General features: G+C 51.5%; 56 protein-coding genes (2 of these 56 only partly in view). 31 read left to right on the forward strand and 25 right to left on the reverse strand.

The window, feature by feature from the left end:
• Both B5D63_RS20390 and B5D63_RS20395 read right to left on the reverse strand, forming a co-directional pair.
• A protein-coding gene (locus B5D63_RS20390; protein WP_078670692.1) for a response regulator crosses the window boundary here: on the reverse strand, positions 1-366 show its 5' portion. It extends 258 nt beyond the left edge of the window; 366 of the gene's 624 nt are visible here — the first part of the coding sequence; it begins with the start codon at positions 364-366; its stop codon lies beyond the left edge, outside the window.
• A gap of 7 nt (positions 367-373) precedes the next feature.
• On the reverse strand, positions 374-2,617 hold the full coding sequence (locus B5D63_RS20395; RefSeq protein ID WP_078670693.1) for an ATP-binding protein: 2,244 nt from the start codon (positions 2,615-2,617) through the stop codon (positions 374-376).
• A gap of 148 nt (positions 2,618-2,765) precedes the next feature.
• Between B5D63_RS20395 and B5D63_RS20400 the strand changes: the two genes are divergently transcribed.
• A complete protein-coding gene (locus B5D63_RS20400; RefSeq protein ID WP_078670694.1) occupies positions 2,766-3,095 on the forward strand; it encodes a hypothetical protein in 330 nt (109 codons plus the stop codon).
• Between the two features lie 237 nt (positions 3,096-3,332).
• Here the strand turns inward: B5D63_RS20400 and B5D63_RS20405 are convergent, their stop codons facing one another.
• The 3 genes from B5D63_RS20405 to B5D63_RS20415 all read right to left on the reverse strand — a co-directional run bounded on the left by B5D63_RS20405 (position 3,333) and on the right by B5D63_RS20415 (position 9,207).
• Positions 3,333-4,256, reverse strand: coding sequence for a leucine-rich repeat domain-containing protein (locus B5D63_RS20405; protein ID WP_078670695.1), 924 nt, complete (start codon positions 4,254-4,256; stop codon positions 3,333-3,335).
• Positions 4,257-4,281: 25 nt separating this feature from the next.
• Positions 4,282-8,424, reverse strand: a complete 4,143-nt coding sequence (locus B5D63_RS20410; RefSeq protein ID WP_078670696.1) for an RHS repeat-associated core domain-containing protein — start codon at positions 8,422-8,424, stop codon at positions 4,282-4,284.
• 138 nt (positions 8,425-8,562) lie between these two features.
• Positions 8,563-9,207 carry a class I SAM-dependent methyltransferase gene (locus B5D63_RS20415; RefSeq protein ID WP_078670697.1) on the reverse strand — a complete coding sequence of 215 codons (645 nt, stop codon included), beginning with the start codon at positions 9,205-9,207 and terminating at the stop codon, positions 8,563-8,565.
• 277 nt (positions 9,208-9,484) lie between these two features.
• Between B5D63_RS20415 and B5D63_RS20420 the strand changes: the two genes are divergently transcribed.
• From B5D63_RS20420 to B5D63_RS20435, 4 genes are all read left to right on the forward strand, one after another.
• Positions 9,485-9,964 (forward strand): cupin domain-containing protein, encoded by a 480-nt coding sequence (locus B5D63_RS20420; RefSeq protein WP_078670698.1) that lies wholly within the window; start codon positions 9,485-9,487, stop codon positions 9,962-9,964.
• Positions 9,965-10,014: 50 nt separating this feature from the next.
• The gene (locus B5D63_RS20425) at positions 10,015-10,911 is read left to right on the forward strand and encodes a dihydrodipicolinate synthase family protein (RefSeq protein ID WP_078670699.1); all 897 of its coding nucleotides are present in this window, start codon (positions 10,015-10,017) and stop codon (positions 10,909-10,911) included.
• A gap of 11 nt (positions 10,912-10,922) precedes the next feature.
• The gene (locus B5D63_RS20430; protein WP_078670700.1) at positions 10,923-11,249 is read left to right on the forward strand and encodes a 2Fe-2S iron-sulfur cluster-binding protein; all 327 of its coding nucleotides are present in this window, start codon (positions 10,923-10,925) and stop codon (positions 11,247-11,249) included.
• 209 nt (positions 11,250-11,458) lie between these two features.
• Complete coding sequence (locus B5D63_RS20435; protein WP_078670701.1) at positions 11,459-12,199, forward strand: alpha/beta hydrolase; 741 nt, start codon at positions 11,459-11,461, stop codon at positions 12,197-12,199.
• 4 nt (positions 12,200-12,203) lie between these two features.
• On the opposite strand, the gene B5D63_RS20440 is transcribed toward B5D63_RS20435, so the two are convergent.
• Positions 12,204-13,583: a serine hydrolase gene (locus B5D63_RS20440; protein ID WP_078670702.1), complete on the reverse strand. Its 1,380-nt coding sequence runs from the start codon at positions 13,581-13,583 to the stop codon at positions 12,204-12,206.
• 106 nt (positions 13,584-13,689) lie between these two features.
• On the reverse strand, positions 13,690-14,436 hold the full coding sequence (locus B5D63_RS20445) for a hypothetical protein (protein ID WP_143313011.1): 747 nt from the start codon (positions 14,434-14,436) through the stop codon (positions 13,690-13,692).
• A 280-nt stretch (positions 14,437-14,716) separates the two neighbouring features.
• On the opposite strand from B5D63_RS20445, the gene B5D63_RS20450 reads away from it, so the two are divergent.
• From B5D63_RS20450 to B5D63_RS20470, 5 genes are all read left to right on the forward strand, one after another.
• Positions 14,717-14,896: a hypothetical protein gene (locus B5D63_RS20450; protein ID WP_235021595.1), complete on the forward strand. Its 180-nt coding sequence runs from the start codon at positions 14,717-14,719 to the stop codon at positions 14,894-14,896.
• 180 nt (positions 14,897-15,076) lie between these two features.
• Entirely contained in the window at positions 15,077-16,021 is a 945-nt protein-coding gene (locus B5D63_RS20455) for a hypothetical protein (protein WP_078670705.1), read from the forward strand.
• 12 nt (positions 16,022-16,033) lie between these two features.
• A complete protein-coding gene (locus B5D63_RS20460) occupies positions 16,034-16,828 on the forward strand; it encodes a helix-turn-helix domain-containing protein (RefSeq protein ID WP_235021596.1) in 795 nt (264 codons plus the stop codon).
• An 82-nt stretch (positions 16,829-16,910) separates the two neighbouring features.
• Entirely contained in the window at positions 16,911-17,330 is a 420-nt protein-coding gene (locus B5D63_RS20465; protein WP_078670706.1) for a DoxX family protein, read from the forward strand.
• A gap of 2 nt (positions 17,331-17,332) precedes the next feature.
• Positions 17,333-17,689, forward strand: a complete 357-nt coding sequence (locus B5D63_RS20470; RefSeq protein WP_078670707.1) for a cupin domain-containing protein — start codon at positions 17,333-17,335, stop codon at positions 17,687-17,689.
• 34 nt (positions 17,690-17,723) lie between these two features.
• On the opposite strand, the gene B5D63_RS20475 is transcribed toward B5D63_RS20470, so the two are convergent.
• On the reverse strand, positions 17,724-17,972 hold the full coding sequence (locus B5D63_RS20475) for a hypothetical protein (protein ID WP_078670708.1): 249 nt from the start codon (positions 17,970-17,972) through the stop codon (positions 17,724-17,726).
• 240 nt (positions 17,973-18,212) lie between these two features.
• On the opposite strand from B5D63_RS20475, the gene B5D63_RS20480 reads away from it, so the two are divergent.
• From B5D63_RS20480 to B5D63_RS20530, 11 genes are all read left to right on the forward strand, one after another.
• Positions 18,213-19,421 (forward strand): acyltransferase family protein, encoded by a 1,209-nt coding sequence (locus tag B5D63_RS20480; protein WP_078670709.1) that lies wholly within the window; start codon positions 18,213-18,215, stop codon positions 19,419-19,421.
• 89 nt (positions 19,422-19,510) lie between these two features.
• Entirely contained in the window at positions 19,511-20,272 is a 762-nt protein-coding gene (locus tag B5D63_RS20485) for a polysaccharide biosynthesis/export family protein (protein WP_078670710.1), read from the forward strand.
• 11 nt (positions 20,273-20,283) lie between these two features.
• Positions 20,284-22,650: a GumC family protein gene (locus B5D63_RS20490; protein ID WP_159456094.1), complete on the forward strand. Its 2,367-nt coding sequence runs from the start codon at positions 20,284-20,286 to the stop codon at positions 22,648-22,650.
• A complete protein-coding gene (locus tag B5D63_RS20495; RefSeq protein ID WP_159456095.1) occupies positions 22,643-23,989 on the forward strand; it encodes a flippase in 1,347 nt (448 codons plus the stop codon). Before B5D63_RS20490 ends, B5D63_RS20495 begins: the two co-directional genes overlap by 8 nt.
• Positions 23,986-24,693, forward strand: coding sequence for an FkbM family methyltransferase (locus tag B5D63_RS20500; RefSeq protein WP_078670713.1), 708 nt, complete (start codon positions 23,986-23,988; stop codon positions 24,691-24,693). Before B5D63_RS20495 ends, B5D63_RS20500 begins: the two co-directional genes overlap by 4 nt.
• Positions 24,684-25,652, forward strand: coding sequence for a hypothetical protein (locus B5D63_RS20505; RefSeq protein WP_078670714.1), 969 nt, complete (start codon positions 24,684-24,686; stop codon positions 25,650-25,652). The genes B5D63_RS20500 and B5D63_RS20505 overlap by 10 nt, the downstream gene beginning before the upstream one ends.
• A gap of 30 nt (positions 25,653-25,682) precedes the next feature.
• Positions 25,683-27,113 (forward strand): hypothetical protein, encoded by a 1,431-nt coding sequence (locus B5D63_RS20510; protein WP_078670715.1) that lies wholly within the window; start codon positions 25,683-25,685, stop codon positions 27,111-27,113.
• Positions 27,110-28,213: a glycosyltransferase family 4 protein gene (locus B5D63_RS20515; RefSeq protein WP_159456096.1), complete on the forward strand. Its 1,104-nt coding sequence runs from the start codon at positions 27,110-27,112 to the stop codon at positions 28,211-28,213. Before B5D63_RS20510 ends, B5D63_RS20515 begins: the two co-directional genes overlap by 4 nt.
• The gene (locus B5D63_RS20520; RefSeq protein ID WP_078670717.1) at positions 28,210-28,965 is read left to right on the forward strand and encodes an FkbM family methyltransferase; all 756 of its coding nucleotides are present in this window, start codon (positions 28,210-28,212) and stop codon (positions 28,963-28,965) included. Before B5D63_RS20515 ends, B5D63_RS20520 begins: the two co-directional genes overlap by 4 nt.
• A gap of 27 nt (positions 28,966-28,992) precedes the next feature.
• Positions 28,993-30,378 carry an undecaprenyl-phosphate glucose phosphotransferase gene (locus B5D63_RS20525; protein WP_078670718.1) on the forward strand — a complete coding sequence of 462 codons (1,386 nt, stop codon included), beginning with the start codon at positions 28,993-28,995 and terminating at the stop codon, positions 30,376-30,378.
• A complete protein-coding gene (locus B5D63_RS20530) occupies positions 30,368-31,639 on the forward strand; it encodes a WcaI family glycosyltransferase (RefSeq protein WP_078670719.1) in 1,272 nt (423 codons plus the stop codon). Before B5D63_RS20525 ends, B5D63_RS20530 begins: the two co-directional genes overlap by 11 nt.
• On the opposite strand, the gene B5D63_RS20535 is transcribed toward B5D63_RS20530, so the two are convergent.
• The 5 genes from B5D63_RS20535 to B5D63_RS20555 all read right to left on the reverse strand — a co-directional run bounded on the left by B5D63_RS20535 (position 31,593) and on the right by B5D63_RS20555 (position 37,328).
• Positions 31,593-32,429 carry an FkbM family methyltransferase gene (locus tag B5D63_RS20535; protein WP_078670720.1) on the reverse strand — a complete coding sequence of 279 codons (837 nt, stop codon included), beginning with the start codon at positions 32,427-32,429 and terminating at the stop codon, positions 31,593-31,595. The genes B5D63_RS20530 and B5D63_RS20535 overlap by 47 nt on opposite strands.
• Before the next feature lie 244 nt (positions 32,430-32,673).
• Positions 32,674-33,924 carry an NAD(P)/FAD-dependent oxidoreductase gene (locus B5D63_RS20540; RefSeq protein ID WP_078670721.1) on the reverse strand — a complete coding sequence of 417 codons (1,251 nt, stop codon included), beginning with the start codon at positions 33,922-33,924 and terminating at the stop codon, positions 32,674-32,676.
• An 8-nt stretch (positions 33,925-33,932) separates the two neighbouring features.
• A complete protein-coding gene (locus B5D63_RS20545; protein WP_078670722.1) occupies positions 33,933-34,934 on the reverse strand; it encodes a 4-hydroxyproline epimerase in 1,002 nt (333 codons plus the stop codon).
• Between the two features lie 42 nt (positions 34,935-34,976).
• Complete coding sequence (locus B5D63_RS20550) at positions 34,977-36,404, reverse strand: aldehyde dehydrogenase (NADP(+)) (protein ID WP_078670723.1); 1,428 nt, start codon at positions 36,402-36,404, stop codon at positions 34,977-34,979.
• A gap of 9 nt (positions 36,405-36,413) precedes the next feature.
• Positions 36,414-37,328, reverse strand: a complete 915-nt coding sequence (locus B5D63_RS20555) for a dihydrodipicolinate synthase family protein (RefSeq protein WP_078670724.1) — start codon at positions 37,326-37,328, stop codon at positions 36,414-36,416.
• A 200-nt stretch (positions 37,329-37,528) separates the two neighbouring features.
• Between B5D63_RS20555 and B5D63_RS20560 the strand changes: the two genes are divergently transcribed.
• Entirely contained in the window at positions 37,529-38,425 is an 897-nt protein-coding gene (locus B5D63_RS20560; protein WP_078670725.1) for an AraC family transcriptional regulator, read from the forward strand.
• A gap of 83 nt (positions 38,426-38,508) precedes the next feature.
• On the opposite strand, the gene B5D63_RS20565 is transcribed toward B5D63_RS20560, so the two are convergent.
• Entirely contained in the window at positions 38,509-38,949 is a 441-nt protein-coding gene (locus B5D63_RS20565; protein ID WP_078670726.1) for an Hsp20/alpha crystallin family protein, read from the reverse strand.
• Positions 38,950-39,128: 179 nt separating this feature from the next.
• Here B5D63_RS20565 and B5D63_RS20570 point away from each other — a divergent pair, with 179 nt between their 5' ends.
• Complete coding sequence (locus B5D63_RS20570; protein ID WP_078670727.1) at positions 39,129-39,560, forward strand: hypothetical protein; 432 nt, start codon at positions 39,129-39,131, stop codon at positions 39,558-39,560.
• Here B5D63_RS20570 and B5D63_RS20575 read toward each other — a convergent pair.
• Genes B5D63_RS20575 through B5D63_RS20585 form a run of 3 tightly spaced genes read right to left on the reverse strand, consistent with a single transcriptional unit; the run spans position 39,553 to position 42,341 of the window.
• Positions 39,553-40,563, reverse strand: coding sequence for a zinc-dependent alcohol dehydrogenase family protein (locus B5D63_RS20575; RefSeq protein WP_200817056.1), 1,011 nt, complete (start codon positions 40,561-40,563; stop codon positions 39,553-39,555). The genes B5D63_RS20570 and B5D63_RS20575 overlap by 8 nt on opposite strands.
• Before the next feature lie 9 nt (positions 40,564-40,572).
• The gene (locus tag B5D63_RS20580) at positions 40,573-41,292 is read right to left on the reverse strand and encodes a polysaccharide deacetylase family protein (protein ID WP_078670728.1); all 720 of its coding nucleotides are present in this window, start codon (positions 41,290-41,292) and stop codon (positions 40,573-40,575) included.
• Positions 41,293-41,294: 2 nt separating this feature from the next.
• A complete protein-coding gene (locus B5D63_RS20585) occupies positions 41,295-42,341 on the reverse strand; it encodes a hypothetical protein (protein WP_078670729.1) in 1,047 nt (348 codons plus the stop codon).
• Positions 42,342-42,526: 185 nt separating this feature from the next.
• Here B5D63_RS20585 and B5D63_RS20590 point away from each other — a divergent pair, with 185 nt between their 5' ends.
• The gene (locus B5D63_RS20590) at positions 42,527-44,035 is read left to right on the forward strand and encodes a DNA polymerase/3'-5' exonuclease PolX (RefSeq protein ID WP_078670730.1); all 1,509 of its coding nucleotides are present in this window, start codon (positions 42,527-42,529) and stop codon (positions 44,033-44,035) included.
• A 115-nt stretch (positions 44,036-44,150) separates the two neighbouring features.
• Positions 44,151-44,756 carry a hypothetical protein gene (locus B5D63_RS20595; protein ID WP_235021597.1) on the forward strand — a complete coding sequence of 202 codons (606 nt, stop codon included), beginning with the start codon at positions 44,151-44,153 and terminating at the stop codon, positions 44,754-44,756.
• Here B5D63_RS20595 and B5D63_RS20600 read toward each other — a convergent pair.
• The 4 genes from B5D63_RS20600 to B5D63_RS20615 all read right to left on the reverse strand — a co-directional run bounded on the left by B5D63_RS20600 (position 44,753) and on the right by B5D63_RS20615 (position 47,989).
• Positions 44,753-45,577, reverse strand: a complete 825-nt coding sequence (locus B5D63_RS20600) for a sigma-70 family RNA polymerase sigma factor (protein WP_078670732.1) — start codon at positions 45,575-45,577, stop codon at positions 44,753-44,755. The two genes, B5D63_RS20595 and B5D63_RS20600, sit on opposite strands and share 4 nt — an antisense overlap.
• A gap of 318 nt (positions 45,578-45,895) precedes the next feature.
• Positions 45,896-46,732 carry a universal stress protein gene (locus B5D63_RS20605; protein ID WP_078670733.1) on the reverse strand — a complete coding sequence of 279 codons (837 nt, stop codon included), beginning with the start codon at positions 46,730-46,732 and terminating at the stop codon, positions 45,896-45,898.
• Positions 46,733-46,753: 21 nt separating this feature from the next.
• Positions 46,754-47,587, reverse strand: coding sequence for a universal stress protein (locus B5D63_RS20610; RefSeq protein WP_078670734.1), 834 nt, complete (start codon positions 47,585-47,587; stop codon positions 46,754-46,756).
• Between the two features lie 9 nt (positions 47,588-47,596).
• Entirely contained in the window at positions 47,597-47,989 is a 393-nt protein-coding gene (locus B5D63_RS20615) for a hypothetical protein (RefSeq protein WP_078670735.1), read from the reverse strand.
• Between the two features lie 165 nt (positions 47,990-48,154).
• Between B5D63_RS20615 and B5D63_RS20620 the strand changes: the two genes are divergently transcribed.
• Positions 48,155-49,747 carry a PAS domain-containing sensor histidine kinase gene (locus B5D63_RS20620; RefSeq protein ID WP_235021598.1) on the forward strand — a complete coding sequence of 531 codons (1,593 nt, stop codon included), beginning with the start codon at positions 48,155-48,157 and terminating at the stop codon, positions 49,745-49,747.
• Positions 49,748-49,751: 4 nt separating this feature from the next.
• Positions 49,752-50,810, forward strand: a complete 1,059-nt coding sequence (locus B5D63_RS20625; protein WP_078670736.1) for a response regulator — start codon at positions 49,752-49,754, stop codon at positions 50,808-50,810.
• Here B5D63_RS20625 and B5D63_RS20630 read toward each other — a convergent pair.
• Positions 50,807-51,184: a hypothetical protein gene (locus B5D63_RS20630; protein WP_078670737.1), complete on the reverse strand. Its 378-nt coding sequence runs from the start codon at positions 51,182-51,184 to the stop codon at positions 50,807-50,809. The two genes, B5D63_RS20625 and B5D63_RS20630, sit on opposite strands and share 4 nt — an antisense overlap.
• A 159-nt stretch (positions 51,185-51,343) precedes the next feature.
• Here B5D63_RS20630 and B5D63_RS20635 point away from each other — a divergent pair, with 159 nt between their 5' ends.
• Positions 51,344-52,147, forward strand: coding sequence for a universal stress protein (locus B5D63_RS20635; RefSeq protein WP_078670738.1), 804 nt, complete (start codon positions 51,344-51,346; stop codon positions 52,145-52,147).
• Between the two features lie 8 nt (positions 52,148-52,155).
• Here the strand turns inward: B5D63_RS20635 and B5D63_RS20640 are convergent, their stop codons facing one another.
• Positions 52,156-52,380, reverse strand: a complete 225-nt coding sequence (locus B5D63_RS20640; RefSeq protein ID WP_078670739.1) for a hypothetical protein — start codon at positions 52,378-52,380, stop codon at positions 52,156-52,158.
• Positions 52,381-52,504: 124 nt separating this feature from the next.
• On the opposite strand from B5D63_RS20640, the gene B5D63_RS20645 reads away from it, so the two are divergent.
• A complete protein-coding gene (locus B5D63_RS20645) occupies positions 52,505-53,641 on the forward strand; it encodes a glycoside hydrolase family 172 protein (protein WP_078670740.1) in 1,137 nt (378 codons plus the stop codon).
• Positions 53,642-53,643: 2 nt separating this feature from the next.
• On the opposite strand, the gene B5D63_RS20650 is transcribed toward B5D63_RS20645, so the two are convergent.
• Positions 53,644-54,750, reverse strand: a complete 1,107-nt coding sequence (locus tag B5D63_RS20650) for an ABC transporter permease (protein WP_078670741.1) — start codon at positions 54,748-54,750, stop codon at positions 53,644-53,646.
• 98 nt (positions 54,751-54,848) lie between these two features.
• Between B5D63_RS20650 and B5D63_RS20655 the strand changes: the two genes are divergently transcribed.
• The gene (locus B5D63_RS20655) at positions 54,849-55,922 is read left to right on the forward strand and encodes a DUF2238 domain-containing protein (RefSeq protein WP_078670742.1); all 1,074 of its coding nucleotides are present in this window, start codon (positions 54,849-54,851) and stop codon (positions 55,920-55,922) included.
• Here the strand turns inward: B5D63_RS20655 and B5D63_RS20660 are convergent.
• Entirely contained in the window at positions 55,888-56,622 is a 735-nt protein-coding gene (locus B5D63_RS20660) for a LuxR C-terminal-related transcriptional regulator (RefSeq protein WP_078670743.1), read from the reverse strand. The genes B5D63_RS20655 and B5D63_RS20660 overlap by 35 nt on opposite strands.
• 597 nt (positions 56,623-57,219) lie before the next feature.
• On the opposite strand from B5D63_RS20660, the gene B5D63_RS20665 reads away from it, so the two are divergent.
• On the forward strand, positions 57,220-57,671 hold the 5' portion of the coding sequence (locus tag B5D63_RS20665) for a P-loop NTPase family protein (protein WP_143313012.1). The gene runs 112 nt beyond the window's last position; only the first 452 of its 564 coding nucleotides appear in the window; it begins with the start codon at positions 57,220-57,222; its stop codon lies off the right edge, out of view.

Genomic DNA, 57,671 nt, shown 5'->3' on the forward strand with positions numbered 1-57,671 from the left:
GTTGCCCTGCAACGTGGTATGGATAGCGGTAATAATTTCATCCCCTACGGAGTTTTTGAGTACATAACCATTGGCGCCGCTTTGCAGCATATTTTTAATGACCGGCCGTTCGTTATGTACGCTCAGTGCGATAATCCTTACGTCCTTGTCCCGCTTGCGTATCTGGCGGCAGATGTCCGTACCGCTGATATCAGGCAGATTAATATCCAGCAGTATTACGTTGGGCTCCAGGTAGTTGAGCGCTTCCAGTCCCGCTTTTCCGGTATCAAAGCAACCGGCAAGCGCTACCCCCTCCCGGTCCGAAAGCAGGTTTTTTAACCCCTCCAGCACAATAGGATGATCATCTATTATAATCACTTTAATCATATCGTTACTATTTTTCAGCCGTTGTTAAACATTCAACTGTAAAGCTGGTCCCTGTTCCGGGCGACGACTGCACATCCAGCTTACCCTGCAGCATTTCTACGCGGGACTGTATATTGGCCAGCCCGGCGCCTTTCAGCCGGGTCATCTGCATTTTGTCCAAACCATCCCCGTCATCTTCCACCGTCAGGTAAATACGGGTATCGCTTTGCTGCAGCTGGACCAGTATATGCGTGGCATTGGCGTGTTTCACGGCATTGTTTACCAGCTCCTGCATAATACGGTACAACGACACCTGCCGGTTAGGGTCCATATCATTTTTATAATGATATACCTGACAGGTGACAGGGATACCTGATTTTTTCAAGCCGTTGCAATACTCCCGCGCAGCCTCGCCCAATCCATAAGCCAGCAATACCTCCGGCATCATACTCTGTGCGATACGGCGCAGCTCATCCACAGCAATATCGAGGTGGTGGAGCGATTTACCGACGATGGTTCCCTGCTGCGGGTCGGTGGTGAGCGCCGTCAGGCCGGACAATTCAATCTTCACCCCCGACAACAGGCCGCCCAGCCCATCATGCAGGTCGCGCGCCAGGCGGGTACGTTCCTTCTCCTGCCCTTCCAGCGTTGCCGCCAACATGGAAATGCGGTGTTCCTGCTTTAACCTGCCCAGCTCCAGGTCATGCAGCTTTTTGGTCTGCGCCAGCGATTTGGAGCGGTGTCGGTAAGCATAATAAAGGAAAAGCCCTGCCAGGAAAAAAGCGATGGTAAGTACCGCATAAATTTTGTTCATGTTCCGGTTGTAGGTCATCTGCTCCCCCATCACTTTTAGCTCCTGCTCACGTTTAGCCGTTTTGTAATTAGCGGTGATCAGCGCCTGCTGTCTCACCCCCTTTTCGTACTCCGCCGCGAGCAACGCCTTGTCCTTTAGACTAGCGGCATAGCGCGCTGCCAGCAGATCACGGTCTTTCTGCCCGGCCAGCACCCTCGCCTGCACCAGTTGCCGGTTGCGCTGCTCTGCCAGCAGGCGTATCTCCAATATATCTTTTTCCTTTTTGGCGATCTCGTATTTAGCCTCCAGCTCCCGCGCATTATTCATCTTGCCCTCGTCGAACTGTGCTTTGTAGAGCGTCATATACTGCTTGTAATGATGCAACGCCCGGGCTGTATCTCCCGTACGTTCATAAGATTCGGCCAGCATCAGGTTAGATTGCGAGAGGTCGAATTTATTATGCAGTATATCTTTCGTGCCGGTATCAACAGCAGCACGGAAATAGCCGATGGCGTCAAGGTAATCGCCTTTTTCAAAAGCCATGCTGCCCAGCGTATTGTACACGCCTACTTCCACGGCAAACTGCTTCGTGGCCCTGGCCTCTTCCAGCGCTATCCGGTTGTAATAATTGATACTGTCTTTAATCGCGTCTGTATTGGCAAAAAAAGCGAGGAAGATGTTGGCGATACCGATGGCGGAATGGGGAATACTGCTGGGAACAGCCAGCTTCGCCCGGTTAGCCTGACCAATATAAAATGCCCTGCGCATAAACCAGAGTGCAGAATCCAGCGCTTCCCGATCGGCCGTATTGCTACGATAAAGATTGATAAAATAGCTCCCCCTGTCCTGGTGGGCGCTCACAAGGTCGTCCGGGCTGTTGGTGCGCGGCGCCTCCGCCAGCGCCAGCCGGGTATATTTTTCAATATTCACCAGGTCGTACCACTGAAAATAAACAAAGGCCAGCTCACCATACACAGACAACCGTGTTACCGCGGCTGCGGGTTCATCCTCCAGCAACGCAAGCGCTTGCTGCAGGCTGCGGATAGCTTCTATCTCTTTATGGGAGCGTACTTCCATCCAGCCTTTCATATACTGCACATAACCCTGTATTTTTTTGCTGGTCGTACGCCGGGCATACCACATGGCACTGTCCAGGCAGCGACGGGCCGCTATACTATCGCCCATAATGTAATAGGCCCCCAACAGCCCACCATACGTATGCGCCCGGTATTGCCCGTCCTTCAGCGGTGCCGCCAGCACCAGCGCCTCACGATAAATCCGTACGCCCTGTGCCCAGTCCTTATTGAAAAATACGGTCTGCGCCAATCGCACCATGGTAGGTATGCGTTGCTCCAATGGCAACGCTTTCTGCGCCAGCACACCGCGCAGCGAATCTTCCCGGGTTTGGGCAGAAACAAAAACGGCCGCCGGCAACATGATCAGAAGCAGGTAGGTAACACGTAAAGACCGGCTCATCATTTTTTAACCGTTAATTTTTTTCAAAACTGCCATTCATCAAGCATGCTAAAATAGCCGGTTTGGGTTAATGTTCTGATTATTAATGTTGTTTTCGAATTACAAACATAACACATATGTCCCAATGACACAAACGCACCTTCGCTCATCGATGGCTACAAAGATAAATACCCCGTTCCGGGGATATATCCCTGAATACAGGGAGATTTTCCGGCATAATAACCCCGTGGAGGTATGCTCCCCCATGCACAAACGAAAAAAGCATTGTACATTCCTGTACAATGCTTTTCATTCCGGTAAAATCTACCTACTGCATTTCTTTACCTGCTATACATCCGAAGCTGCCTATACGCAACAAAACCAGACAAAGGAATTCTACATTGGTCAGTTAGGTTTTCAGCCATTCGGCAGCCAGAACCCTTCCTCGGCCCATGGCGTAGGGGAAGCCATGCTCGCGGCGCTACAGGCGGCAGCCCGGTAACCATCTCTGTCAGCAAGATATGTTAGCCTTACAGCCTGTTGCTGTAAGGCTTTTTGCGCTCGCGGCAATTTTTTAAAGTCTCACTGCACCTGTTTAAGCGATTTGACTGTCTTTAGTAAAAAGGCTGCAAGCTGCAGCATGTTTTTTGGTTTTCTAGATGATAAAGAATTAGGCTAAAAGAAAACCGCTCCTCTTTTCAGGGAAGCGGTTCTTTTTATCATTAAAGCAGGATGCGGTTTATGCTTTTCGTTTAATTTCCAGCAACGAGTAATTGCCATCCGGTTCAAACCGTATCTTTTCAAATCCTGCTTTGGTAAATTTCGCTTTGATATCGTCGATATGGGCGGTCCAGGCTTTGCCACTCTCCATAATACGGAACCATTGCAGGGTTTTGATATGCATAATATCCCCGAGGTGTTCCAGTTTGGAGCAGTCGGAGATATCCAGCTGTTCCAGTTTGGAGAGGTGCTCCAGTCCTTCCAGCGAGGTCAGTTTCTTGTTCCATTTGATTTCAGCATCCCTTACTTCGCCATACCCTTTCAGGCCTTTGAAATCTTCATGTTTGCCTTCCATCCAGCCGGCGAAATGCAGGGAGGGGGCGCCAGCCTGACTGAGGGTTTCCACGGTATCCGCCTTATGCAGAAAGAGATTTTTCAGGTGTTTACATTTTCCGATTTCGGACGCGTCCAGTTTTTTATTGCCAAAGGTAATTGTGAGCGTGTTGGAGAGACCGGGGAAATTGCCGGCGTTGAAGTCAGACAGTACCCGGCCCATATCCAGCAAGGTGATATCCGGCAGCACCAGTTCCTTGTTCCAGTTCACCTTCGGTTTGTTTTCACTGTTGACCCCTATCTGCAATGCCTCCAGGCCGCGGGGCAGGTCTTCCGCTTTCAGGTGCGGCACAAACCAGGAAGGGATGATCAGCGTTTTCAGGTTTGGCAAAGTGGCCACTACCGGCGGTATAGCGGTGGTGCTATCATTATCCGGCCACAATTCAAGGAAATCGATGTCCGCCAGCTTACCATTTTCGATGGCGCCCCATTCCAGCCCTCTGTCTTTGTATCCTTTGAACTTTTCTTTTTCTGCGGTATGCAGCGTTTGCCCCATAAGCCACCGGGGAGTGCCCGATGGGATGATTTTACCGATATAACTGATAGACATTCCTGATGCTTTTAATTTAAATGCGTTATTCAATCCAGTCTGCGCCGGCTTTATTGCGTTCTCCCAGGAATTCGTCCACCCTGTTTTCCGCGGCTGCACGGATGTCATTCTGAGAGCCGTTCATCTTGGGCACGTTGCCCTGTTCATCCATCACTTCCTGTTCAAAGCTGCGCAGCACATGGTTTTTAGCTCTTCTTTCTGAAATAGGTATTTTACTCACATCGCCCATGTCCACCTTTTTGATCGTAACGGTTACTCCCTCTCTCAGCTTATCATTTTCATCAAACAACATTTCAGTTGCTTTTTTGTGGCTTTTTTCTCCACTGGCCAACCTTACCACGAGATCATCACCGGACCCCGTATACACCTTGCCGTCGTATTCGATATGATATACCCCCGGTCCGTCCGGTACGCCTATTTCCCTCAACTGTGCCCTGCGGCATTCCAGCCCGAACGGATCAATATAGGCATTGGGATCTTTCACATAGGCGTACAAGGTAGCGCCATTGCCGAGCAGTCCGATAGGGTCCTGGCTGATATACTGTCCTTCTTCCGGGCTGTAATAACGGAAACGGTTATAGTACAAGCCGGTCTCCACATCTTCATACTGTCCCTGGAACCGGAACGGAACGAAGTCCTTGCTCCCTTCGAACTTACGCACATTTCCATAAATATCCAATTCGGCGCTCCATATTTTCTCACCTTCACGGTTATACGCTTCACACGGGCTGCCGATATGATCGGTAAGGATGGTGAACTGGTCCGTAGCAGTAAGTTTGGCGGCAGGGCACATGGCACCTTCGTCAAACACCCAGGTGACAAGGCTTTCCGGCGGCACCGGTTCCGGCCGGTCCATCACCAGCTCCCCATATTCGTTCACTGCCGTTACGGGTTTTTCGGCTAATGGGTAGGACCATTCATGCAGTAGTTTGTTGGTATCCCAAACATAGCGGGTAACGCGGCCATTGAAGATTTTTTCGGTCCTGCGGGCCAGCGCGTCATAGCGGAAAGATACCGTTTTCTGGTCCGGTCGCAGCACCGATTTCAGCATGCCATTGGCATACCATTCGTACTCCCATATTTCCGGTGTGGTCCCTGTGGTCACAATTTTTTTCCGCAGGTATCCCTCGTCATTATACAGGAAGCGGGCTGTATCTGTTTCCAGCAGGCGGCCTCCTTCGCCGTATTTGCGATCTTTACGCGTTTGTGTTTTATAGAGATTCCCTCCCTTGTCGGGCAAACGGTAATCGTAGCTGCCATCTTCATACTGCGCCCATGCCAGCTGGCTCCATTCATCGTATCCGTAGTTGATGGTACCCCGTGTGAGCGCATTGGTCGCCTGCCGCAGCCGTTGGTTGGCATCCCAGTGGTAGAGCCGGTGGCGGGTGGTCCTGCCGTTGCTGTATACCTGGTGTCCGTCCGGCGTACCGGCGGCAGAAGAACCGGGAAGGTAGTTCCAGCTGCTTTTTACGCCGCCCGGCAACGTACGTTCTATCTCCAGCCCCAACAGGTTGCGCTGAATGTGGGCAGTCCAGGGGTCCTGCTCTCCTGTGGCGGCAGTGATGCCGGTCAGCGCACTGAAGCTGTCCCACTGCATCTTAATATCCGCGCCCAGTCTGCTTTTCATGGCCGTTCGTTTACCATCGGAATTATACCGGCTGTTGATCACATAACCGTCCTGCCATTCTGTGAGGATATTACCCGCGCCATCTCTTTCAAACCGCACCTGGCTGTGGTTGTTGGCTGCTTCTATGATCTGGCCGTTGCGGTTATAGTTAAATGTTTCAAAGCTGCCGTCATTCCATTCCACGCGGGAAAGGTCCCCGTTAGTACTGTATTCGAAATGGGTCCACTGGTTGCCGGGACGGTGTACACGGATAACGCGCCCGGTCCCGTCGCGCTCAAAATGCCGTACCAGTCCGTCGAACCCCGTCTCCGAAGCGATCTGGCCTGCTGCGTTGCGAACGAAGCGGTAAGTCTCCCCCAGCGGGTTTACGATGGCGGTCAGCTGCTCGTCCGTATTATAGACATAATGTGTTTTCCTGCCGTTTTCATCCCGTTTTTTCAGGCTTCCCAGCGCGGTGTATTCGTAACGTATCTCATGTTGTTTGTCCTTCGCCGCCACTACTTCGCCGTAGGCGTTATATTCCAGCTGAATATGGTTGCCGTCGGGCAACCATATATCGGTAGTGCGGCCCAGCAGGTCATACCGGAACTGCTGCTCTTCCCGGAAAGGATTAGTCACCTTCAGGCACTGCCCCCAGGCGTCGTAACGCCATTCACTGTGGGTGCCGTCTGCCATGGTAACGCTTTGTACGTTGTAATCTTCATCATAGGCAATGGCGGTGTAACTGTCATTTTCTTCTTCCACACGACTTATCAGCTGATGTTCGTTGTACCGGTAAATCCGTATGCGGCCGTCTCCTTCCGTGATGGTATGGAGCAATCCGGAGCCGGCGTAGTAGATAAACGTACGGCTGTTTCCCTCCGCATCGGTTACGCTGATGAGCCTTCCCTGCTCATCGTAGATAGCGCTTGTTTCACTGCCATCCGGCTTTACCATACCAGTTTTATTCCCTCTTTCATCGTACGTGTAACCGGTAACGTTACCTTCGGCATCTATTACCCGGTAAATCTCCATATCGGCCGTATAGTCATAGAAAACGGAATTGCCGAGCGGATTTTTCACCTGGTGCACCACGAAGTCCGGTGTATAGTAGTAAGTGGTCGTATGGCCCTGCGCGTTGGTCACTTCATTATAACCTTCTTTGGGATGATAGGCAATGAAACCTTCCATCACGCCACCGTCACCGTAAGCATGTATGCAGCGGCGCTGCTTGTCGTATTCCCAATAGAAAGACACCCCGTCACGGCCCGTCTTTTTTACCATCAGGTGGTCTTCGTAGGCGATATCCGTCGTCTGGTCGAGGGCGTCTGTCACCGCCACCAGGTCACCTTCTTCGCTGTAGGCGTATTGCACCAGTGTCTTTTCCTCTCCCCGATGGCGGCCGGCGACACGGAGGATGCGTCCATGAGGATCGCTGGTGATCAGCAGATGGCGGCCGGCGCTGTCTGTCACGCGCAGCAGGTGCCCCAACGCATTATAATGGAAGGTGACCAGGAAGTCTGATTCCGTACTGATGCTCATCAGCCGGTATTGTTCATCCTGCGGATGTACCTTGCGGAAAATACAGGTGTAACGGTTCTCCTGCTGAAAGAGCGTAAATTCATCATGATAGGTGCGGGTAAGTTGCAGTTTCTCATGCCGGTTGTAGTCGGTGTTGCCGGTAAAAGGCAGCGCATCAAATACCGCGGTGCGGCCATCTCCCAGTAATACCGCTGTAACGCCTTCCTGTGGCAGCTCTTCCAGCCGCATATCATATTTGAGATGATTGCCGCGGCCCAGCAGCCCTTCAAAAGCACTGTCGCTGTTCCAGGACCGCGCCCATTTGAGTGGAACAGGCCCGGGCAATTCAAAGTCGGTATAATCGTAGATAACGATGCCCTGCACCAGGTCTACCGGCTCCAGTCCTTTTTTACAGAGCATGCTGCTCAGTTTATTACTGCCTATTTTCTTCTGTAGTTTGTGGTTGAACCTGGTGAGTGCTTTTTTGCCCAGTTTACCGGCGCCTTTCAGCAGCGCTCCAAAGCCGTACGACATGATCAGGTTCAATAACACACCGGCCCAGTCCGGCACAAAAGGTCCGCCAACCATCACCGGTTTTCCAAAAGACAGCGGGATGGAATACGACGTGGGCAGATACAGGCTGGGAATAGGAATAAACTTTTTGCCCGGCTGCAAAGACAGCGGCATACCGATATCGTTACAGGTCATCAGCATATGCCCGGAGGGGCTCATCAGGTTCCCTTCCACTTTTACCTTTTTACTGCCGAAGAAATTCACCGAGTCATGCCCGATCATCGGCGCCAGCAGGAACGGACCGCCCATCGGGATATGAAAAAGGAATACCAGCATGCCACTGGTGTCGCTCTTTCCCCGCGGTACATGGTTGATGCGGGTGGTAGCGCCCATAAAAGGAATATAATCCATCGGGTCTATCACCAGGCCGATGTAAGGATGTGGCAGGGGAATCGGAAAACCGAGAAGGATCACGATGTGAATATCCAGCCCCAGAACGGGCGTAAAATGTTTATTGGTTACCAGCATTGATATGGTTTGGGGGTCTTTCAGTTGACCGGATTGAACAAAATGGATTCGGACAGTTTATGGCATATAAATATAAGTATTCCTAACCAGGATTGGACATCCGGGCATAAATTAATTATTTGTTGATATTGGGGGAAATTATTTCGTTGCTTCCAGCGCCACGGCGTTATTAAACCGCGTTTCTTCTTCTACCAGCCGGAACATTTTATCAGCGGCATCGTTGAATGAGCAGCGGCGTACCTGCCGGAAGCCCGCTTTTTGCAACTGGTGGGCCAGGGAAATATGGTCCCACATATACAGGTGTTCCCTGTTGCCGAAGGCCGACTGTACCAACTGTCGTATGCCACGTTGCCGCTGCTGTCTTCCCAGCAGTGTTTCTTCCATGAATTTAACATTGGCCTCTCTGTCTTCCCCATGCAGGTTATCGAGGTATTTCCGCGCTGCTGTCTCCAGGTCAGGCAATACGCAACGGAAACGGCCGCCGGGCTTCAGTATGGTGTAGGTATTACGGATAGCGGTAAGACAGTCTTCGTACGACAAATGTTCCAGCACATGGGAACAATAAACACCATCACAGGAGTTTTCCCCGACACCTGGCAACCCGGAAAGAATATCTCCCTGCTGCACGTCCGGATGAAAAGTAACATGCATCCGCTTTTTCAGCAAAGATCCGATGAGCGGCAGCTGCTGCAGCCGCAGGGTGGGCGAAGCATCAAAGTTCTTCCAGCCCGCTGGCGCGGAGAAAGGCCCGCTGCCATATTGTACATATAGTTTTCCTTCCATAAACTACGCAAACATATTTTAAGCAATCGGATGACAGGGACCGCGAAAATGGTGCAGCCTGCCTTCTTTTATCGGGATAGCGTCCATCCGGGTATGGGGTGTGGATTTACCAGGGGTAAAACCTATCAGCAGAATAACATCAGACAAACGCAATTTGTTGGCCGGTCCCTGTGCCCTTGCCTGGACTACCATTATTTGTAGGAACTGTACCAGTTGGCCCAGCCGGACGCCCTGTACTTTTGTTTTGCAATCGTGCAATTACAAAAAACTTTCAATTATGTCAAAAACGGAAGTAGCATCAGCAGCGGAAAAACAATTCAGCTCAAAAGATTTTCACCAGACGTTTGCCAGGCCCACCTATGTCAAACCCTCTCATGTTATCCACAAAAATGTGGAACGTGCCGGGGTACACAGTCAGTTCTCCGCAGAAAGGAAACACCCGGTATTTTTTGTGGACCTTCCGAGCAAGAACGTAAGCCTCACCATCGGCGGCTTGCTTCCCGGTCAAAAAACCCATCGCCACCGTCATACCTACGAAACCTTGCTGTATGTACTGGAAGGCAAAGGATGGACACTGGTAGAAGATGAGCGCGTGGAATGGGAAGCCGGCGATGCTGTGTACATTCCCTCGTGGGCGTGGCATCAGCACCAAAACCTGAGCGACAGCGAGCCCGCGAAATATATCGCCTGCGAAAACGCGCCGCAGCTGCAGAACCTGGGCGTAGCCCTCCGCGAAGAAGAAGGCAGGGACTTCTAATGATTCATCCGGCGTCTTCCCCGAAGACGCTTTCTTTAAAACAAAATACTATGAACAATATACCATTTAAAGGGGTGATCGCGTATCCTGTCACACCGTTCAATAACGCAGAAAAGGTAGACATCCCGCTCTTTAAAAAACAGGTAGAACGTCTCGTGGCAGCAGGCTGCCACGGTATTGCCCCGCTGGGAAGCACCGGCGTGCTCCCCTATCTTACCGATGAAGAAAAGGAGGCCGTCACCATAGCGACGATAGAGCAGGTGGCACACCGCGTCCCCACGCTGGTAGGCGTTTCCAACCTTACTACACAGAAGACCATCCATCATGCGCAATTTGCCGAAAAAGCAGGCGCCACGGCGGTGATGATTATTCCGATGAGCTACTGGAAGTTGACCGACAGTGAAATCATCCAGCACTATGATGCCGTTGCCTCGAAAATCTCCATTCCGATCATGGTGTACAATAATCCCGCCACCAGCGGGGTAGACATGTCGCCAGCGTTGCTGAAGCAGTTGCTGGAAATACCGAATATAACCATGATAAAGGAAAGTACCGGCGACGTGCAGCGCATGCATTTCCTGAGAAAGACCTTAGGGGAAGCGGTAGCGTTTTATAATGGCTCCAATCCGCTGGCGCTGGCTGCTTTTGCCGCCGGAGCGAACGGATGGTGCACCGCTGCTGCCAACCTGATCCCGGAGCTGAATATCGCATTATACGACGCAGTACAAAACGGAGATCTGCACGAAGCCCGGAGATTATTCTACCGGCAGGTCAACCTGTTAAAATTCATCGTCGCCAAAGGCCTGCCCAGGTCCATCAAAGCCGGACTGACGCTGCTCGGCGTTGAAGGCGGTGAGTTCAGAAGCCCGCTGAAGCCATTATCACAGGACGAAATAGCAGAACTCAGCCACATTCTCGACGAGGTAAAAGGCGCAGTGACGGCTTAAAACAGGCGATCATGACTTCCGATACTTTGAAAATGGGCGAACCGGGCACTGCTACAACCGGTATAACGGTCACCGTTACACTGAGAGGCGTAACGAGCCAGGTGCCATGGCACGAACAAATACCACTGCTCGATGCCCTACTCAGCGCCGGAATAGATGTGCCTTATTCCTGCTGCCGGGGACAGTGCGGCTCCTGCGTATGTCAGCTGCAGGCAGGGGAAGTACGCCTGAGAAGGAACTATGTGCTGTCAGCGGCCCATCTGGAAAACGGTTTGATCTTAACCTGCGTGGCAAGCCCTCTAAGCAGTCATATCAAGATAAATTACGACACTTTGTAGCCGCCTTTCTCAGATTATTTAGGTATTTTTGCGCCGGTTCTTTTTAAAATCTGTTATAATCAGTTCCCGACAAAAAATATAATATATAAAAAAATAGAAAAGAGAGACTTATGAATGTAAAAATTCATAAGTCTCTCTTTTTTAGACCATTTCCTGCCTTTTCTTTGGAGATAACGTCCCGGTGAATGCAGGTAAAATTAAAAGAGGTTATGGCGCAACGTGTGAAAGTGGTTTTTGCTGTTTTATTCCTGTTCATCAGTTTCCGCGGTTTTTCTCAAAACCCTGCTGACACTGTTAAAGAAGCACAAAAGACGATTTATTTTTTCAGTGGCATCGGAGCAGATTCCACTGCCTTTATGAACCTGCAGCTGCCTGGTTATCGCAGGGTATATATCTCCTGGATACCAGCCTTGCCCGACGAGTCGATCGAACAGTACGCAGGAAGGCTCAAAAGCCAGATCACGGCTGATCATCCCTATATCATCGGGCTGTCCTTCGGAGGTATTGTGGCGGTAGAAGTCTCCAAACAGATCAGGGTAGAAAAAATGGTATTGATTTCCTCTGTCAGAACAAAAGACGAGTTGAACAAATTCCAGTTTTTTTTCATGAAACTTGGCCTGTACCGGATCATTCCAGGCTCTCTGCTGAGAGGCACCAATTTCCTGACGAACAGTTACTTTGGCGCCAAAACCCCTGTGGACAAAAAAACGTTAAAGAAACTGCTGCAGGCCACAGACGTTTCCTTCTTTCGCTGGGCGCTTAAAAGCATCGCCTACTGGGACAACAAACAGCTGCCGGAGAGAACGATCCAGATACATGGAACGGCCGACAGGGTGATCGCCAGCAGGCTGGTGCATCCCGATTACCGCATTAAAGGCGGCGGGCATATCATGGTTTTTAATAAAGCCGATACGATCAGTAAGATTGTTATGAAATATTTTAAGGAGTAACATATTATTTCTCCAACTCCGCTATTATCATCTTCGCATTCGTATTTCCCGGGTCCAGCGCCAACGAGCGCTTATAATTCGCCAGCGCCTGCTGCTTGTCTCCTTTTTTGTAATAAGCCTCTCCCAGGCTATCGAACACATTCCCTGAGGAAGGAAACAGCCGGGTATTGTATTCGAAAATGACGATGGCGTCTGCCGTCTGATTATGCCCGAGATAATAATACCCGATGTTATTGAGCGGCGCTTCACTATCGAAATCATACTGTTCCGCGTATTGTTTTTTCAACTGTTGAAACAGTGCCAGGCACTGCTGTGCGTTCAGCGTGTCCAGTTTTCCTTTAAACAGCTGTTCCGCAGATTTTCTGGGTTGTTGCCAGGGTTTCCCGTCGAGGATCGCCTGGATAGCGGTATTCAGCTCATACAGGTTCCCCTGTTTGTTGTTGGTCATCAGGATGACCGTACGGCCTTTAGGCGGATCGCTGACCAGCAACGCATTGAAGTGCAGGCTGGAACCATCGTGTATATGCCGGATGATGTGATCGCCTTTCATCTCTCCCCCACCAAGTCCCGCCTGTTTGTTCGGCCCTGCGGGATACAGGATAGTGCGGGTATCTTCCGGTGACAGCAGCCGGAAACTATTGATGCTCTCCGACCATTTATAAAAATCGTCCAGCGTAACGGCCGTCCAGCCGGAGATGGGATAAAACAAGGCATCCGGTTTGCGGTCGTCATTAAACGCGATGGCCATCAGGCTGTCTTTTTCGGTCGGGTCTATCATTGAGGCCGTCATACCACAGGGTTGCAGCTGCTGTTTTTCCACGAACGTATTGAACGGCATACCGGTGACCTGCTCAATGATCCGCCGCTGCAGGAATACGTTCGCGTTGTTATAGGCATAATTGCTTCCCGGCCGGAACATCAGCTGCGGCAGGTTTTTAAGGTCGTGCAGGATGTCCGCGTCCGATTTCGCCGTTTTCCAGTTGATATCCGGCAGTCCGCTGGTATACTGCAACAGGTGTAGTATGGTGATGCTATCCGCCCAGGAAGGCAGTCCCGGTACATACCGCGACACTTTATCATCGAGGCTTAACTTCCCTTGAGCTTTCAGCATCATGATACCTACGGCATTAAATTCTTTTGCGATGGAGCCTATATGGAAACGGTGCTGTACCGTCAGTGGTACGCTGCCCGTGGCATCGGCGGCGCCTATCGCGGTCTTGTACACTACTTTGCGATGGTCGGCTATCAACACGTTGCCATTAAACACGCCGAGGCGATGCGCCCGGTGGACCATGGAGTCGATCAGGGCCGCCTGCCGTGACTGGGCGGCAGTGACGCCGGAAACGGCGGTAATCAGCAGCAGGAAAAGGGAAACAATCTTCATATAGTGGAACAAGTTACTTTATAACGGGAATCGTCAAAGCTGCCAGGCAGTATAGGCTATGTGAAGATAACGTTTTCCTGCCGGAATATAGTTGTGGGCACTAGCGTTACAAATGAACCCGGGGAACCCGCCTGGAAAGTTTTTCATAGTCGATCGCCTGTACTTCTTCCCCTTCCTGTAGTAAGAAGAGCCGGTTATGTGCAAGGGAATAATAGATCTCCAGCGCCCCTTCGACATAAAAGACGCCGAAGCGCTCGCCATCCTTCCATTTTGCATGCTTAGCCAACAAATAGGCGTAGTCATACCACCAACCGTTTTCTTTCTCCAATAACCTTACCTTCAAAATAGTACTTTCATATTGAACATGCGCATAAACAGTTGTAACCGTTTTGGTTTTTTCAATGGACAACCACCCGGCTTTCTTTCCATCTCTTGATTTTTTGGAAGGCGTATCTAATTTAAACGCAAAATTGCTGTCCAGTATCTCCTGATAAGCCCTCTCAAAGACCGACCAGTCCCAGTTATACGCTTCGGTCAACTGAAACATCGCCGTCTGAATGATATCCAGTAGATAACGGCATCGGCCATACTCATCCAGCGATTCATAGAGGTCGCGGTTAAAGTCGATCAGAATTGAAACAATGGACCCGATTTTCCAGAAGGAGTAGGTCGTTACCGGATTGCTTGACAGAAGATTTATCCTTCCAGTATGCGGAGGTTTGTAGCCACGCATTTTCTGCAGATACAAATCACCTACAAAGTTTTGAAGTGAAGTTTGTTCCCGGTATTCAGGGGAATTATTGGCATAAGGAGAATGTATGTGAAACGTAATATCGTCGAGCGGAGCCCCCATCTTTCTGTAAATTGGACCTCTACAAAATAGCATAAAAATTCAAAGGAATGACACCGGATCTCCGGGGAATTAACGCTTTTCCCTATCTTCGCCCCAAACCTATGTCATGAAAAAAGCCTTCGACGCCTTGTAGCACCAAATGTGTTTACAAGTGAGCAAACTTAAAATCCTAAAAACAACTGACCATCGGAGAACGTACAATCTCGTAAAAAAAGAAATGTACGCCGCATGCCCACGTTGCAGGTGGCATTCCATCTTCTACAAAGACTGCTGCGAGGATATGTTCCGAGCCATGTGGTATGAGGAAGACGGAACAGACAAGCCCGAAAAGCTGAAATACAATTATCATCCCAACTGGAAACTGGTATCCAAAAACAAGAAACAGTGGATGAAAAAAAGATTCCTGACCCAACGGACGGACTACGGTAACAATACCTACACCATCCGCTTCGGCTGGTAAAAACAGTAAGCCTTACAACCGTGCGGTTGTAAGGCTTTTTTATCCCCCGCAACACCACGATAAGAAAATCAAAATAAAACCCGACATTTACACCGCCGGAGCATGATTCCCAGTCCCACCCGCGGGTGGAGGGTATTTTTCTCCCGCCTGTCAACCATTTCCGATAGTAAACGATCACCCATGAAACCATTCCTGTCGCTTTGTCTGTTATTATGCCTGGCAGCCGGCGCCCGCGCCCAGTACAAGCTGGACAGTATTATCCGCAACACCAAAACAGCCCGGCATGTGCGTATTCCGGGCACGCATCTGTATATGGTACCGCCGGCGCAATACACCATCGCCAAAAACTTTATCGGCCTCCATCATAAAGAGAGAGGCATGATCAATGTGTATGACCTGCCGGGCGGTAACTTCTATACCAACGCCGCTTCTTTCAGCAAGGCCGCTTTCGTGGAAAAAGGCGCCACGGTGTACGATTACCAGGAACTCAACATCGACGGCTACCCCGCCAAGTTTGTGGCGGCACAGGGCGCTCCTACGCATATCACGCTCGGACTCGTTTTCGGAGACACCACCTTTTCCACTTCGGTGATGGCGGTATACCCTACCGGTAACGAAACCGCCCGTAAGGAAATGCTGGCCTGCCTCCGCAGCATATGGTACGATCCGCAGCAGCCAATAGATCCTTTTGAAACGGCCAATTTCACCATTGACACCAAAGAAACACCCTTCCGTTTTTTTAAATATGCCGCCAGCCTGTATATTTATACGGTCAACGGGGCAGACACCAAAGAGGACCCCGACGGCCCGTTTGTGATGGTGGCCCAGTTTCCCAATGACAACACGGCGCCTCCTAAGGAAATTGCCGCGATGATGGTCGGTAAGTTCAGAGAATATGGCCTTACCGATCCTGAAACCAAACAGGAAAGCAGCGACCGTATCAATAACAACGAAGCCTACCAGGTGGAAATACAGGGGCAACTCAAAAACAAACCGGTGACCGCCTATTGCTGCGTGGTCATAAAAGGCGATCAGGCCATCGTATTACAGGCCATCAGTAAAAAGGATACCACGGGAGACCTGCAGCATTTTAAAAAAATGGCTTTCTCCATACAGGTTAAATAACTGTTTTCATTTATGCCGATGATCACCATTGCACCACTCGACCAGTACCCGCTTCCGGACAAACCACGCCGCGTAATGCGGTATGTGCTGTTGTATTGCCATACCGGCTCACTGGTGATTTCCGTTGATCACCGGGACTTCACCCTGCAGGCCGGTGACGTGATCACCATCACCTCCGGCCAGATACACCATATCCGGGAAAACAACCAGGCAACAGGCTACCTGCTGGAATTTTCCCTTGATTTCTTCTGTAAAGACGATAACGATATAGAACTGATTTTCCACAATGGCCTTTTCTGCCATTTTGCGATGAATGAAGTGATACCCGTCGGCAGCGACGTGGCAGACAGGCAACTGGCACTGATACACGAAGAAGTGGCCCAACAGCCCTATCAGTACCTGATCTCCGTACACAGCCGCATCACACTCATACTCGTGGCCATCAACCGGGCCAAAGTGCAGCGGGGCGATGAGATCTGGAAACCCGACGCCCTGTTTCTGCGGTTCCTGGAGGCAGTAAGGAACAATTTTGAACACAACTATACCCTGAAGCAACTGGCTGCTCTCCTCGGCACCACAGAAGCCAAACTCAACGAACTGGCCCGCCTGCATGCCGGCAAAACCGCCCAGAACGTGATCTACGGCCTCGTTACCTCGGAAGCCAAGCGGCTGCTGACCTATGGCGATCTTACGGTAAAAGAAGTGGCCTATAAACTGGGCTTCAACGATCCCTTCTATTTCTCCAACTTCTTTAAAAAACAAGCCCGGCTGTCTCCCAAACAGTATAAAGAACAATACGCCCTGTAAATGTTACATGTTTTTTACAGGATTCTCTATTCTCTAACCCCTCCTGAAAAGCCACCTTTGTACTGTCAAAAACAAACAGTACATGAAATCATATCAGGACATCGCCGCACTGCTGCTAAGGCTCTCACTGGGAGCCGGCTTCCTGTCGGCCGTAGCCAGCAGGTTAAACCTCTGGGGCAGCCGCTCTTCCGGCTGGCATAACTTTCTGCAATACACGGCACAGGTCAATTCCTTCGCCCCTCCCCGGATCATCCCCGCCATCGCCGTAGTGGCCACCATACTGGAAGCCTCGCTGGGCATTATGCTGCTGACAGGATACAAAACCCAGCTGGCCGCCGTTATCGCCATGGGGCTCACTTTGTTGTTTGCTCTGGCCATGACTTATTCCTACGGGCTGAAAGAGCCGCTGGACTATTCCGTATTCGCCTTCAGCGCCGGCGCTTTTCTGCTGGCCACCATTCCCTCCTATCGCTGGAGTATTGATCAACTTTTAAATTCATAATCATGCATACAGACATCCAACATTACATTACACACAGCAACCAGCAGGACTGGCAGCCACTGATCGAAAAAGGCATTCACTATAAAGGCATTTTTGTAAAGCCATTGCGGTATGATGAAGCCAGTCAGCGTTCGAAAACGATCCTGCTGAAATTTGAGCCGGGCGCTGTTTACCCGTACCACAATCATCCTGCGGGGGAAGAAATTTTTGTCTTAAGCGGAGAAGCGGTATTGGAACAGGCTACTTTGACCGCCGGAGACTACCTGTATACACCACCGGGATTTAAACATTCCGTTAGCAGTCCTTCCGGATGTACGCTCTTCTTTGTGATCCCTGAAGAAGTGGAGATACTGGGATAATATCATGTCGCCCTGGCGTTTGGCGCCGGGGCGTTTACCTGTTACTAAAAGCGTCGAAAGCAGCTTTCGTATAGGGTGGTTCCATTTTAAAACGGTATACATGCACCAGCTGTTCTCCTCCTGAGGAGAGATCATACAATGTCATGGTATAAGCGCCTTTTTCGTCTGCCCAGTCGTACTGCAACACCTGCCGGACCAACGTCTCCACTTCCAACGTGGAATTACAGGTAGCGGTATAGCGTATGGTTTGTTCAGGCCCTCTGAAGTCGATCCTGTATTTCATGCTCACCTATTGAAGTTCAGACCTTCTGCTTTCTTTTAATAAATGATATAGATTTGCTCCTTTAAAGATACATAATCTTTTATTTACGGCACACACTGCTTATTCATTTTGTTCACTTCACTTTTATCCAGATTTTTTCGTTCATTCAACCACCGTCATACTATTGCATTTTTTTTCTTGTTAACTTCCGTATCCTATGATTTAAAGCCCGTTATTGATTAACCTCTTAACCATCTTTCTATGGCGAAGACCCGTCCCCCTGTTGTCCCGGCCTATTTCCACAGTCTGGATGCTTTCAGGGGCATCGCGGCCGTGATCGTCGTACTCTTCCACTGGCAGATGTTCTTTTATCCGAACGATGTATTTACGCTGGGGGGAGAATTAAATACCGAACTGCCTTTTTATTCTGCTTTGTCTCTGTTTTATACGCATGGCATGGTGTCGGTAGATATATTTTTTCAGTTATCGGGTTTTATCTTTTTCTGGTTATATGCTGATTCCGTAGCGACTGGCAAAACGGATTTCAGAAAATTCTGGGTGTACCGCATATCCAGGTTGTACCCGCTCCATGTGGCTACATTGATAGGAGTGGCTATTTTACAGCCGGTGGTATTACAGCGGCTGGGACATTATTTTGTGATACAATATAATGACGCCTATCACTTCTTTTTAAATCTCCTGTTTGTACAAAACTGGGGATTGGAAGTAGGGCCTTCTTTTAATGCGCCTTCCTGGTCGGTATCGGTGGAGATGTTTCTCTACCTGCTCTTCTTCCTCCTTTGCAGAAAGAGGTGGCACACCAACAAGGCTCTGCTGTTGCTGATGATCCCGGCGGGAGCCGTCATGCAACACTATGGCTTTCTCATTGGGAAAGGTGTATTTTCTTTCTTTCTCGGAGCGCTTTTATACTATATCTATAACTACGTTCTCCGGCAGCGCAACATCCGGACTTACTTCCGGGTCATCAGCGTGGTGACGGTTATTCTCTGGACGGTGGTCATCATGTCTTACTACTTCTTTCCTTTCTTTGAACAGGCCTGGTACAGCCATATCGGCAGGATTCGTCCCGGACTCAGCGCAGAGCAGTCCGCCAATGCCTATGGCGTGGTCAGAAACCTGCTATTCCGGGTCACCGTGGCCCCCTGTACCATCCTGTCTTTGGTATTGCTTGAAACCGTGATAGGTCCCTGGCACCGCCGCTGGTCAGTACTGGGTAACTGCAGCTACGCAATCTACCTGCTGCATTTTCCTTTGCAGATAGCCACCGTGCTGGTGATGCAACTGCTGCACCTGGACCGCCGGTTGTTGCTTCATCCTCCGGTGATGATAGGCTTTATCAGCATGGTTGTGCTTCTGAGCTGGATCGTGTACTATTATTTTGAACAGCCGGCGCAGGACAAAATCAGGCAGGCCACCCTGCCGCGGCGCAAAGGCGTATTGGCATCCTGAAGTTTATTAAGTCTCCGTGAAAAGCACGGATGAGCTTCAATATATCAACTAACAATCCGTAGTTCTCATTAAAAGCATCAGGTACCCGTATGCAGTCATTTCGTGTGACCTTGCTGGTCCTGTCCCTCTGGTTGGCAGGATGCACCGGCAGCAGGAAAATAACTTACTTCAACGACATAGCTGCCACTACCGGCTACGACCCTGTCGAACGGTATCCACAGCTGAAAATCCAATCGGGAGATGTCTTACAGATCATCGTCAGCACCCCGGACAAGGATGTCACACAATTCTTCAACCCTAACCTCTCCGGTTCGCCCGGCCCGTCGGGAACGGGCGTGGATCAGGGATACCTGGTGGACAGCGCCGGATTTATCCGGTTGCCCATCGCCGGCAAAATGTATGTCAGGAACAAAACCACGGCGGTGATCAATGAGGAAGTGACCACCGAATTATCCAAGACCCTGAAGAACGTGTATGTGTCTACCCGCATGGTCAGCTTCAAAGTCTCGGTGCTCGGGGATGTGGCACGCCCCGGCTCCTTCAGGATAGGCGCCGAAAGAGCTTCTATCCTCGACGCGCTCAGTATGGCCGGAGATATGAACACCACCGCCGACCGGAAAGATGTCATGATCATCCGTGAAGTAGACGGTATAAGACATTATACCTCGCTGAACCTGAACGATAGTAAGACGACCCTGAACTCGCCATACTATTATCTGGCCAATAACGACGTGGTATACATTAAGCCCGGTCCGGGCAAACAGTTTCCCACGTCGCGGCTGGTGCAGCTGCTGCCGGCGATACTCAGCGCCATTTCGCTGGCTACCACCATCATTCTTCTCAGTAAATGAAAAACTATCCCATGGCACCGCTTAAAGCAATACACAACCGGCCTTCCGCCATTGATATAGGCGACCTTTTCCGGAAGATGCTCTTTCACTGGCCTTTATACCTGCTGGCCATCCTGCTGGCCGCCGGAGCGGGATGGGCTTACCTGCGGTACACGCCCCCCTCCTATATGTCGTCGGCACGCCTTTACCTGAAAGATGAAAAGAAAGGCGGCGGTGAAGAAGCGGATATGCTCAAATCCCTTTCCCTGTTCAATAACGGCAAAAACATGGAAAACGAAATGGAAGTGCTGCACTCCCCCATCCTGCTTCAGCGGGTCATCAGCAGCAATCATTTCAATGTCCGGTATTTCACGCCGCAACACCTGCAGGATAAAGAATGGTATCCGAAGTCGCCCGTCGTGATACAGCTGCTGAGCGACAGCTCCCGCACCGGCAACTATGTCTTTAACGTTACCCGCGTCCGCCAGGACTTCGACGTGGAAGCACGCATGGGAGAAGGCAAAAACAAACACACCCTGCATTTTACAGTCGCCCCCAATACCCCCTTCTGCATCGGGAAAGATACCTTCGCCCTGCAATCCGGCACAGTATCGCTGGCCGAATCCGGCACCTGCCGCATAGAAGTAGATTCAGCCATAGAGCAGGCCTACAAATCGGTAGAGGATATCACCACCGCGCTGGTCAACCGCGACGCCACCGTGATCGTTATCACCTATAAAGACCCGATGGCACAACGCAGCGCCGATTTCCTCAATGCGCTGCTGGACGAATACAATGACTACACCCTCAGCGATAAAAACAAAGCCGGCGTTAAAACCATTCACTTCCTCAACACCCGCATAGACTCCCTCAAAGAAGAGCTGGGCCTGCTGGAACGCTCCGAAGAACAGTTTAAAGTACAACGCGGCATCACCGACATCGACGCCAGCTCCAAACTGGCGCTGGAACAGGTGAAAGACGCCGACATCAAACTGAACGAAGCCAATCTGCAAATGGCGGTAATGGACCAGGTGGAACAATACATCAACAATCCGGACAACCGCACGCCCTTTACCCCACTCACCGGCAGCGTAGACCAAACCCTTACCGGCATGATCAACCGCTATGAAGAAGCCCTGCGCGAGCAAAGAAAACTGTCGCTCGCCGTACAGCCTTCCAGCTTCCTCATGGAAAACCTCAACGCACAGGTAACCGCCGCCCGCGGCACCATCCGCGACTATATCAGCGGATACCGCCGCAACGCAGGCGTGGCACAGCAGACCGTTCAGCGCAAGGTCAACGCCATACAGGGCAAGATAGCCAGTATCCCTTCCTACGCCCGGGAATATGTCAATATCAAAAGACAACAGAGCGTGAAGGAAAACCTCTACCTCTATCTCTTAAAGAAAAAGGAAGAAGCCTCGGTTACCTTTGCCAGCAATGTGATCGATAACAAAGTCATTGCTCCTGCTTTTGTACCGGAAAAACCCGTAACGCCCAAAAAACCGATGATCTTCATCAGCTTTGTGGTATTGGCCGTCATCGCTGTCAGCGTCTACGTATATATTAAATACTTCCTCAATCCCCGGATACTCAGCCGCAAGGAAATTGAACAGGTATTTAACCTGCCGGTGATCGCCGAGATCTTCCAGCAAACAGAAGGCACGCGGGACTTCTCCCTCAACAATCACGCGGTGCTCACCGAACAGATTTTTAACCTCCGCACCAACCTTCGCTTTCTGCTGGCCGATCACAAAGGTCCCGCTACCGTAATGCTCACCTCCAGCATCTCCGGAGAAGGTAAAACCTTCCTGTCGGCACATCTCGCCAATTCTCTCACCGTCAATAACAAGAAGGTGGTGCTGCTGGAAATGGACCTGCGTAAACCCAAACTGTCCAGCTTCCTGGGCATGGACTACAAAATCGGTATCACCAACTACCTCGTCGGCAACAAATCCATGGATGAAATTATCCGCGAGGTACCAGACGCCAACAACCTGTACCTGGTGTCTTCCGGCCCCGTACCACCCAACCCGATCGAGCTGATAGAAAGCCCGCGCATGGTGGCTTTGCTGGCAGAACTAAAAAACAGGTTCGACTATATCATTATCGATACTTCACCGGTAGGCATCGTATCAGACGCCAAAAGCATGGCGCCGTATGTAGACTGCACCCTGTTTGCCATCCGGTACAACTATACCCATAAAGCGAGACTGGTAGCCATGGAAGAAAGCCTGAAAGAAACCTATTTCAGGAAGAAAGGACTCATTTTCAACGGCATTATTCAGGACACTTTTTATCCATACTACTATTACGGTAAATATTCCTACGATGAAGGTAAAAACCGTAAGAGCAGCTGGACGACCATCTTCAAAAAAACAGCGAGACGAATTGCGTAAAGTATTTGAAAACAGCAGCTGGCTGCTGATCGATAAAATCAGTAAGCTCTTCCCGGGCATACTGGTGCTGGCCCTGATGGCACGGCACCTGGGACCGCGCGTGTTCGGCATATGGAATTACACCATCGCCTTCAGCCTTATTATGGCCAGCATCGCCATACTGGGAATGGACAAACTGGTGATCAAAGAACTGATGGCGGAAGAAGAAGAAACGCCCCGTGTGGTCAGCACCATCGCCTTTATGCGGCTGACCGCGGCGCTGGTCTGTATGGGCGTCAGCATCATCCTCGTCCACCTGATGAACCCCGACCCGTTGTATCTGCTGTGTATCACTTTCTCTTCCTTTACGGCCCTGTTCCAGTCCTTCGATGTGATGGACGGCTTTTACCAGGTCAGCAACAGCCTGAAAAGCGTGATCATCCCCAAAGTAACGGTGTTCCTGCTCTTCAGCCTCTTCAAATGCGTGGCTATCTTCTGTGACGCGCCGCTGCTCACCTTCCTGTGGCTTACGCTGCTGGAGCTGGTGGCCACCTACGTATGGATAGTGGGTAAATACAGCCTGCAATTCGGGCCGCTGTCGCTGCGGCAGGTGAACCTGCGCATGGCCAGGCGGCTGCTGGGCGACAGCTGGGTGCTCATCATGGCCAACCTGCTGGTAGTGCTGTTTATGAAGGTCGACAACATATTGCTCAATATCCTGTCCACACCGGAGGAGCTGGGCAACTACGTCGTAGCGGTACGTATTTCCGAGTTATGGTACGCGCTCCCCACCGTGGTATCCACCGCCATGCTGCCGATGCTGTTCCGTAAAAAAGAAGAAAACCCAACCGCTTACCTGCAGACACTCGGCAGGTGGCTGCGTATCTCGGGCCTCATCAGCCTGATGCTGGCCACCGTCATCAGCCTGTCGGCCGGCATGTTGATACAACTGCTGTACGGCGCCGCCTATTCCACCGCTGCCGGTATCCTCCGTATCCATATCTGGTCGGCCATTCCGGTGTTCCTGATGCTGGTCATGGTACAGTATCTTTTTGTAGAAGGAAAATATAAACTCTACCTGTACAGTAACATGGCCAGCCTGATGATCAATATCATTGTCAATCTCCTCCTGATACCGCACATGGGCGGAAAAGGAGCTGCCATTGCCACCGTGGCAGCGTACTTCAGCGTATACATCCTGATGGTGGCGCTGGACAAAAGCGGACAAGCATGGTCACTCACCTGCGGGATGATACATCCCGCAAGGATATACAACGACCTTACAGATATCAGTCATATCCTGCGCAAATCGTGGAACAACTATTTGTTTAGTAGTTCCCACAAATCTATTAACCCATGAATAAGCTAAAAAATATCATTAAAAGGCTCCTGGCCGCGCTCTTTCCACGGATGCGGTACCGGGTGGTGGCTTACAGTTCAGAAGGGGAAGATCTTATCCTTAAACGTATTTTCAGCCAAAAGAACAAAGGGGTGTACGTAGATGTAGGCGCCCATCATCCTTTCCGTTTTTCCAACACCTACCTGTTTTACAAAAAAAACTGGCGGGGTATCAATATTGATCCGCGGCCTGGTATGCAGGCGCTGTTCAACAAATACCGGCCCGGCGACACCAACCTCGAAATGGGTGTTTCCGGCGTACCGCAGGAACTTACTTACGCCATCTTCAACGAGCCGGCGCTGAACACCTTTTCCGCTGAAAAAGTACAGGAATACACTGAGAAACCCCATTACCAGGTGATAGACCGGAAGAAAGTAAAAACAGCGCCGCTGGCCGATGTGCTGGACCGGCATCTTTCCGCCGGCACGCCCATTGATTTTATGACGATAGATGTGGAGGGCATGGACCTAGAAGTGCTGCAGTCCAACAACTGGGACAAATACCGGCCGTCCTATGTACTGGTGGAATCGCAGCCGTACGAACTGGACAAGGAAGACTGTGAGGTACTGAGTTTTATGCGGGAGATGGGCTACAGCCTCTTCGCCAAAACCTGTTATACCTATTTTTTTAAAAACAGCCGGTTAAAAGGCAATGAATGGTTATGATGCACACGCCTGTTTTGTTACTGATCTTTAACCGCCCCGATAAGGTGCGGGAACAGATGGCCTGCCTCCGGCGGCAACAGCCTGCCAGCCTGTTTGTGGCGGCCGATGGCCCCCGTCCCGACAGGCCCGGGGAAACCCTTCAGTGCGAAAGCGCCCGGCAGGCCGTTTTGTCTGCCATCGACTGGCCCTGCAGCGTGCAAACCCTTTTCCGTTCCCATAACCTCGGCTGCGGAAAAGCTGTCAGCAGCGCTGTCAACTGGTTCTTTGAACACAACGAGGAAGGCGTCGTGCTGGAAGACGACTGCCTGCCGGACCCTACTTTTTTTTCCTTCTGCACTGCTATGTTGCAGCATTACCGGCATGACCCTGCCGTGATGCATATCAACGGAAGCAATTTCCAGTTTGGCCGGCAACGGGGCACAGCCTCCTACTACTATTCCCGCTTTGCCCACGTATGGGGCTGGGCGTCGTGGAGAAGAGCATGGCAGCAATATGATTTCACGCTGCAGCGCTACCTGGGAATGTCCGCAGAAGGGCTTAGCCCCACCCTGAAACATGACATGAAAGCCGTATATCATCAACAGCTGGACACCTGGGATGTACAGTGGTTTCTCAGCGTATGGTTTAACCAGGGCTGGACCATCACCCCCAATGTAAGCCTGGTACGTAACACCGGTTATGGTAACGGCGCTACGCACACACTGCATGAACCCGGCTGGTTCAGGAAGATCAACTACGGACAGCTGCCCGTCATCACCTATCCGGAGGAACGCCGCATCGACGAGGCGGCCGACCGGTATGCCGCCGAAGTGATGTATTCGCCCAGCCGTTTTTATACTACCATGCGGGACATGATCAAGGGCAGTCCTACGCTGTTGCGGTTATATCAGCGACTGATGCTTAAAGACAATACAGCAGCATCAAAAAACATCAAAATATCAAAATATCAAAATAGATAAATAAATAAATAAATAAATAGATAAATCAAGATGGACGCCGCTTATCTCGACCTCAGAAGCAGTAACCTTTTCGTGGAGATCTTCAAGGAAACAATGCCCTTGCTGATCGCCGCGTGGTTACTCGTCGCTTATCACCGGAAGCGGATCAATATCCTCGACATGCTGCTGTACGCTTTTGCCACCGAAGCATACACCGTTATGATGATCGGGCCTACCTTCAACGCCTCCTTTTTTGTGGCGCTGTATCTCACCATCGAACAGGGACACCAGGTATTGACAGGCAGGCTGCGCATCCGGAGGGAATACCTGCTGTTGCTGTTGTTTCCCCTGATCTCACAGATGCTGGTGATGATGGTAGGTCAACTGTACCAAGATCCTTTTTCCCTTTCCGGCTCCTCCGCCGCTTATTTTTTCCGGCCCGTTTACTTCTACCTGAAAAATTACCTGCCGATGTTTGCTATCGGCTCCCGTATCCTGCAGGAACGGGACAGTATCTCTTTCGAAGGGATGCTGCGCACCATGAAAAAGATCGCACTGTATTCCGCCGGCGTCGGCGTGCTGCAGTTATTTGTACAGGCAGTGCTGCATAACGACGTCCTCGGTGAATTACTGGGCCTGCAGCAGCGGTATATGCTGGAACAGATCAATGGTCCCCTGGGCGTAAGGATACAGGCTTTCTTCGCCGAGCCGAAAGTTTTTTGCGCTTTTGTTTCCCTGACAATACCCGTCTTTTTACGCGACCGCAACTATAAATCGGCCTTCTGGGTTTTCCTGATGGCCGTGCAGACATCCTCCCAGACTTTCTGGATCAATATGCTGTCGGCCGCCATTGTGTTTATGCTGCTACAGCCTATCCGGCTGGTGCGCTTCAAGGCGCTGGCCAGTCTGGGAGTGATTGTTTGTATTTTCCTCAGTATCGCCTCCGCCAAGGATGTGCTGATGCAGTACTATCTGAAGAACCGGAACCAGCCTATTTCACGTATGCTGCTGGAACGGTCGCTCAGCAGGTACGATACTCAGTACTGGCAGCCCAACAACCAGGTGCTGGGTATTCCATTGCAGCGCGATATGGAATTGCCGGTAGTAGATTTTCTCAGAGACCACCCTTACCTGTTGTGGACCGGCTACGGGCCGGGCAACAGCACTTTTATCCCCGGCCATTATTTCTCCGGGCAGCTGCGTTATATGCAGCAGCTGGAAGGCGTGGGCGGTCACAACCTGAACATGCGCTGGTTTTATATCCTGGCGGAGTTCGGCCTTTTCGGCCTGCTGCTGTTCTTTTTATTGCTGACGAGGGCCGACAGACAGCTGCCGCCCTTTCAGCGGAACTACCTCGTGTATGTGGTAGTCTGCTTTTTTTTCAGCCAGATCGACTTGTTCCTTCTCATGACGGCCATGTTATGTCAACCGGCGCCGGAAGAGGAAGAGGCTGGTCAGCCCTTGTTAATAGGAGAGCAATGAGAATATATCTTGACAATATCGTTTTTTCAATTCAGCAGGCCGGCGGTGTTTCGGCCTACTGGCTGGAGCTGCTGAATGGTGTTTGCCACAGCGGCCTGCCCGTCTACCTGCTGAATGCCAACCATGCCTCGGCTAACGTTTTTGAGCGGCAGATCGCCTATCAGCGGTGGCCGTGCATACGGGAGAGCATGCTGCCGCGGAGCGTGCTGCGTTACCTGCCGCTGCGATGCCGGCTTCCCGCCCGTGCCATTTTTCATGGCGGCTACCTGCGGGTGTCTCCGCAGAAAGATGTACTGAACATACTCACCGTGCATGACTTCGCACATGAACGGAAGCTGTCCAGTCCCTTTCCCCGCGGTCTTGTCAATATCCGGCAGAAAGCCTACGGCATCCGCAAAGCAGACGGCATTATCTGTATCTCCGACAGCACGCGGCAGGAGCTGCTGCATTTTTATCCGCAGACAGATCCGGCCAAGATCACCGTCATACACCATGGCATCAGCGACGACTTTTTCCCGCATGTGCTCACCGCACCACCGGGATTGGCAGCACACCTCACCCAGCAGCCTTTTGTATTGTATGTAGGTGGCCGCAACCACTATAAGAACTTCCGGGCGGCCGTAGAAGCCGTCGCACTGTTGCCGCAGCCTTACCGCCTGGTAGCTGTGGGTGGCGGGCCGCTCACCAAAACAGAAACCGCACTGCTGCAACACCGTTTACCCGGCCGGCACCAGGTATTGCCTGTTGCCACCAACCAGGAACTGAACTACCTGTACAATCAGGCTTTCTGTTTGCTCTATCCTTCCGTTTACGAAGGATTCGGATTCCCGCCGGGAGAAGCCATGAAAGCGGGATGCCCCGTCGTAGGCTGTAACCGGACTTCCGTACCCGAAGTAGTGGGCGACGCCGGGCTGCTTACCGCCAACCCGCATGCCGAAGCCTTCGCCCTCAGTATCCGCCGCCTGGAATCCCGCCCCTTCCGGCAGCATATCATACAAAAAGGGTATCAGCAGGCCAGCCTCTTTTCCTGGAAAAAAACCATTACAGCAACCATTCGCTTTTATCATCATTGCTGGAACCATAAATTCTCGGAAACATGAATATCCTGTTTAAGCTGGCGGATGCCGCCAGAGTAATGATCCGCTCGGGGAGGGGGCCCGGCGCCTTCCTCCAGGGAGGGGCATCCATCGCCTCTACACAGCTTGTCTACAATTGCAGCCACTACATCCCGTCGCTGCATACTATCCTGGACGTGGGCGCCAACAAAGGACAGTTTGCTCTCGCCGTAGCACACCGCTACCCGCAGGCACGCATCTACTCCTTCGAACCGGTACCGGACACCTACACACTGCTGCAGCAATATACCCGGAAAATATCCGCCATCCGGGCGTTCAACTTCGCGCTGGGCAGCAGCGATGGTTCACTGGAGTTTTATAGCAACGCATATTCCCACGCGAGCTCTGCATTACAGGTATCGACAGCACAAATACAGCTGAAGCCTCAAACCGCCCACACCCGCAAAATGGCCGTCCCCGTAAAACGGCTCGACCAGCTGCCCGACATCCGGCTCAAAAGTCCCACCCTCCTGAAACTGGACGTACAAGGCTTTGAACGGGAAGTGCTGCGTGGCGCCACTACCTTGCTTCCGCAAATAGACTATCTGTTGTTTGAAACTTCTTTCATTCCCATGTATGACGGTGAACCTTTGTTCGATGAAATGCATCATTTCGTAAAATCGCTCGGCTTTGATTTTATAGCGCCTGTCGGGTATCTGCAATCCGACAATCTACGTATCCTGCAAATGGACCTGTTGTACCAGAAACGAAATGACCAGTCAAATACCGGTATGTGATTACTAACAGTTTATGCATTTGTGCTTATGAAAACCGCGCTTAATGTACCGCTACTGCTCAGGCAACTTGTTGACTGCCTTATTCTCACCCTCGCCTTCCTGCTGGCCCTGGAAACCACAGGCGCATCCCCCTATCCGGCGAACATTCCTGTATGGTGTATCAGCACCATCAGCTGGCTCGCCACCGGTCTTTACCTGCACCTGTACGACGATTTCCGCTCCCGCCCTTTCTCCTTTGAGTTTATGGCGATCATCAAAACGCTGCTGCTGCACGTTTGTATCCTTACCTTCATCCTATTTTATTTCTTCAAATTCTTCCATGCTCCCCGCGCCTTTATCGGCGTATATAGCCTATATATCCTTATCGGCATGATGTTCTCCAAAATCCTGATCAAAAAATTATTTCTCCGGATCAGGACCAATGGTTACAATGTAAAAAATATACTGATCGTAGGGGCCGGCGAAACCGCCATGCATTTCCATGATACCATCGCCACCAACGATCATTTCGGTTACCAGTGTATTGGTTTTGTGGACAATATTCCCAACCAGGCGCTCAACGGCAAGTACCTGGGTCCGCTCTCCTCCCTCGGGCATATCCTGGAAAATCATGAGATCGACGATGTGGTGCTGGCCATCCCCGAAAGCAGCCGCGAAGAAACAGAAAGCATCATCGTAGCCAGTGAAAAAGCTGCCAAACGGGTAAAAATTATCGCCAGCTGCTATCAGCACTGCACCTCCACGGTAAGCATGAGCCTCTTCGGTAATTTCCCGGTGATCACCATCCGTTCTTCCCCGCTGGACCACACCGGTAACCAGCAGCTCAAGCGGCTGTTCGATATTTGTTTCACCCTCTTTTTACTGGTTACGTTCTCGTGGCTCTTCCTGCTGATCGCCGTTCTCGTGAAAATAACCTCTCCGGGACCAGTTATCTACAAACAGGAAAGGTGGGGACTGAAAAATAAAAAACTGACCATTTATAAATTCCGGACCATGACCATTAACAGCGAATGGAACAGCGACGGCACCTACCGGCTGACAACCCGCAACGACCCGCGGGTAACACGGATAGGCAGGCTGCTACGCCATACCAACCTCGACGAACTGCCCCAGTTCTTCAATGTGCTGAAAGGCGATATGTCTTTCGTCGGTCCGCGGCCACACGTAACCCCCATGCACCTGGAACTGCAGAAAACAGTACAGCACTATATGCTGCGCCACCTGGTGAAACCCGGTATCACCGGCTGGGCACAGGTAAACGGCTGCCGCGGCGAAAGCGAGCAGCTGGACCGCCAGCAGCAACGCATCAATATGGATAACTGGTACATCGAAAACTACAGCTTCTGGCTCGACTGCCAGATTATATTCCAGACAATTGTGAATATGATTAAAGGAGATAAAAATGCCTATTGATAAAAACAACAAGGGCAAACGTATCCTGATGATCACCAGTAATTACGCGCCGGAGCCCAACGGCGTCGGCAAGTATAACGGAGAACTGGTACAGTGGCTGGCAGATAAAGGATATGATTGCACCGTACTCACAACTTACCCCTATTACCCCGACTGGAAGATCAGCAGCGCCTATCGCCCTAAAAAATATTTTTTCTCCCGGGAAACTGTTGTCGAAGGAGGCAGGCCCGTCAGTGTGTACCGTTGCCCGCATTATGTACCGGTACAGCCTTCGGGCAGCAAACGCGTACTGCAGGACGTCACTTTCAGCCTCGCCGCCTCAGGGAAAATGCTGCACTTACTGCTGCAGCGGCGTTTTGATGTGGTGATCTCCGTTGCCCCCTCTTTCCACCTTGGCTTACTGGCTGCCGGTTACAAAACCCTGCGGCGCTCCCGTTTTATTTACCATATCCAGGACATGCAGATAGAAGCTGCCCGCAACCTGGGCATGCTGCGTTCATCCTGGTTGCTGCGGCAGTTGTTCCGGCTGGAGAAATATATCCTGCGGCGGGCAGACGTGGTGTCCTCCATTTCTCCCCAGATGGTCAGCAGTATTGCCGGCAAAGCAGCGCGGGAAGTACGGCTTTTCCCCAACTGGGTAGACGTGGCGCGGTATTACCCATTGAATAACCGCAGCGCACTCAAAGAACAGTTTGGATTCTCTGCCGGGGAAAAAGTGGTCCTGTATTCCGGCGCACTGGGTGAAAAGCAGGGACTGGAAACTTTATTGCTGGCAGCACGGCAGTTGCAGCAACGGGCACATATCCGTTTTGTGATCTGCGGTGATGGTCCCTACCGGCAGCAGTTGGAAGCCCTTGCCGCCGAATGGCAGCTGTCACATGTTCGTTTTATGCCGCTGCAACCGGCCACCCGCTTCAACGGGTTTCTGAATATGGCGGACCTTCACCTGGTGATACAGAAAGGACAGGCCAGCGATCTCGTGATGCCGTCCAAACTCACCACCATCCTCGCAGTGGGCGGAGTGCCTGTTGTGACGGCCAACGAAGGCTCAGGCCTACATGAACTGATCAATCATCACCGTATAGGCATTTCCGTAAGAGCAGACGATGCTGTGGCATTAAGTGAGGCGATTGTGCTGGGACTGGAAGGAGAAAACAGCGTGATAGCCGCCAACGCGCGCAGGTACGCGCAGGAGCAGCTGGCCATCGATCATATCATGGAACGTTTCGAACGGGAGATCCTGTGGGGGCCGCAGGCCTGATAGCCACGATATTCTGGAAAGAAAAAATCTCATAGTGTGCGGGGTGATATTTGCCAAGTGGTTGTAATCCGTCCGGCAGCAGACGATAGAAGTGATATCCCGGCAGCAGGTCGATGATATCTTTAAAGAAAGTACGGGAGATGACATTCATCTCATTAAACTCTATTTGTATCGCACTCACCCTGCCTTCGGCGATACAGTGCCGGGCGCCTTTCAGCACAGGCAGCTCATGTCCTTCGGTATCAATTTTCAACAGGGCGATTTGATCAATCTGACGGGAAGCTACAAATTCGTCCAGCGTAGTTTGAGTGATCGCTACCGCCTCTGCCACACCTTCATGCAGCGTTTCAATCACCTCGCGGTACATGCTGGCGTGCTCGGAACCGCCGGCGCCGGAATAGTCATAGATAACCGTTTCGGCTTCCTGGTCCCCTGCCGCCATCCACACGGGTGTGAAATCGTTTTTTATGGCGCAGGCTTTCAGCTGCTGGTAAGCTACCGGATGCGGTTCAAATGCGTAGATCGGCAGATGTACATCATACTTTCGCAGCATTTCAGAATAGTGACCTACATTGGCGCCAATGTCGAATATGACACCGGAAGAGAGCATGTCCCTTCTTTTCAGATAGCGGATAAAAGCCCGTTCACCGGAAACCCGCTCATTTTCGTGGTTCCTGATGCCCAGTCCCCACATGCTGATTTTGTAAACGATGAGGTGTAGGGGATAAAATAATTTTCTAACAAACAAAAAGACAAACAACTGTTTGCCGGCACGACCAATTCTGTGCATATGTTTCCGGTATTAAAGGGTAAAATGTTGCAGCCGTCAACGCTTGTTGAAGATACATCTTCGGAAGGACAAATACTTATTCATTTTGTTCATTCCCCAAACCGCTCAATGCCTTATTCACCGGGCCAAACAGATGATCTTCGTCATAACGGCCACATCAATGAGAAGGACTCCTTATAAACACAAAAAAGCCTTTAAACGGGGTAGTTTAAAGGCTTTTTTGTTGTTTCATTTTTGCGGGCTTTCACCGCTTAAACCTTTCGGGGTGGAAAGGTTGCAGGTCCATCGACGCCGGCTGTCCGGCCACCAGTTCAGCCACCAGTTTTCCGGTAGCTGCACCGAGGCTGATGCCCAGCATGGAGTGACCTGTAGCTACTGTTACATTGGGATACCGGGACAGGTTGCCGATATAAGGCAGACCATCGGCGCTGCAGGGCCGGTAGCCGTACCATACCTGGTCCGCCGGGGGCACCGCCATATCAAAGCCGGGAAAGTACCGTTTCACCGAATCGAAGATACCCTGCACGCGCCGCATCCGCGGAGGTGTATGCAACGGGGTGATCTCCATCGTTCCCCCGAAGCGGATTTTGTTGCCATCGAGGGGAGAGATAGCTACCCTGGCTTCGCTGAGGATGATGGAATGATGTACTTTGAACGGTGTATTTTCAAACGTAACAGAATATCCTCTGCCGCCTACCATGGGGATATCAAGCTTCAGTTCCCTGGCGAGGGCGGAGCTCCACACACCGGCGGCCAGCACTACATGATCGGCTTCCAGCGTGGCAGCAGCGGTACGGATACCGGTGATCCGGGTGCCAGTGGCTGCGAAGCCGGTCACCTCCTGATGCGGGATAAACTGTACGCCCTGTTTTTCCAGGTAAGTCAGCATGTTGCGCATCAGCAGATTGGGATACAACTGCGAATCGCCGGGGAAGTATACTGCGCCCAGCGCTTCCAGCGTCATCCCCGGTTCCATTTGCGTGACCTCTTCCCTGCCAAGCACGCGGGCTTCTATGCCCAGCGCCGCGGCCTCTTTCACCGTTTCATGTGCATGATGGGCGTTCTGTTCTGTCTGGAACAGTTCCATCATACCGATGGGCGCATAGGCAAAATCCAGGCCGGGCACGGTAGTCCACGATTCATACAGCTGTTTGCTGAGCAGCGCGATGTCGCGCAGCGGAGCCGCCGAGCGTTCCACATGTTGCCGGGTAGCGCTCTTCATAAACTTCAGGCCCCAGTTGACCAGCTCGCGGTTGAGCGATGGCTGTATATAAAACGGGCTGGACGCGTTCAGCATCCATTTAAGGCCTTGCCGCACAATACCGGGAGTAGCAAGCGGCACGAAGTGGCTGGGACAAACGTATCCCGCATTACCGTAAGAACAGCCCTGCAACATATCTGTCCTGTCCACCACCGTAACGCTGTAGCCTGCCTGTTGCAGGTAATAGGCGCTGCCCAGTCCGATAATACCGCCGCCAATGATAATTACTTTCATAGTCTGTATCAGATTACCTGTAGTCCGTAAGCATAAGGGTCGTCTTCCGGATCGATCGAAATAGTGTTGTAGCCGTATACTCTTGCCCATCCTTCGATGCTGGGACGGATGGCCGGCATGCCGCCCACGCTGGTTTCTTCTTCTATCCTGCCGGTGAAGCGGGAGCCGATGATGCTTTCATGTACGAAAGCGTCGCCGCTTTTCAGTTTGCCTTTGGCATACCATTGCGCCATCCGGGCGGATGTGCCGGTACCGCAGGGAGAGCGGTCGATGGCCTTGTCGCCGTAGAACACTGCGTTCCGCGCGGTGGAGGTGGAATCCATGACCGCGCCGGTCCACAGTACGTGAGAGCAGCCATTGATATTCGGATTGTCAGGATGCACGAAACTTCTATTTTCGTTTATCCGTTTACGTAACACCCTGGCCCATTCGATCAGCTGGGAAGCGGTAAAATGTTCCAGTCCGGGGAAGCGGTCCTGTACCTCTACGATGGCGTAGTAGTTACCGCCATAGGCCACATCTACGGTGAGCGGTCCCAGATCGGGGCAGTCTACCACGATGCCGGTGGCGGCCAGGTAGGACGGTACGTTGGTAAGCTTCACGCTTTTCACTTTGTTACCCTGCTGTTGGTATTTTACCTCTACCAGTCCTGCCGGTGTTTCCATTCTTACCTTGCCGCGTACCTTCGGGTTGATCAGTCCTTCTTCGATGGCGATGGTGATGGTACCGATAGTGCCATGGCCACACATGGGCAGGCAGCCGCTGGTTTCGATAAAGAGCACCGCCACATCGTTGGCCGGGTCATGGGGCGGATAAAGAATGCTGCCGCTCATCATATCATGCCCGCGCGGTTCGAACATCAGGCCTTTGCGGACCCAGTCATATTCGCGGAGAAAGTGATCTCGTTTTTCACTCATACTGGCGCCCTGCAGGACGGGGCCGCCGCCGGCCACGAGCCTGACAGGGTTGCCGCAGGTATGTGCATCGATGCAAAAAAAAGTATGCTTCACGATGGATGTATTTGCTGGTTAATAAAATGGTGGCGCCTAACGTTAACGGCCATACTGATTGTCTGTCAGCCGCCATATGCCACGTGGGTTGCCGTCTTTAAGTTCATCGGGCAACAGCGCGTCGGGAAACTGCTGGAAGCATACGGGCCTTACCCAGCGCCGGATGGCGGCGGTACCTACGGAGGTGAAACGGGCATCGGTGGTAGCCGGGAACGGACCGCCATGTACCATGGCGGCACATACTTCCACCCCGGTAGGCGCTCCGTTCAGGATGATACGGCCGGCGAGCGTAAGTTGTACATCGATCACCTCCCGCCACTGGCCAAGTTCTTCTTCGGTAGCCATCACGCTGGTGGTGAGCTGCCCTTTGAGGCCTTTGAGCACCGTCAGCAGCTCTGCTTTGTCTTTACAGGCGACCACGAGGGCATGTGGCCCGAACACCTCTTCTTTCAGCGCCGGATTAGCCAGGATGGCGGCGCCGGAAGTAAGCGCCAGCGAAGGGCGCACCGCATTGGCGTCAAAATCCAGCACTGGTGCGGGTGACAGGCTGACTTCCTGGTTGGCCAGCATACGGGTGCGTCCTTCCAGGAAAGCGGTATGAATGCCGGGATGCAGCATCTTCTGGGGGGATGTTTTCTCCAGCGCCGCACCCAGCTGCTGCTGAAACGCGGTAAACGCGGGGCTTTCCAACCCTATCAGCAACCCGGGATTGGTGCAGAACTGTCCCGCTCCAAGGGTGATGGAGGCGGCAAACGTTTCTGCCAGCGCTGCGCCGCGCGTTTCCAGCGCCTGCGGCAGGAACACCACCGGATTGACGCTGCTCATTTCGGCAAAAACAGGGATGGGCACTTCCCTTTCGGCCGCATAGGCGCAGAGAGCTTTACCGCCCTGCAACGAGCCGGTAAAGCCCACGCCTGTGGTATTGGGATGAATGACCAGCGCTTTGCCGGTATGGTAGTCACCCGTAACATGCTGCACGGTATGCGCCGGCATATCGCTTTGCACAATGGCAGCCTGTATGGCTTCAAACATCAGTTGAGAAGTACGCGGGTGTGCAGGGTGTGCTTTTACCACCACCGTAGCGCCGGCGGCCAGTGCGCTGGCGGTATCGCCGCCCGCCGTGGAGAAAGCAAAAGGGAAATTACTGGCGCCGAACACCACCACCGGCCCTACCGGCACCAGCATCCGGCGGATATTAGGCGTAGTGTCTATCACCGCTTCTACCCAGCTGCCCTCTTTTATCAGGTCGGCAAACTTCTGCAATTGCGTGGTGGTGCGCACGATCTCACCGTTCAGCCGGGCCATGGGCAGGTTCGTTTCCTCCCCTGCCGTTTTCACCAGCCCCTCGCGGCGCGCCGTGATCTCCGCCCCGATGGCTTCGAGAAAAGCGGCGCGCTGTGCCGGCGGAATATTTTTATATTGTTCGTAGGCTGTGGCAGCCTGCTGCATAATCTGATCTATCTGCGTCATAAGGGAGAATTATAAAGAAAGATAATCCGGTAATACGGGACGGTTGGCCACTGCGGTACGGATTACCTGCAGCACGCTTTCCCTTTCCGCTCCTTCGAGCGTCAGGCGTGGCGCCCGCACATACTCGCTGCCCAGTCCCACTTCCGCCTCGGCCAGCTTGATAAACTGCACCAGCTTGGGATACAGGTCCAGCTCCAGCAACGGCAGGAACCAACGGTAGATCTCCACCGCCTCTTTTATGCGGCCGGCTTTGACTAACCGGTAAACAGCTACCGTCTCCGCAGGAAAAGCATCTACCAGTCCACCTACCCAGCCATGAGCGCCCAGCACCATTTCTTCCAGTGCTAACGTATCAAGGCCGCATAATATTTTAAACCGGTCGCCAAAACGGTTGATCATGCGGGTGACGTTGGACACGTCGCGGGTAGATTCTTTCACCGCCTGGATATTAGGCAGCTCCTGCAGCTGATCGAAGATATTCAGTGTCACCTCTATCTTATAATCCACCGGGTTATTATATACCATCACCGGCAGGTCTGTGGAAGCGGCCACTGTTTTAAACCAGGCTGCTGTTTCGCGCTCGTCGCTTTTATAGCGCATGGGAGGCAGCAGCATGATACCGGCAGCACCCCATTTCTTCACCAGCGCCGCCTGTTGTACGGCGTCACGGGTGGCGCCTTCCGCAATATTCACTACCACCGGTATTTTACCGGCTACTTTCTCTACGGTAAACTTCGTCAGGGTTTCTTTTTCAGCGGTTGTCAGCGTGCTGGCTTCTCCAAGGGAGCCACCCAGGATAATGCCATCAATACCCGCCGCCAGCTGCGCCTGCAGGTTTTTCTCAAACAAAGGCAGGTCCAGTTCGTCGGCTGCAGTGAATTTGGTAGTGATGGCGGGAAATACGCCTTTCCATTCGATAGACATGATGTTTTCTTTTTTCCTCAAAAATATCCCGGACACCCGCAGTTGGCTTTCCCGATTGTAATCAATTATAGCCTGATATTAACCAGTTTTGAAAAAAACAGGGTTACCTTACCGTTTTTTAACCAGTTCACTCAACTCAAGGTTACAATACGGTTAATATTCGTAATATTGACCCAATTCAACATCAACCCGGCAATGATATGAAAGTCTTACAGTTTACCGTACCTGTACCCCTCGATAAAACCATCATCGTACAAAGAGACGTGCTGCCCTACTTTTATCCGCACCTGCACCGGCACCAGGAAGTGCAGCTTACCTGGATACAACAGGGAGAAGGTACCCTCGTGGCGGATAATAATATGCATGCTTTCCGGCCCAGCGATATCTTCTGGCTGGGCGCCAACCAGCCGCATATCTTTAAAAGCGATCCGTCCTATTTTGCCCCGAGAAGCCGCAAAAAAATCATGGCGCTGGTCATCTTCTTTAACCCCGACGGTAACCTGTCCGCGCTGTTCAACCTGCCGGAAATGAAACCGCTGAAAAACTTCGTACAACAGCAGCAATGCGGGTTCAAAGTCCCGGCCCTGCAAACGCCGGACATCTCCGCACAAATGCTCCGCATCGCCAACAGCAACGGTCCCGAGCAACTAATGCACTTCGTGGAACTGCTCCGCCTACTGTCCGGATGCCCGGATATTAGCCCGCTGGCAGCTGTCAACAAAAAGGTTACCGTCAGCGACCATGACGGTATCCGCATCGGGAATATCTACAACTATATTATGCACAACTATGAACACCCCATCACACTGGAAGATGCGGCCAGCCAGGTACACATGACACCGCACGCTTTCTGCCGCTTCTTTAAAAAACATACCCTGCATACCTTCGTTTCGTTTCTCAACGAAGTACGCATCAACGAAGCCTGCAAAAAACTAACCGACGGTAATTATGATAATATTGCTACCGTAGCCTACACCAGTGGGTTTAACAGCATCACCAATTTCAACCGGGTGTTTAAATCCGTTACCGGTAAGTCGCCCAGCGAATACCTCAACAGCTATTTCCAGCATGTGGAGAAAACAGGGCAGCAGCAATGATATATGAAAACAAAAGTGCCGCCCTTTAAAAGTAAAAGGCGGCACGCTGTTCATGTTTCGTGTATCCGTTATAGTAAGGTGGGTCACTTCACAGGTATTTCCTGGTTCCTACCGTTCTTCTTAGCATCTTCACTCTTTGGCAATTTGATTTTCAGTACGCCATCATCGTATTGCGCTTCGATCTTGTCTTTGCTAACGCCTTCCGGCAGATGGAAGCTCCGGGAGAAACTACTGTAGTTGTATTCCTGCCGGCTGTATTTATCATGCTTCTCCTCTTTCTGACTTTCCGATTCCGCACTGATGGTCAGCATCCCGCCTTCCAGCTCAATTTTAAAATCCGATTTCTTCAGTCCCGGCGCAGCCATAGACAGTTTGTAACTGTCCTTATCTTCTGTGACGTTGACAGCGGGTACGGTCAGCGCATGCACCCCGTAAAAATCGCTCGCCCAATCTTTCCAGGGGCGGAAAAAATCGTCAAATACAGATGGTAATCCTGTACGTTTGGTTAATGTTTGTGTGGCCATAAGTACCTCCTTTTTTTTAGATCAAACTTACAGTAAGTCATACAGAAGAAAAATGAGATCTGTCAGTATACGGGCTGATTTAAATCAACCATAACCTGCCTCTGCAATTATAACATTCCGCCTTCCTTGCCTGTTAATACCATACAACAATTTTTCTTTACACACAAACCTATAACCCCATGACACTTTTTCAATTGTTTGTTCTGCTCCCGCTGATATGGATGGCCAACCCGTTACAGGTCCGGCAGGAAAGCGAGGCAGCGGCAGCTGTCCGGCACATCAAGGAAAACACACGTACCGGCCTCGACTCTCTCGACAGGGTACAGGACCAAATGGAAAACGACGCCGCCCGCCTCAGCAAGGAGACGATAGCCTATTACCGGAAAGAAAAAGCTGCCATTCAAAAACAGGAGACCAGGCTACGGCGAAAAGTAAAGGAGGAAACCAAAGTAGCGGATGATAAATGGGAAACCTTCAAATCCTCTGTAGAAAAAGACTTCCGTGCTCTGCAACAACGGGTGGACGCCCTGAAAGAAAAGATAAAAAAACAACTGCCGCAGGAAGAACCTCCTGCAGAAAGTGACCATCCGCCTACTACCCTGCTCACATGACCAATACGGCGGCCCCTTTTATCTCCCCTTTCCGCAACGCCTGCAGCGCTTCATTGGCCTGTTCCAGCGGATAGGTTTGTACCATGGCCGACACCGGCACATGTTGAATCGTATCCATCAGCAACAAGCCGTCTTTGCGGGTAAGATTGGCAACGGAGCGGACCGAACGCTCTTCCCACAACAGACGGTAGGGAAACCCCGGAATATCGCTCATGTGAATACCGCCACATATGACCACGCCACCCCTGTCTACCTGTGCCAGCGCCTGCGGTACCAGGGAGCCATCGGGAGCAAAAATAATAGCGGCATCCAGCAACACCGGCGGCGGGTCCAGCGAGCTACCGGCCCATGTGGCGCCCATTTTCAGCGCAAAACTTTCGCCCGCTTTATCATCAGGACGCGTGAAGGCATAGACGGATTTATAATGATACCGCGCTATCTGAACAAGTATATGCGCAGCAGCGCCAAAACCATACAGCCCGATATGTTGTGCCTGTTCCGGTACCATGCGCCAGGAACGATACCCGATGAGGCCGGCGCACATCAGCGGCGCCCCTCCGGGATGCGCGTAGGGCGCCGGCACAGGCAGACAGTAGTCCGCGAGCGCCACCATGTAATCTGCATAACCACCAGGAACACTGTAGCCGGTAAAAAGCGCATGTTCACACAAGTTCTCCTGACCGAGTGAACAATATTTGCAATGCCCACAGGTATATGCCAGCCAGGGCACGCCCACTTTTTCTCCTGCCGCCAGGGTGGTTACTCCCTCTCCAACGGCAGCCACTTCACCGATAATCTCATGTCCCGGGATCAACGGTAAAACCGGCGACGGCAGCTCTCCATCAACAATATGCAGGTCTGTTCTGCATACGCCGCAGGCGATTACCTTAATTAATACCTCTCCCACTCCGGGCACAGGCACCGGCACTGTTTGCAGCATCAGCGGCTGCCCTTTCTTTTCCATCACCATGGCACGCATGGTGGAAGGTATACTGTTCATCATACCAATATTTCAGGGTGTTACATATCTGCTTATTTTACGTAGTAGTTGCGTGCCGGACCAGCGGCCGTCCACCAGCATACGGCGCAGGGTATACAGTTCCTTTCCTTCTGCCGGCTGCCGGTTGAGCTGAAATGCCGCTTTATAACCGGCCAGTTTTACCTGCCTAATAATGCTGTCATTATACGCTCCAAAAGGATAAGCGATATACCGTACCGGCCGTCCGGTGATTTTTTCCAACTGCTGCCGCGGCAAGAGCAGCTCTTTGTCCCAGTCGTGGTAGCCGTCAGGACGGGGATGGTCCCAGGTATGGCTCTCCACCGCATGTCCATTCTCTGACAACGCTTTTATTTGAGCAACAGAAAGGTAGTGCGGTTTGTTCACGGTGACTGTCATTACAAAAAACACGCCTTTAAAATGGTAACGTTGCAGCAAGGGTGCTGCTATTGAGTAATGTCCATCATGGGAGTCGTCGAAGGTGATCATAAAGGCGCGTGCAGGGAATGGCTTATGCTGTTGCAGTAATGCCACCATCTCATCCGGCAGAATGGTATGATAACCGCTGTCGGCAAGTGTTTTCAGCTGCAGTTCAAACTGACGGCTGTCGATATGCAACAGGTCATTCTGATGTTGTCCCGGGGTGGTGATGTTATGGTAGCACAATACAGGCAGCTGCTGTGCGGCAGTGGCGAGGGACAGGCAACAGCCCAAGAGAACGAGGAACATTTTCATAACTATTGATATTGAATGTAAATCGGACGGGGAAACAGGGCCAGCACTTCATCCGGCCCCATCAGGCGGCCGCCGGTAGCGACATCTACCTGGTAAAACAGTTTAAAACCGGTGAATTGCACCGGTTGCCGGGCAATCCAGCTTCTGTAGGTATCTTTCTTTTTAGCCACGCCGCCAAAACCATCCATGTCCATCACGATCTGTACTTCCGGTCGCAGGCGGATATCCCTGTAGTTTGTCACCATCCCCTGTGTAAAACGATGTACCACCAGTATTTTAGGTGGCAGCCCATGCCGTTTCACCAGTCCTGCCAGCCAGCTACCGGCGTAATTGATGTCTTCCGCATCCAGGGTGCCGATCACAGAACAAGGCACTTGCCCTCCTTTCATGGAATATTCCGGATCTATGCCCAGGTGCACTTCCGGCCGCGCCAGGTATTTTTCCAGTTGTGGCAGCTCCTCCTGTAATGTACTGTGACCGGGTTGTATATCCAGGAAGACCAGTGCGTGTGCCTGCGCTGCCAGTTCCAACACTTTCTCAATAGCTGCTTCCGGCATACGGAGCCTGTATTTGCCGTCTTTACCGGGGTTACGCTGTGCCGTTACTGCGATATAATGAAAGGCGGGTAATACCGGTGTTGATGAATCTGCCGCCCTCCACATAGCAGCCGTGGCGGCCAGCCGCGCCAGCATGGAATCTACAGGGACGCTCCCCAGCACACCCAGTTTAGGCGTGTAAAAATTTCCGTAGTAAGCTACAATACGATGAAACGGCAATAACGCCCCGGGGGCAGGATAATCCCGCTGGTATGGCCAGGCAATAACGGCAGAGTCGTGCAGCAGCTGCAGCATCTTTTGCCGGTAAGCCAGGGTATCGGTGACAATACCCGCCGGCGCCGGCCGGCGAACATCCACAGCTTTTTCCGGAAAAGCAGCCTGACCATAAGTCTCCGGATGATTGACCCCGTGATCGCGGGACGGCGACCACACTATCCATACCAGCAATATCGCCACCACTACTTCCAACGCCAGCTTTCCTATGTACTTCATCTCCTGGTTTTTATTATCCGAAACTACCTGGTTTCCCCGACCGTCCCAATGACACTACTCATCATAAATACTGACAGTGATCAGCTACAGGTTATCCTGATCATAATCACCTTTGCGGGTAATACCCGTCATATAATGCCATTCCCAATCCTCCTAATTTAGTAGTGATTAAAACCGGACTACATATGAAATCACCTCTTAAAAACAGTCCGCCTATTCCGGCATCACTGGCCCCGCTGGGGCGCATCCGGGACATTACCCCCCGGGAAGTATTCGCTATACAGGAACAGTTGGGTGTCAACAGCATTCGTGACCTGATCGTCGCCATTAACAACAAACGGCTGGAAACCGTAGACGGTCTCAAACCGGTACAGATAAAAAACATCAAAAGGGCATTCAAACTTTATAAAACGGCCGGCAGCCGCGTTCCGCTATGGGATGCCCGGCTTGCAGGTGATGAATTACTGCGTGCGCTCTCCCAGTTCCCCGAAGTGGAGAAAGCGGCGCTCACCGGCAGCCTGCGAAGAGGAAAAGACACCATTGGCGATATCGACATACTCGTGCAACTGAACGAAGCTGACCATCGGAAACTGCTTTACAAGCTTGCCAGGATGGCTCAAACAGACCACATCATTGCGATCGGCCCGCACCATGTCTGTATCGTACTGCGTAACCAACTCCAGGCAGATATCCGGCTGGCTACACATAAATACTTTGGCGCAAGCCTGTTGTATTATACGGGGTCTGCACAGTATAGCGACACCCTGAAGAGCCTGGCGACCGCGAAAGGATTCCGTTTCGGGCCAGAGGGACTGGCAGACAGCCAAACAGGTGAATACGTGGCCGGGGAACGGGAAACAGACATATACCGGCAGTTGGGCCTGGACTACCTGGAACCGGAACTGCGGGAAGACCATCAATCCATGACGGCATTGCAGTCACTTCCACCCCTGATCTCCTTCAACCAACTCAAAGGAGACATGCAAATCCATACCAACTGGAGCGATGGCTCCGAAAGTATCGCCGCCATCGCCAAATACCTTTCCCATACCTTTCCTCAGTACCAATACATTGTCATCACCGATCATGTTTCCGCCAAACGGCCCAACCACGTATTGCCGCCGGAAGACATTTTCAGGCAAACAGCGGAAATCAACCGTGTCAATGGCCTGATGGGATCTGATTATATTAAAAAAGGCGTGGAAACAGATATCCTCGAAAGCGGAGACCCGGAGCTGGCAAATGATATCCTGCAACAGTTCGACTGGGTGGTAGCATCCATACATACCGATTTCACAAGAGATAATACCGACCGGCTGATCAGGGCCTGCGAAAATCCTTTCGTGCATTGCATCGGGCATCCCAGCGGCAGGTTGATTGGCATCCGTCCCCCCTATCCGGTGAACTGGGAGGCCGTGTTTGAAGCAGCCGCACGAACCGGCACAGCCATGGAGATTAATTCCAGGCCCAACCGGCTTGATCTGAACGATAATCTGGTACGTCTGGCCGTTGACAAAGGCGTTAAACTGGTTATTGACAGCGATGCCCGCACCCTCGCCCATTTCGATTTCGTGAAACTGGGTGTGTCTATGGCCCGGCGCGGCGCCTGTTGCAAAAAAGACATTCTCAACACCGGCCGCTGGGAAGAGATAGCAGCGTTTAAAGCCGCCAAATTACAGTTGCTCCGAAAATAATCCTGTTGTTATTTTTTGCCCTTCGGGAGATAATTAAATTTTTTTTTACATCCTGTCACAAAAAGTCTCCTTCGTCTGTCCATGATGAAATGGATTTTTTATGACTAAAAGCGAGATGTCAACATTTACCAGGACCGGGCACTACTGGTCGGGCCTTACCCTATCCGTATTTATCGGGTTCCATCTTTTTAATCAGCTCACGGCGCTCATGGGGGTGGGTGCGCATATCTCCGTGATGCAGGTCCTGCGCCTGGTATACCGGCATCCGGTGGTGGAAACCATCCTGCTCCTGGCGGTGGTGTTTCAGATCACTACGGGGTTGCTGATGGTTTTCAAGCGGCAACAAAGTACTGTGGCGGGGAAAATACAGGTTTATTCCGGGTTATACCTTTCCTTCTTTTTGCTGGTCCATGTGGGCGCCGTATTATATGGCCGTTCCCTGGCGCTGGACACCAATTTTTATTTCGCCGCGGCGGGGCTGAACATGTACCCGGTGACTTTCTTTTTTATTCCCTATTACCTGTTGGCCATAGGTGCAGTTTTCTTACATGTAGCCGCCATCCATTACCGGAAAACAGGTTCGTTGCGCTGGTCACGGGCCATAGTGTTGGCGGGGTTGCTGGCGGCGATACTGATCATTAGCGGCTTTACAAATGGTTTCCGGTGGCGGCCTATGCCGCCGGCCAACGAACAATTTATCCGGCAGTCATTTAGCGCTTAGCAGAGTTTATCGGGATTCCGGACAAAATACACCGTGTGGATGCCGTCTGTGTCCATGGACAGGATCATGACGGTGTCCACGGCGCCCGTGGCATCGTGGAAGATCACGCCTGTTTCCCCGTTGATCTCCGTCACTTCGAAAGTAAGCTGTGCGCCTTGTTTGGCATAGATGCCCAGGAAGAATGCTGCGGCAGTTCCACGGCCTGTCAGCGGCACTCTTGCAGCAGAAACCTTTCCGCCGCCGTCCGAATAGATGGTAATATCTTCTTTCAGGCAGGCCATCAGCCGGGCGGTATCGCCGGTAGAACAGGCTTCTACAAACGCCCGGAGCAGCGCGTTGCGTTGTTCTCCGGCGGGTATATACCGCAGCTTACCGGCCGCGATCTTTTCTTTGGCGCGATGGAACAGCTGCCGGCAGTGGTCCTGTTCCAGGCCGAGTATGGCGGCCACTTCTTCATAGGAATAGCTGAAGGTCTCCCGCAGGAGAAATACGGCGCGCTCGTGGGGGTTCAGCGTCTGCAACAGGATCAGCAGGGCGAAGGAAATATCGCTGTCATGTATATACGAAAAACGCTCCCGAAAGAGCGGTGAAGGCAGGTCTATGCCCGGGTAGACGGTCTTTTTTCTGGCCTCCAGCAGGGAAAAGCAGCGATATATCACTGCTTTGACGAGATAGTTTTCCGGATGAACGATCGATGCGGCCTCCTGCCGGGAATACGCCAGGAATACATCCTGCAGGATATCTTCTGCGTCCATGGCGTTTTTGGTCATCTTATAAGCCACCGCAAACAGCGTGGGCCTGTACTGTTCAAACCCTGTCATCCAACAGTTTTTGCGGCCTTGAAACACATCGTATTCATCCCCTCTCCGGATAGTCGGTACCCACTTATACTATCAGCAGTATTTTCTTTCATACCAGGTATTGTTCTTTACACTACTTTGTTACAGTACATTGCAGCGGCACTTTGGCGGCTATAAAGTTAACAAATTCGTTATTATGAACCGGAGTATCATTGAATGACGTCGCACCACAGCTGCTTCCATTTTTCTGCAAGGACCTTAACACCGACCGTTGCGCGGCGCCATATGGAAGTATGTCAGAAAATGACGGCAACAGCTATACGCTGATTTCCTGCGCCGCTAAGGGTGTGTGATAAAAACGGGAATATCCACGGTGCGTAGTACGTTTTCGGCATCGCTGCGGTGAAAGAAGCGGGACATACTGCTGCGGCCATAGGCTCCGTAAGTCACGATACAATCATTGCGGCGGATCAGGTAGGCCAGGAAAGCCCTGGCAGGATCTCCTTTCAGCACCTCTGTCGTCACCTGGTCATAATGAAGTGATAAATAGCTGATGATCTTATCTTCATACGGAATATGAGGATTGTTTTTTTCCTCCACGTACAGCAGTTTTACCGGGATACTGTAACATTCCGGGAAGAGGGCCGTAAAAGTCCGGATAGCGTAAGTGGAAGAAAAAGTGCCGTTGTAGGAAAATATGATTTCCCGGATGGCAGACAATGTATTAGGCAGTACCATCACCGGGCATTCCGCGGTGGCCAGCGTTTCCTTTACGAAACGGGTAGGCACCCCGTCCGGCAGACTGCCAAAGGAAGTGTCAGCGCTTAACAACAACAAGTCGGCAAAGCGGCTTTCCTTTACAATTTCCTGTACAGGATAACCATTTGTTTCCACGATTCTGAGACAGATGGCCCCGTCCTCACATACTTCCTTCAACTTGCGGATATTGGTGCTCCGTTGCCATTCCAGCGAAGCCCTGCTTTCAGCGGTGATCTGCGCATAGTTGACGGCATAACACTCGGGGTACATGGTCGTCATCGGTTCCAGCTCCGTGCTGAAGTTGTCCAGACAAATGATCGTCAGCCGGGCATTCTGTTCGCGGGCGAAATAGCGGAAAGTAGCTATCTGCGAAGGGGAAAAGTGCAGTGCATCTACTGCAGCAATCATTTTTTTCATAGTCATAGCTTTTTTATGATGTTAATGGTGAGCGACAAATACAGGCTGACTGACCAGTTTGACTACCGGTTTCATGGGATTGGGCACGAACAGGTTGGAGAGTTGATTTCTGCCAAAGGCGCCCATGACGATCATGACCTTTTCCTTCATAAACAGGTGCTCCAGTAACCGTGCCTGTACATTATCGTCTTCCAGCACCATCAGGGAACTGTCCGGATAGTGCATACACAGCCACTCTTTCAGTTTTTCGGTATCCCCCTTCACCGGCTGCCCTTCGGGAGTCACATTGAGCACTGTTGCTTTTACCCCAAATAATTGTGGCAGCAGATAGGTAAACTGTTTGATTGCGTACATGGAGGCGTTGCTGCCGTTGTAGGTGAAAATAATTTCATCGATTCCCTCAAAATTCTCCGGTGCAATCACTACCGGGCATTCCGACCGTTCCAATATCTCTTTCACAAAGGACGATGGCGCCGACTCCGGCCGCCAGGAGAATGAGGTGGCCGCGTCCACTACCAGCAGGTCAGCATACCTGCTCTCCTTCAATACCGCCGTCAGCGGAATACCGGTATGCTGGTGGATGGTACAGTTTACGCCATTGTTCTCGCAATGATTTCTGAAACGTTTTATATTCTCATCGCGATACAGCTCTTTTTGCTGTTCAATCGGTGCGCCCGGCACAGGCGCTATCACGCCTTTGTCGCGGATATCTTCCACCCCACGCAGCTCCATCGCCTGATTTTCCAGGAATACGCCGGTCAGCCTGGAATGGGTAAGATTACCCAGGTAACAGGCGAAGTCAAGACAACTCTTGCTCATGCATACAGCATCTGTCACAAATAATATCTTTTCCATAACAGCAGATTATTCGTTTTCAGGTTCTTCCGGCAATTCGAACATGGCTTTTTCGGCGTCGCCGGCATTCAGTTCCTCGAGTGTAAGATGTCCCGTACCCGTAGTTTGCAGCCAGAGCGGGCCGACCTTATGTACCACCTGTGCGTGCAGGCCAAAAAGGTAATTCAGATCATGTTCCACCGCCACCGCCGTACGGTAGTGGCTCACATCCAGCCAGCCGAAGCTATGCTGCATCCGGACCTTTTCGATGGGAGTATTGGCAGGCACCTTGTCTTTTGCGGGAGAGCAGGCGCCGGGGGCATGTGGTTTGTAGAAAAACTCCAGTTTCAGCCGCGGGTACAACTGGTGAAACCGTTCCTGGATGTCCGCAATGATCGCTTCTTCACTAATATAGATTTGCATAACCCATAGCTTTAAAATGCTGATACAATATTACACCAGCCACGTTTTCCCGGAAATGAGATCAGTCAGCACGACAGATGACAGTGGTCATATACTTTGCCGCCACCACATAAATGCTTACCTTTCCGGCGTTACAGCTTGTTTTACCATTAAGACTCAACGATCATGAACCTACATATCAGTGATTTGGACATTGATCTGCAGCTCAGCATTTTCGCCGCCATGATGGAGCGCACCCCTGGCCTGGTGGCCGTCAGGGAGATGGCTTCCGGAAAATTGAAATATATCAATGAAACCGGCATCGGGATGTTGGGCACCGACGATTTCCCATCGCTGGAATTACTGCTGGAACAAAACCAGCTGGGTACCGGTAAAGCAGTGTTACACAACGTGCTGCCACAGGAGGAAACGCTGTTGCAGGAACGGCCCTGGAAAAATATCCAGGGAGAAACCTTCATCGGTTTGTATGAAGAAATGGTGCTAAAACACAAAAAAGACCAGTACTGTTTTTTCCGGATCACCGACAGCCAATCCGACCGCCGGTATAAACTACAGTTAAGCAGGGAGCTACAACGTTTTGGCGCCTTGTTCAACTATGCCAGCATCGGAATTATTGTTACCAACCAGGAGGGCGATATCGTCCTGATCAACGATTTTGCCCTCACCCAGTTCGATTACCGGCGGGAAGAGCTGACAGGACAGAAAGTGGAAAAACTGATCCCCCGGCGCTTGCATCACAAACATATCGGCCACCGCGAAAGATACAATGCCCACCCCCAGAGCCGGCCGATGGGCATTGGCCTCGACCTTTATGCCGTCCGGCATGACGGGTCGGAGTTTCCGGTAGAGATCAGCTTAAGCCACTATTCCAACGAAGAAGGACATTTTGTGATCGCGTATATCAACAATATCACGGAACGGAAAAAAGCGGAAGAGCGCATAGAAAGGCTCAACGACGAGCTGGAAAGCATGGTAGAAGAACGTACCCAGCAACTGGTAAAAGCGCTGGCCGACCTGGAAGCATCCAAAGAAGATCTGACCATCGCCCTCAGCAAGGAAAAAGAACTGGGTGACCTTAAGTCCCGTTTTGTGTCTATGGCGTCTCACGAATTCCGTACACCGCTGAGCACCATTCTTTCTTCCGCATTCCTCGTAAAACACTACGCAGCAGAAACCGAGCAACCGGTGCGCAACAAACATATCCAGCGCATCGTGAATGCCGTCAGCTTTCTTACAGACACCCTCAATGATTTCCTGTCTGTCGGAAAAATTGAGGAAGGCAAGTTGCAGGCGCGGTACTCCATGTTCCAGATCAAAGAGTATTTCCAAACCATCATACAGGAGATGCAAGGTATTATCAAAGAAAAACAAACCATCCGGTATGAACATACCGGCGAAGATATTTGCTGGCTGGATACCTCGCTGCTCCGGCATATCGCCATGAACCTGCTGGGCAACGCCATTAAATTCTCCGCCCCCGACGGTATCATTGAAATGTATACCCGCATGGAAGACAACCAGTTTACCCTCATGGTCAAAGATTATGGCATCGGTATGTCACAGGAAGACCAACAGCACCTCTACGAACGGTTCTACCGTGGCACCAATGTGAGCAATATCCAGGGCACCGGCCTTGGGCTGCATATCGTTCAAAAATACAGTGAGCTGATGAACGGCGCCATCTCCTGTGCCAGCGAGCTGGGCAAAGGCACCGCGTTCACCATCACTTTCCCTGCTGATCCTATAAATATTCCGTAAGCATATGAAAACGATCCTGTTAATAGAAGACAACGAAGAACTGAGAGATAACACGGCAGACATCCTGGCCATCGCCGGTTATCAGGTATTGACCGCAGAAAATGGGATGACCGGCTTCGAAAAACTATTGGAACATAAGCCGGACCTCGTCATCTGTGATATAATGATGCCGGTGCTGGATGGTTTTGGCGTACTGCACCTGATGCAACAGCACGAAACGCTCAGAGATACGCCTTTCATCTTCCTTACCGCCAAAACGGAGCGGGCCGACTTCCGCAAAGGTATGGGCATGGGCGCCGACGACTATCTGACCAAACCTTTCAGCGGTACAGAATTATGGGAAACCGTCGCAAACAGGTTGCGTAAAGCCGCCATCCGGAAAAAAGAATTCGAGCCCAACCTCGAAGGTATGAGCAAACTGATGTACGAAGCTACCGGTAAAGCCTCGCTGCAATCCCTGGCCGAAGGACGTAACATCGACAAATACCGTAAAAAGCAAGTAATCTATACAGAAGGGAACCATCCGACCCGCCTCTTTTTTGTACAGAAAGGAAAAGTAAAAACCTGCAAAACCAACGATCAGGGCAAAGAGCTGGTACTGGATATTTATACAGCAGGTGATTTTCTCGGATATAATGCCCTGCTGGAAGGTTCACTGTACAAGGAAACAGCCATAGCCATGGAAGACAGTGAGATCGCCTTGATCCCTGCTACCGATTTCCAGGAACTGCTGAACAATAACCACGAGGTAGCTGCGCAACTCATTAAAATGCTGGCCAGAAACGTCAGTGACAAAGAACAGCAGTTATTGGGCCTGGCCTACAATTCGCTGCGTAAAAAGGTAGCAGAAGCCTTACTGAACCTGCTGAAAAAATACAATCCTCCCAAGGATACACCGCTGGTGATTAATATCAGCCGGGAGAACCTCGCCAATATCGCCGGTACGGCCACCGAATCGCTGATCCGTACACTGAGTGATTTCCGGGATGAACAAATGATAGAGATCAAAGAGGGAGCCGTAGTTATCCTGAACGAGAAAAAACTGGCCAACCTGCTGTCTTAGACCTGAGGGAAGGCCTGGCGCAGGTAATGTCGAAAATCCTTATCCAGCATGTCAAAATGCTGCTGTACCATGGTAAACCGGCTGTCTATCATCTGTTCCGACTCGGTAGCCTCTTTCAGGCTGCCGCTGGCAGGCACGGATGCCAATATACCCTGCTGCTCACTGATTTCGTGGCGCAGCAGGGCAACCTGCTCATCCATCTTCAGAAACCGGCTCTGAAAATATTCCAGCCGCCCCAACTCCCGCCGGTCGAAGTCCGTCGATAAAATCCGGGCCAACTTCAGCTTAAAATGAATATTCTCATCTTCCAGGACCTTTAGCAGGCATTTACGTGACTCATGTTGCGCCCGCAGTTCTTCTAATTTGTCCTTCATCCTCCGTTGTTTATAGTAATCCGGCACAAATTAAAACAGGCAGGCTTCCTGATCCATGACAGGAATCACGCCATATCCTGATATCCGTCATTGGGCCGTCCCATCGGCCATACGACATTTGGTACAGGTTATTTTACAGTGTCTTATAAATACAGGATTATGAAAAAGATATTACTGGCCGTTGACAATGGCCATTTCCCTGAAGGCGCTTTCCGTTTTGCCCGGAAACTCAATGAAATGGAGGCCATTACCCTCTGCGGGGTATTCCTGCCGGAGCTGGACTATGCCGCCAGCATCAGTTATGCACCTGTACTGATCCCCCTGACGGAAACCTATGCCAGTGCCTCAATTCAACAAAGCATGCAAACTTTCCGTGAATATTGCGCTCAGCATAATATCCACTCCCTGGAACATCATGATGTTACGGAAACTCCGCTGAAAGTGCTGAGAAAAGAATCACTTTTTGCAGACCTGCTGCTGTTCAGCAGCGAAAATTTTTATGCAGATTTGTTATACGGGCCCGGAGGTTTTCTGGGCAACGCCCTTCACGAAACCGCCTGCCCCGTAATAGCCGTTCCTGAAAATGCGGCCTTTCCCGAAAGCGTGATTCTCACCTACGACGGCAGCGCCTCTTCCGTCTTTGCGATTAAAAGTTTTGCCGGTCTGTTCCCGCAGTTGTGTGAACTGAAAACAACGTTGCTCTATGGCAACACCGGAAACAACCAGCCGCCGGACGCATCTGGCATACAAGAGCTGGTACAACACCATTTTCCACACCTGACCATGGAACCTATCCAGACGATCCCTGAAAAATACTTCAATACCTGGCTGAGTGAGATCCCCAACCCTATCGTAGTAAGCGGCGCCTACGGCCGCTCTCTGCTGTCACGGGTGTTCCGGCGCAGCTTTGTGGAAGACACCCTGCGCGCCCACCAGGTACCGGTGTTTATCGCACACCGTTAATGGCATATTTATAGTTTTTTCAAAGTGTTGACCGCCTGATCAAATGCAGCAGCGTCTGTGCCGGGAATAAACACTTCCCGCCTGCTGATGATCAGGCGGGAAGTGATACCATCAACAGCCGCGCCACTGTTGGACAGGTGATGACACACGCCTGCGACAATACGACAGCCTGTCCATCGGCAGGCTTGTTCATGAAGCGCGGTACGGTGCATACGATAGTTCAGATTCGTCATCAGTTAATGGCAAGGAGGCCAGGGTATTGCATACCACTTATAAAAAAGTACGGGCAGCGCTTGCATACTAAAACGTTTAACCCTATTTTTAAACAGACTGCTGCAAACTTCTAAATTCCACGACATGAAAAAACACCTCCTGTTGATAGCTGCAGCCTGCATACAGCTGTCGGCCTACGCCCAACAACCTTTCAACGGACTTGACATGAACATGGGCAACCTCTCCCGGTTATCAGACGCCAGAACCCGGTCCATCAGCCCTGAGAACATCACCGGCGAGCCCGGTAGAGGCGGCATTGCCGCGCTGGACCAGGGCAACGCCCGTCACGCCGCCAGAGAGCTGGGACAGGGCTGGAAAGTAAATCCCTACATCTTCATAGAACCGGGTAAAACCGTTACCCTGGCCGAAATCACCGGCCCGGGCGCGATCCAGCATATCTGGATGACGCCTACCGGCAACTGGCGTTATTCTATTCTCCGTTTCTACTGGGACGATGAAACCACTCCTTCCGTGGAAGTGCCCGTAGGCGACTTCTTCGGCATGGGCTGGGGAGAATATGCCCATATCAACTCCCTCGCGGTATGCGTCAACCCCGGCAGCGCCTTCAACTGCTACTGGTCCATGCCCTTCCGGAAAAAATGCCGGATCACCATGGAAAATATCAACACAGAAAAAATGACGCTGTATTACCAGGTCGACTATACGCTGACCTCCGTTCCGGAAGACGCAGGGTATTTCCATGCGCAGTTCCGGCGCAGCAACCCGGTAAAAGACGCTAGTTACACCCTGGTAGACGGTATCCGCGGCAAAGGCCAGTACGTAGGCACCTATCTCGCCTGGGGCGTCAATAACAACGGTTGGTGGGGAGAAGGGGAGATTAAGTTCTTTATGGACGGCGACAATAAATATCCTACTATCTGCGGCACCGGCACAGAAGACTATTTCTGCGGGTCGTACAATTTCGACATCAAAGGAAAATACCAGGAATTCTCTACGCCGTATGCGGGGCTACCGCAGGTGATACGTCCTGACGGGCTGTATAAATCCCAGCAGCGCTTTGGTCTGTACCGCTGGCATATCATGGACCCCATCCGCTTCGAAAAAGAGCTGAAGGTGACCATACAGGACCTCGGCTGGCGCAGTGGCGGCCGTTACCTGCCGCAACAGTCCGATATCAGCAGCGTGGTGTACTGGTATCAGCGGGAGCCACACGCACCATTCCCGAAATTACCGGCGATGAACGATCTGGAGGTGAATTAGGGCTACTCCCACTTAAACATTTTTACAGACAACACAGCAATGATGGCTGCCCATACGGTCAGTCCGGCCAGCTGCGCCGGCACCTGCCAGATATGTGCGCCTTCGAAGGCAATCTTTCGCAGACCATCTACAAAAAAAGTGAGGGGCAGGTATTCACAGAAAGTGCGCAGCCATACCGGGTAGTTCTCTACCGGGAAAAAGAGCCCGCACAACAATATCTGCGGCACCGTGATGGTATTGGCCACCGGCGCGATAGAACTTTCGTTGCGGATAACACCGCTGATCATAAAACCGATGCCGGTAAGGATCACCAGCCCGAACACAGACAACAGCAGCATCTCCAGGAAAGTGAGGATACCGTTGACCAGCGTAAAGTCAAACGCGAAATAACCCAGTGCGGTGATAATGATAAAACAGATGATCTGGAACACCAGGCGGCTCAGCATCTCCCCAAACAGCAGGGAGGCGCGGCTGATGGGTGTCACGAAAATACGTTTCAGCACCAGCGTATGCCGTAGGTTAAACAGCAGGAAAGCAGAGCCGAATACGCCTGCCATCAGCAGGGAGAAGCCCAGCTGCCCGGGGAGGATAAAATCGATCTGGCGGTATACGCGGCCGGGGACCGTTATTACGTCGAGCTTTGCGGCGACGCGCTGTCCCTCCAGCACCTGCTGGTTGATACGGCTGGTCACTTCCTGCAGCGCCGCCTGTATCAGGGGACGTTTGTCGGCCACAGCGCCGGAGCTGAATAAGGTAAGGCCATACTGCGGTACCGGTGAAGCAGGTATGGGCGCCGGTACATAAATGATACCGGCAATACGCCCTTTCTTCAGGGCTTTGAGTTGTGCCAGCGAATCGGTTTCTTTCGACAGGCTGAAAATACTGATATCTTTTACCGCATGGTATACAGGACTGCTGGTATCGCTGCCGGGAGCGATGGCCACAGGGATTTTCACAGCTGTGTTATCTACCATGGCGCCGAACACCGTCACAAAAATGATGGGAAACAACAGGGCAAATACAACCGAAGTGGGGCTTCGCAGGGTAGCTATCAGGCTTGCCCGGGCCATCACCAGGCCGGCCCTGAGCTGACTATATTTTTTTGTCATAGGGAACCAAAGCTACAGCATTCTTTCAAAGATTCATTTTCCGGGAACACATTATATTTGCCGTTCATAATGCGGAACCCTAATACCCAAGGCTACTCATGAAAAAAGTGATTACAGGCAAAGATATCATCCGCCAACTCAAAGCAGATCTGATCGGCAAAGACTCCTACCGCGGGGTTACGCTGACCTATACCTGGCTGGCCAACCAGTTCGGGCACTTCTCCTTAGGCTTCATCCCTACCTTTGTAGGTTACCTGATCCTGAAAAGGCATCTACCCGAACAACAGGCATCCCTTTACGCCGCGCTGGCAGTGAGCCTGTTCTGGCTCACCTTCGAGATATTCAACTTCCTCGGCCCGCTGCTGTCCCGCAAATCCAGGAGCAGCTATATCTTCCAGCCGGCCTGGGGCAATATCGCGTTTGATACCGTCACCGACCTGATGTATTTCTGGTCCGGCGCTTTTATGGCCTCTATCCTTTGCGCCTATACGACAACCGCCATGGCGGTGCTGGCAGTGCTTACCCTGCTGGTGCTTTACCCCGCTTATTACTGGTACCTCACTAAAATGTACCTGCAGGTGCCCTCCTATCCTTTCCAGTTCAGGCTCAGCCAATGGAGCACCAAACATATACCGGATGAGAACATCGCGCTGGTGCGCCGCTTCCTGGACAACAAAGACCAGGGCATGCACCTGTTCCTTTTTGGCCCCAAACGCAGCGGTAAAACGAGCCTGAGCGTGGCTATCGCCACGGAAATGTCCATCCGTCACCACTCGGCTGTATATACGTCTGCCATGAAACTGTACTGCATGTTCTTTGAACATGACGACGACAGCGCGGCCAACGTACTCTGGACATGGCGCAAGGCTTCTATTCTTGTGATCGATGATATTAATCCGGGAGACCCCATCAAGGAAGACATCATCAGCCCGGAACGGTTCCTTAGCTTTGTCGATACCTTCTCCACCAACGATATTAACCGCACGGTGCTGCGGCAGACCAATGTGATCTGGGTGCTGGGCGATGACGACGCCTCCCGGAAACTGTCGGAAAGATGGCAGGATATGCTCACCGGTATTGGTGTGGAGAAAGAGAAACTGCTGTCCCTCAATCTCCAGTTATACAACGAGGCCCCTGCTAAGGCAGAATATGATTTGCGTATGCAAAGCTGATCAGGTGGGTCAGGCTCTTTACCTCAAAACGTTTATACATCGGGATGATCCTTTTTTCGATGGCCGACTGGGACACCCCAAAGCGGGCGGCGATCTCTTTGAAGGAAAAACCTTCCGCCACCAGCGATAAGGCCTCTTTTTCCTTTTCAGAGATAGCATAATGGCGGAACAACTGCTTATTCAGCTCTTCCTCAAAGGCCGATTTATCGGGACCATAGGCCGCGTAGCGCATCACATTGCCCAGCTGGATGCTCTCATTTTTCTGGGAATGCCCGATAATGGCCGTTACCCGCCCCTCTTCCGTGGCAAATACCCCTACTTTGGAAATCAGCGGCACGTGGGTACCGTCTTTATGGATCTTTTTCAGCTCAATGGTAAAGCTGTATTGTTCGAGGTCTTTTGTCTTGTTGTGTAAAAACATCAGCGCCTTGTCGTTCAGCTCATTGGAGAAAGGCGCATATTCCGGCGCCGTAATGTTGACGATGGTCATCATGGTAATTTCATCGTCCCGGTAGCCCAGGAGCGGTTCCCAGCCATCGGCGTACATCATGCGGTTTTCCTTGAACGAATAGATATAAATCGCCTCATCCGGGAATCGCCGGATGGTTTGCTTAAAATGCTGTGCTTCCGGACTGCCCAGGTCAGCCGGTACATCAGTAATGAATGTTTTGGAATAGTGCCCTAGCTTATCAGAATCCATTCGTTTTTTGGCATAAAAATAAAAATAATATCACAACCTGCGTAATTACACAGTTGACTGATTATGAACCTACTGGTAATTTTGCGCCTGTAAACCATCCGAAATGGATCGGCAGGAAAAACCGCTCAGGAGGCCTTTTATCCAGCTAATTCACCCGGCTGGTGGTCTTAGCAAGGAGGCAAGAAGCATAGGCCACAGCAGGGATTGGTTACAGCCCAAAAGTTGACTTAAAGGAATGTGTTAAAAACCGAGGAAAAGTTTGTTAGAAAAAACCCCATCCTCATTGATGCAATGTCCCCAAAGGGGATACAGCTACGGCGCATGGGCCGGTTCCATCCGGGTCCATGCCTGTACTGGCCCCCATCGTTGACCCTAAAAGTTATTGATTTTGTGTTAAGGTTGTCATGATTTTTTTGACTGTTGAATTACCCCCCGATTTGTTAATCCCACTCTTTTCAATTTGTGAAGCAGTTTGGCGGGACTTCGGTCCCGCCTTTTTTATTTTCACCAGCTTATCATGATCCCCATCATGATAAAAAAAAGATATGAGTATATTTGTTATACCCGATCGTAACACCCAAAGCAATATCCACCAACATGAAGATCATTATTTTCGGAGCTTCCGGTGCCGGCGCCAGCACCCTGGCCAAAACATTTGCCAGAGAAAACGGCTATGAGCAACTGGACGCAGACCACTACTACTGGCTGAAGACTGAACGCCCGTACGAAACCAAATGCGACCCGGCCGAACGGAACAAACTGTTCCTCGAAGCCCTTCACCAGCACGATAAAGTGGTGGTGGCCGGTTCCGTTTTTAACTGGGACCCGGCGATCCCCGCCCTGTTTGACCTCGCCGTTTTCCTGTGGCTCCCCCCGGACATCCGGATGCAGCGGCTTATTCTCCGGGAAAAACAACGCTACGGCTCCCTGCTGGAATCCGATCCCTGGCTCAAAAAAGAAAGCGCTGCTTTTATCGCCTGGGCCTCCCGCTATGATGAGCCTGGCTTTACCGGTCGCAGCCTCACCCTGCATAAAAAGCAGATCGCACA

This window comes from Chitinophaga eiseniae, assembly GCF_900167135.1.
Lineage (GTDB): Bacteria > Bacteroidota > Bacteroidia > Chitinophagales > Chitinophagaceae > Chitinophaga > Chitinophaga eiseniae.

Coding starts and splice junctions, on each gene's coding strand:
- B5D63_RS20395 (WP_078670693.1), bottom strand. CDS start 2,617: ATGATGAGCCGGTCTTTACGTGTTACCTACCTGCTTCTGATCATGTTG.
- B5D63_RS20400 (WP_078670694.1), top strand. CDS start 2,766: ATGGCTACAAAGATAAATACCCCGTTCCGGGGATATATCCCTGAATAC.
- B5D63_RS20405 (WP_078670695.1), bottom strand. CDS start 4,256: ATGTCTATCAGTTATATCGGTAAAATCATCCCATCGGGCACTCCCCGG.
- B5D63_RS20410 (WP_078670696.1), bottom strand. CDS start 8,424: ATGCTGGTAACCAATAAACATTTTACGCCCGTTCTGGGGCTGGATATT.
- B5D63_RS20415 (WP_078670697.1), bottom strand. CDS start 9,207: ATGGAAGGAAAACTATATGTACAATATGGCAGCGGGCCTTTCTCCGCG.
- B5D63_RS20420 (WP_078670698.1), top strand. CDS start 9,485: ATGTCAAAAACGGAAGTAGCATCAGCAGCGGAAAAACAATTCAGCTCA.
- B5D63_RS20425 (WP_078670699.1), top strand. CDS start 10,015: ATGAACAATATACCATTTAAAGGGGTGATCGCGTATCCTGTCACACCG.
- B5D63_RS20430 (WP_078670700.1), top strand. CDS start 10,923: ATGACTTCCGATACTTTGAAAATGGGCGAACCGGGCACTGCTACAACC.
- B5D63_RS20435 (WP_078670701.1), top strand. CDS start 11,459: ATGGCGCAACGTGTGAAAGTGGTTTTTGCTGTTTTATTCCTGTTCATC.
- B5D63_RS20440 (WP_078670702.1), bottom strand. CDS start 13,583: ATGAAGATTGTTTCCCTTTTCCTGCTGCTGATTACCGCCGTTTCCGGC.
- B5D63_RS20445 (WP_143313011.1), bottom strand. CDS start 14,436: ATGGGGGCTCCGCTCGACGATATTACGTTTCACATACATTCTCCTTAT.
- B5D63_RS20450 (WP_235021595.1), top strand. CDS start 14,717: ATGTTCCGAGCCATGTGGTATGAGGAAGACGGAACAGACAAGCCCGAA.
- B5D63_RS20455 (WP_078670705.1), top strand. CDS start 15,077: ATGAAACCATTCCTGTCGCTTTGTCTGTTATTATGCCTGGCAGCCGGC.
- B5D63_RS20460 (WP_235021596.1), top strand. CDS start 16,034: ATGCCGATGATCACCATTGCACCACTCGACCAGTACCCGCTTCCGGAC.
- B5D63_RS20465 (WP_078670706.1), top strand. CDS start 16,911: ATGAAATCATATCAGGACATCGCCGCACTGCTGCTAAGGCTCTCACTG.
- B5D63_RS20470 (WP_078670707.1), top strand. CDS start 17,333: ATGCATACAGACATCCAACATTACATTACACACAGCAACCAGCAGGAC.
- B5D63_RS20475 (WP_078670708.1), bottom strand. CDS start 17,972: ATGAAATACAGGATCGACTTCAGAGGGCCTGAACAAACCATACGCTAT.
- B5D63_RS20480 (WP_078670709.1), top strand. CDS start 18,213: ATGGCGAAGACCCGTCCCCCTGTTGTCCCGGCCTATTTCCACAGTCTG.
- B5D63_RS20485 (WP_078670710.1), top strand. CDS start 19,511: ATGCAGTCATTTCGTGTGACCTTGCTGGTCCTGTCCCTCTGGTTGGCA.
- B5D63_RS20490 (WP_159456094.1), top strand. CDS start 20,284: ATGGCACCGCTTAAAGCAATACACAACCGGCCTTCCGCCATTGATATA.
- B5D63_RS20500 (WP_078670713.1), top strand. CDS start 23,986: ATGAATAAGCTAAAAAATATCATTAAAAGGCTCCTGGCCGCGCTCTTT.
- B5D63_RS20505 (WP_078670714.1), top strand. CDS start 24,684: ATGGTTATGATGCACACGCCTGTTTTGTTACTGATCTTTAACCGCCCC.
- B5D63_RS20510 (WP_078670715.1), top strand. CDS start 25,683: ATGGACGCCGCTTATCTCGACCTCAGAAGCAGTAACCTTTTCGTGGAG.
- B5D63_RS20515 (WP_159456096.1), top strand. CDS start 27,110: ATGAGAATATATCTTGACAATATCGTTTTTTCAATTCAGCAGGCCGGC.
- B5D63_RS20520 (WP_078670717.1), top strand. CDS start 28,210: ATGAATATCCTGTTTAAGCTGGCGGATGCCGCCAGAGTAATGATCCGC.
- B5D63_RS20525 (WP_078670718.1), top strand. CDS start 28,993: ATGAAAACCGCGCTTAATGTACCGCTACTGCTCAGGCAACTTGTTGAC.
- B5D63_RS20530 (WP_078670719.1), top strand. CDS start 30,368: ATGCCTATTGATAAAAACAACAAGGGCAAACGTATCCTGATGATCACC.
- B5D63_RS20535 (WP_078670720.1), bottom strand. CDS start 32,429: ATGCACAGAATTGGTCGTGCCGGCAAACAGTTGTTTGTCTTTTTGTTT.
- B5D63_RS20540 (WP_078670721.1), bottom strand. CDS start 33,924: ATGAAAGTAATTATCATTGGCGGCGGTATTATCGGACTGGGCAGCGCC.
- B5D63_RS20550 (WP_078670723.1), bottom strand. CDS start 36,404: ATGACGCAGATAGATCAGATTATGCAGCAGGCTGCCACAGCCTACGAA.
- B5D63_RS20555 (WP_078670724.1), bottom strand. CDS start 37,328: ATGTCTATCGAATGGAAAGGCGTATTTCCCGCCATCACTACCAAATTC.
- B5D63_RS20560 (WP_078670725.1), top strand. CDS start 37,529: ATGAAAGTCTTACAGTTTACCGTACCTGTACCCCTCGATAAAACCATC.
- B5D63_RS20565 (WP_078670726.1), bottom strand. CDS start 38,949: ATGGCCACACAAACATTAACCAAACGTACAGGATTACCATCTGTATTT.
- B5D63_RS20570 (WP_078670727.1), top strand. CDS start 39,129: ATGACACTTTTTCAATTGTTTGTTCTGCTCCCGCTGATATGGATGGCC.
- B5D63_RS20575 (WP_200817056.1), bottom strand. CDS start 40,563: ATGATGAACAGTATACCTTCCACCATGCGTGCCATGGTGATGGAAAAG.
- B5D63_RS20580 (WP_078670728.1), bottom strand. CDS start 41,292: ATGAAAATGTTCCTCGTTCTCTTGGGCTGTTGCCTGTCCCTCGCCACT.
- B5D63_RS20585 (WP_078670729.1), bottom strand. CDS start 42,341: ATGAAGTACATAGGAAAGCTGGCGTTGGAAGTAGTGGTGGCGATATTG.
- B5D63_RS20590 (WP_078670730.1), top strand. CDS start 42,527: ATGAAATCACCTCTTAAAAACAGTCCGCCTATTCCGGCATCACTGGCC.
- B5D63_RS20595 (WP_235021597.1), top strand. CDS start 44,151: ATGTCAACATTTACCAGGACCGGGCACTACTGGTCGGGCCTTACCCTA.
- B5D63_RS20600 (WP_078670732.1), bottom strand. CDS start 45,577: ATGACAGGGTTTGAACAGTACAGGCCCACGCTGTTTGCGGTGGCTTAT.
- B5D63_RS20605 (WP_078670733.1), bottom strand. CDS start 46,732: ATGAAAAAAATGATTGCTGCAGTAGATGCACTGCACTTTTCCCCTTCG.
- B5D63_RS20610 (WP_078670734.1), bottom strand. CDS start 47,587: ATGGAAAAGATATTATTTGTGACAGATGCTGTATGCATGAGCAAGAGT.
- B5D63_RS20615 (WP_078670735.1), bottom strand. CDS start 47,989: ATGCAAATCTATATTAGTGAAGAAGCGATCATTGCGGACATCCAGGAA.
- B5D63_RS20620 (WP_235021598.1), top strand. CDS start 48,155: ATGAACCTACATATCAGTGATTTGGACATTGATCTGCAGCTCAGCATT.
- B5D63_RS20625 (WP_078670736.1), top strand. CDS start 49,752: ATGAAAACGATCCTGTTAATAGAAGACAACGAAGAACTGAGAGATAAC.
- B5D63_RS20630 (WP_078670737.1), bottom strand. CDS start 51,184: ATGAAGGACAAATTAGAAGAACTGCGGGCGCAACATGAGTCACGTAAA.
- B5D63_RS20635 (WP_078670738.1), top strand. CDS start 51,344: ATGAAAAAGATATTACTGGCCGTTGACAATGGCCATTTCCCTGAAGGC.
- B5D63_RS20640 (WP_078670739.1), bottom strand. CDS start 52,380: ATGACGAATCTGAACTATCGTATGCACCGTACCGCGCTTCATGAACAA.
- B5D63_RS20645 (WP_078670740.1), top strand. CDS start 52,505: ATGAAAAAACACCTCCTGTTGATAGCTGCAGCCTGCATACAGCTGTCG.
- B5D63_RS20650 (WP_078670741.1), bottom strand. CDS start 54,750: ATGACAAAAAAATATAGTCAGCTCAGGGCCGGCCTGGTGATGGCCCGG.
- B5D63_RS20655 (WP_078670742.1), top strand. CDS start 54,849: ATGAAAAAAGTGATTACAGGCAAAGATATCATCCGCCAACTCAAAGCA.
- B5D63_RS20660 (WP_078670743.1), bottom strand. CDS start 56,622: ATGGATTCTGATAAGCTAGGGCACTATTCCAAAACATTCATTACTGAT.